55 protein-coding genes and 1 tRNA gene (1 of these 56 only partly in view) are annotated in these 56,067 nt (G+C 69.0%); 28 read left to right on the top strand and 28 right to left on the bottom strand.

Features of this window, described 5'->3' with window-relative positions; translation table 11 throughout:
* Positions 1–143: 143 nt before the first annotated feature.
* The gene (locus ACWF9G_RS00005; RefSeq protein WP_379309765.1) at positions 144–1,268 is read right to left on the bottom strand and encodes a citrate synthase 2; all 1,125 of its coding nucleotides are present in this window, start codon (positions 1,266–1,268) and stop codon (positions 144–146) included.
* 96 nt (positions 1,269–1,364) lie between these two features.
* Between ACWF9G_RS00005 and pdxH the strand changes: the two genes are divergently transcribed.
* The 4 genes from pdxH to ACWF9G_RS00025 all read left to right on the top strand — a co-directional run bounded on the left by pdxH (position 1,365) and on the right by ACWF9G_RS00025 (position 5,389).
* Positions 1,365–2,060 (top strand): pyridoxamine 5'-phosphate oxidase, encoded by a 696-nt coding sequence (gene pdxH, locus ACWF9G_RS00010; protein ID WP_452512468.1) that lies wholly within the window; start codon positions 1,365–1,367, stop codon positions 2,058–2,060.
* 50 nt (positions 2,061–2,110) lie between these two features.
* Positions 2,111–3,412, top strand: coding sequence for an MFS transporter (locus ACWF9G_RS00015; RefSeq protein WP_452512922.1), 1,302 nt, complete (start codon positions 2,111–2,113; stop codon positions 3,410–3,412).
* Between the two features lie 271 nt (positions 3,413–3,683).
* Complete coding sequence (locus ACWF9G_RS00020) at positions 3,684–4,997, top strand: citrate synthase (protein ID WP_379309768.1); 1,314 nt, start codon at positions 3,684–3,686, stop codon at positions 4,995–4,997.
* A gap of 32 nt (positions 4,998–5,029) precedes the next feature.
* Complete coding sequence (locus tag ACWF9G_RS00025; RefSeq protein ID WP_452512470.1) at positions 5,030–5,389, top strand: FKBP-type peptidyl-prolyl cis-trans isomerase; 360 nt, start codon at positions 5,030–5,032, stop codon at positions 5,387–5,389.
* 63 nt (positions 5,390–5,452) lie between these two features.
* On the opposite strand, the gene ACWF9G_RS00030 is transcribed toward ACWF9G_RS00025, so the two are convergent.
* Complete coding sequence (locus ACWF9G_RS00030) at positions 5,453–6,613, bottom strand: YhgE/Pip domain-containing protein (protein WP_379309770.1); 1,161 nt, start codon at positions 6,611–6,613, stop codon at positions 5,453–5,455.
* Positions 6,614–6,889: 276 nt separating this feature from the next.
* On the opposite strand from ACWF9G_RS00030, the gene ACWF9G_RS00035 reads away from it, so the two are divergent.
* Entirely contained in the window at positions 6,890–7,546 is a 657-nt protein-coding gene (locus ACWF9G_RS00035) for a hypothetical protein (protein ID WP_379309771.1), read from the top strand.
* 103 nt (positions 7,547–7,649) lie between these two features.
* On the opposite strand, the gene ACWF9G_RS00040 is transcribed toward ACWF9G_RS00035, so the two are convergent.
* From ACWF9G_RS00040 to ACWF9G_RS00050, 3 genes are all read right to left on the bottom strand, one after another.
* Entirely contained in the window at positions 7,650–8,906 is a 1,257-nt protein-coding gene (locus ACWF9G_RS00040) for a sensor histidine kinase (protein ID WP_452512473.1), read from the bottom strand.
* A gap of 107 nt (positions 8,907–9,013) precedes the next feature.
* Positions 9,014–9,718, bottom strand: a complete 705-nt coding sequence (locus ACWF9G_RS00045) for a response regulator transcription factor (protein WP_452512475.1) — start codon at positions 9,716–9,718, stop codon at positions 9,014–9,016.
* 41 nt (positions 9,719–9,759) lie between these two features.
* Positions 9,760–11,817, bottom strand: a complete 2,058-nt coding sequence (locus ACWF9G_RS00050) for an AMP-binding protein (protein ID WP_452512477.1) — start codon at positions 11,815–11,817, stop codon at positions 9,760–9,762.
* 319 nt (positions 11,818–12,136) lie between these two features.
* Here ACWF9G_RS00050 and ACWF9G_RS00055 point away from each other — a divergent pair, with 319 nt between their 5' ends.
* The 4 genes from ACWF9G_RS00055 to ACWF9G_RS00070 are packed head-to-tail and all read left to right on the top strand — an operon-like array spanning position 12,137 to position 17,237.
* Positions 12,137–15,862: an ATP-binding protein gene (locus ACWF9G_RS00055; RefSeq protein WP_452512479.1), complete on the top strand. Its 3,726-nt coding sequence runs from the start codon at positions 12,137–12,139 to the stop codon at positions 15,860–15,862.
* Positions 15,859–16,272, top strand: a complete 414-nt coding sequence (locus ACWF9G_RS00060; protein WP_011207200.1) for a roadblock/LC7 domain-containing protein — start codon at positions 15,859–15,861, stop codon at positions 16,270–16,272. Before ACWF9G_RS00055 ends, ACWF9G_RS00060 begins: the two co-directional genes overlap by 4 nt.
* 7 nt (positions 16,273–16,279) lie before the next feature.
* Entirely contained in the window at positions 16,280–16,654 is a 375-nt protein-coding gene (locus ACWF9G_RS00065) for a DUF742 domain-containing protein (protein WP_019044950.1), read from the top strand.
* Complete coding sequence (locus tag ACWF9G_RS00070; protein WP_378852141.1) at positions 16,635–17,237, top strand: GTP-binding protein; 603 nt, start codon at positions 16,635–16,637, stop codon at positions 17,235–17,237. The genes ACWF9G_RS00065 and ACWF9G_RS00070 overlap by 20 nt, the downstream gene beginning before the upstream one ends.
* A 52-nt stretch (positions 17,238–17,289) precedes the next feature.
* Here the strand turns inward: ACWF9G_RS00070 and ACWF9G_RS00075 are convergent, their stop codons facing one another.
* Together ACWF9G_RS00075 and ACWF9G_RS00080 are read right to left on the bottom strand one after the other, a co-directional pair.
* Entirely contained in the window at positions 17,290–17,829 is a 540-nt protein-coding gene (locus tag ACWF9G_RS00075) for a hypothetical protein (protein WP_452512480.1), read from the bottom strand.
* Positions 17,826–18,101: a helix-turn-helix transcriptional regulator gene (locus tag ACWF9G_RS00080; RefSeq protein ID WP_452512482.1), complete on the bottom strand. Its 276-nt coding sequence runs from the start codon at positions 18,099–18,101 to the stop codon at positions 17,826–17,828. Before ACWF9G_RS00080 ends, ACWF9G_RS00075 begins: the two co-directional genes overlap by 4 nt.
* Before the next feature lie 109 nt (positions 18,102–18,210).
* On the opposite strand from ACWF9G_RS00080, the gene ACWF9G_RS00085 reads away from it, so the two are divergent.
* Together ACWF9G_RS00085 and ACWF9G_RS00090 are read left to right on the top strand one after the other, a co-directional pair.
* A complete protein-coding gene (locus tag ACWF9G_RS00085) occupies positions 18,211–19,713 on the top strand; it encodes a carboxyl transferase domain-containing protein (protein WP_452512924.1) in 1,503 nt (500 codons plus the stop codon).
* 93 nt (positions 19,714–19,806) lie between these two features.
* Positions 19,807–20,661 (top strand): aldo/keto reductase, encoded by an 855-nt coding sequence (locus ACWF9G_RS00090; RefSeq protein ID WP_379309776.1) that lies wholly within the window; start codon positions 19,807–19,809, stop codon positions 20,659–20,661.
* On the opposite strand, the gene ACWF9G_RS00095 is transcribed toward ACWF9G_RS00090, so the two are convergent.
* A complete protein-coding gene (locus ACWF9G_RS00095; protein WP_379309777.1) occupies positions 20,642–21,760 on the bottom strand; it encodes an NAD(P)-binding domain-containing protein in 1,119 nt (372 codons plus the stop codon). The two genes, ACWF9G_RS00090 and ACWF9G_RS00095, sit on opposite strands and share 20 nt — an antisense overlap.
* A gap of 91 nt (positions 21,761–21,851) precedes the next feature.
* Here ACWF9G_RS00095 and ACWF9G_RS00100 point away from each other — a divergent pair, with 91 nt between their 5' ends.
* The 5 genes from ACWF9G_RS00100 to ACWF9G_RS00120 all read left to right on the top strand — a co-directional run bounded on the left by ACWF9G_RS00100 (position 21,852) and on the right by ACWF9G_RS00120 (position 26,703).
* Positions 21,852–22,580 (top strand): enoyl-CoA hydratase, encoded by a 729-nt coding sequence (locus ACWF9G_RS00100; protein WP_452512484.1) that lies wholly within the window; start codon positions 21,852–21,854, stop codon positions 22,578–22,580.
* Positions 22,580–23,713 carry an MBL fold metallo-hydrolase gene (locus ACWF9G_RS00105; RefSeq protein WP_379309779.1) on the top strand — a complete coding sequence of 378 codons (1,134 nt, stop codon included), beginning with the start codon at positions 22,580–22,582 and terminating at the stop codon, positions 23,711–23,713. Before ACWF9G_RS00100 ends, ACWF9G_RS00105 begins: the two co-directional genes overlap by 1 nt.
* 61 nt (positions 23,714–23,774) lie before the next feature.
* Positions 23,775–24,107 carry an antitoxin gene (locus ACWF9G_RS00110; RefSeq protein WP_379309781.1) on the top strand — a complete coding sequence of 111 codons (333 nt, stop codon included), beginning with the start codon at positions 23,775–23,777 and terminating at the stop codon, positions 24,105–24,107.
* 51 nt (positions 24,108–24,158) lie between these two features.
* Positions 24,159–26,426, top strand: a complete 2,268-nt coding sequence (locus tag ACWF9G_RS00115) for an ATP-dependent DNA ligase (RefSeq protein WP_452512486.1) — start codon at positions 24,159–24,161, stop codon at positions 26,424–26,426.
* Between the two features lie 97 nt (positions 26,427–26,523).
* Entirely contained in the window at positions 26,524–26,703 is a 180-nt protein-coding gene (locus ACWF9G_RS00120; protein ID WP_379309783.1) for an antitoxin, read from the top strand.
* Positions 26,704–26,766: 63 nt separating this feature from the next.
* On the opposite strand, the gene ACWF9G_RS00125 is transcribed toward ACWF9G_RS00120, so the two are convergent.
* The 7 genes from ACWF9G_RS00125 to ACWF9G_RS00155 all read right to left on the bottom strand — a co-directional run bounded on the left by ACWF9G_RS00125 (position 26,767) and on the right by ACWF9G_RS00155 (position 33,395).
* Positions 26,767–27,408 carry a cysteine hydrolase family protein gene (locus ACWF9G_RS00125; protein WP_379309717.1) on the bottom strand — a complete coding sequence of 214 codons (642 nt, stop codon included), beginning with the start codon at positions 27,406–27,408 and terminating at the stop codon, positions 26,767–26,769.
* Between the two features lie 51 nt (positions 27,409–27,459).
* On the bottom strand, positions 27,460–28,107 hold the full coding sequence (locus ACWF9G_RS00130) for an ammonium transporter (RefSeq protein WP_452512489.1): 648 nt from the start codon (positions 28,105–28,107) through the stop codon (positions 27,460–27,462).
* Positions 28,108–28,308: 201 nt separating this feature from the next.
* Entirely contained in the window at positions 28,309–28,923 is a 615-nt protein-coding gene (locus ACWF9G_RS00135) for a hypothetical protein (RefSeq protein ID WP_452512490.1), read from the bottom strand.
* Between the two features lie 115 nt (positions 28,924–29,038).
* On the bottom strand, positions 29,039–29,779 hold the full coding sequence (locus ACWF9G_RS00140) for an energy-coupling factor transporter transmembrane component T family protein (protein ID WP_379309714.1): 741 nt from the start codon (positions 29,777–29,779) through the stop codon (positions 29,039–29,041).
* Positions 29,776–31,824 carry an ABC transporter ATP-binding protein gene (locus ACWF9G_RS00145; protein WP_379309720.1) on the bottom strand — a complete coding sequence of 683 codons (2,049 nt, stop codon included), beginning with the start codon at positions 31,822–31,824 and terminating at the stop codon, positions 29,776–29,778. Before ACWF9G_RS00145 ends, ACWF9G_RS00140 begins: the two co-directional genes overlap by 4 nt.
* A gap of 196 nt (positions 31,825–32,020) precedes the next feature.
* Positions 32,021–32,800 carry a metallophosphoesterase gene (locus ACWF9G_RS00150; RefSeq protein WP_452512491.1) on the bottom strand — a complete coding sequence of 260 codons (780 nt, stop codon included), beginning with the start codon at positions 32,798–32,800 and terminating at the stop codon, positions 32,021–32,023.
* 151 nt (positions 32,801–32,951) lie between these two features.
* Entirely contained in the window at positions 32,952–33,395 is a 444-nt protein-coding gene (locus tag ACWF9G_RS00155; RefSeq protein WP_379309712.1) for a MarR family winged helix-turn-helix transcriptional regulator, read from the bottom strand.
* Between the two features lie 61 nt (positions 33,396–33,456).
* Between ACWF9G_RS00155 and ACWF9G_RS00160 the strand changes: the two genes are divergently transcribed.
* The 3 genes from ACWF9G_RS00160 to ACWF9G_RS00170 all read left to right on the top strand — a co-directional run bounded on the left by ACWF9G_RS00160 (position 33,457) and on the right by ACWF9G_RS00170 (position 36,434).
* A complete protein-coding gene (locus tag ACWF9G_RS00160; RefSeq protein ID WP_452512492.1) occupies positions 33,457–34,074 on the top strand; it encodes a TIGR03086 family metal-binding protein in 618 nt (205 codons plus the stop codon).
* A gap of 159 nt (positions 34,075–34,233) precedes the next feature.
* The gene (gene sigJ, locus ACWF9G_RS00165; protein ID WP_452512493.1) at positions 34,234–35,175 is read left to right on the top strand and encodes an RNA polymerase sigma factor SigJ; all 942 of its coding nucleotides are present in this window, start codon (positions 34,234–34,236) and stop codon (positions 35,173–35,175) included.
* Positions 35,176–35,255: 80 nt separating this feature from the next.
* Entirely contained in the window at positions 35,256–36,434 is a 1,179-nt protein-coding gene (locus tag ACWF9G_RS00170) for an NAD(P)/FAD-dependent oxidoreductase (RefSeq protein ID WP_452512495.1), read from the top strand.
* On the opposite strand, the gene ACWF9G_RS00175 is transcribed toward ACWF9G_RS00170, so the two are convergent.
* Both ACWF9G_RS00175 and ACWF9G_RS00180 read right to left on the bottom strand, forming a co-directional pair.
* On the bottom strand, positions 36,424–37,191 hold the full coding sequence (locus ACWF9G_RS00175; protein ID WP_452512926.1) for an RluA family pseudouridine synthase: 768 nt from the start codon (positions 37,189–37,191) through the stop codon (positions 36,424–36,426). The genes ACWF9G_RS00170 and ACWF9G_RS00175 overlap by 11 nt on opposite strands.
* A 41-nt stretch (positions 37,192–37,232) precedes the next feature.
* Positions 37,233–38,225 (bottom strand): adenylate/guanylate cyclase domain-containing protein, encoded by a 993-nt coding sequence (locus tag ACWF9G_RS00180; RefSeq protein WP_379309707.1) that lies wholly within the window; start codon positions 38,223–38,225, stop codon positions 37,233–37,235.
* 273 nt (positions 38,226–38,498) lie between these two features.
* Here ACWF9G_RS00180 and ACWF9G_RS00185 point away from each other — a divergent pair, with 273 nt between their 5' ends.
* From ACWF9G_RS00185 to ACWF9G_RS00195, 3 genes are read left to right on the top strand one after another with little or no spacing between them, the layout of a single operon-like run.
* A complete protein-coding gene (locus ACWF9G_RS00185) occupies positions 38,499–39,380 on the top strand; it encodes an NAD(P)-dependent oxidoreductase (RefSeq protein ID WP_379309706.1) in 882 nt (293 codons plus the stop codon).
* A 59-nt stretch (positions 39,381–39,439) separates the two neighbouring features.
* Positions 39,440–40,099 (top strand): GAP family protein, encoded by a 660-nt coding sequence (locus tag ACWF9G_RS00190; RefSeq protein WP_452512497.1) that lies wholly within the window; start codon positions 39,440–39,442, stop codon positions 40,097–40,099.
* A 2-nt stretch (positions 40,100–40,101) separates the two neighbouring features.
* Entirely contained in the window at positions 40,102–41,778 is a 1,677-nt protein-coding gene (locus tag ACWF9G_RS00195) for a SulP family inorganic anion transporter (protein ID WP_452512499.1), read from the top strand.
* A gap of 6 nt (positions 41,779–41,784) precedes the next feature.
* Here ACWF9G_RS00195 and ACWF9G_RS00200 read toward each other — a convergent pair whose 3' ends face one another.
* Entirely contained in the window at positions 41,785–42,171 is a 387-nt protein-coding gene (locus tag ACWF9G_RS00200) for a DUF5360 family protein (protein WP_452512501.1), read from the bottom strand.
* A gap of 172 nt (positions 42,172–42,343) precedes the next feature.
* On the opposite strand from ACWF9G_RS00200, the gene ACWF9G_RS00205 reads away from it, so the two are divergent.
* Entirely contained in the window at positions 42,344–44,149 is a 1,806-nt protein-coding gene (locus tag ACWF9G_RS00205; RefSeq protein ID WP_452512503.1) for an alkyl/aryl-sulfatase, read from the top strand.
* A gap of 109 nt (positions 44,150–44,258) precedes the next feature.
* Here the strand turns inward: ACWF9G_RS00205 and ACWF9G_RS00210 are convergent, their stop codons facing one another.
* Positions 44,259–44,720, bottom strand: a complete 462-nt coding sequence (locus tag ACWF9G_RS00210; protein WP_452512504.1) for a DUF6194 family protein — start codon at positions 44,718–44,720, stop codon at positions 44,259–44,261.
* Between the two features lie 61 nt (positions 44,721–44,781).
* Here ACWF9G_RS00210 and ACWF9G_RS00215 point away from each other — a divergent pair, with 61 nt between their 5' ends.
* Positions 44,782–45,489 (top strand): MerR family transcriptional regulator, encoded by a 708-nt coding sequence (locus ACWF9G_RS00215; protein WP_452512928.1) that lies wholly within the window; start codon positions 44,782–44,784, stop codon positions 45,487–45,489.
* Positions 45,490–45,496: 7 nt separating this feature from the next.
* Here the strand turns inward: ACWF9G_RS00215 and ACWF9G_RS00220 are convergent, their stop codons facing one another.
* On the bottom strand, positions 45,497–46,006 hold the full coding sequence (locus ACWF9G_RS00220) for a pyridoxamine 5'-phosphate oxidase family protein (RefSeq protein WP_378849646.1): 510 nt from the start codon (positions 46,004–46,006) through the stop codon (positions 45,497–45,499).
* A 125-nt stretch (positions 46,007–46,131) separates the two neighbouring features.
* Between ACWF9G_RS00220 and ACWF9G_RS00225 the strand changes: the two genes are divergently transcribed.
* Positions 46,132–46,734, top strand: a complete 603-nt coding sequence (locus ACWF9G_RS00225; RefSeq protein ID WP_452512506.1) for a hypothetical protein — start codon at positions 46,132–46,134, stop codon at positions 46,732–46,734.
* 25 nt (positions 46,735–46,759) lie between these two features.
* Here ACWF9G_RS00225 and ACWF9G_RS00230 read toward each other — a convergent pair whose 3' ends face one another.
* The 3 genes from ACWF9G_RS00230 to ACWF9G_RS00240 form a co-directional block, all read right to left on the bottom strand.
* The gene (locus ACWF9G_RS00230) at positions 46,760–47,119 is read right to left on the bottom strand and encodes a hypothetical protein (RefSeq protein WP_379309698.1); all 360 of its coding nucleotides are present in this window, start codon (positions 47,117–47,119) and stop codon (positions 46,760–46,762) included.
* Positions 47,120–47,205: 86 nt separating this feature from the next.
* A complete protein-coding gene (locus ACWF9G_RS00235; RefSeq protein WP_452512508.1) occupies positions 47,206–48,081 on the bottom strand; it encodes an NAD(P)-dependent oxidoreductase in 876 nt (291 codons plus the stop codon).
* A 40-nt stretch (positions 48,082–48,121) separates the two neighbouring features.
* Positions 48,122–50,599: a molybdopterin-dependent oxidoreductase gene (locus ACWF9G_RS00240; RefSeq protein WP_452512509.1), complete on the bottom strand. Its 2,478-nt coding sequence runs from the start codon at positions 50,597–50,599 to the stop codon at positions 48,122–48,124.
* 99 nt (positions 50,600–50,698) lie between these two features.
* Here ACWF9G_RS00240 and ACWF9G_RS00245 point away from each other — a divergent pair, with 99 nt between their 5' ends.
* The gene (locus ACWF9G_RS00245; protein WP_379309695.1) at positions 50,699–51,274 is read left to right on the top strand and encodes a TetR/AcrR family transcriptional regulator; all 576 of its coding nucleotides are present in this window, start codon (positions 50,699–50,701) and stop codon (positions 51,272–51,274) included.
* Between the two features lie 28 nt (positions 51,275–51,302).
* On the opposite strand, the gene ACWF9G_RS00250 is transcribed toward ACWF9G_RS00245, so the two are convergent.
* Positions 51,303–52,166: an NAD(P)-dependent oxidoreductase gene (locus tag ACWF9G_RS00250; RefSeq protein WP_452512510.1), complete on the bottom strand. Its 864-nt coding sequence runs from the start codon at positions 52,164–52,166 to the stop codon at positions 51,303–51,305.
* A 100-nt stretch (positions 52,167–52,266) separates the two neighbouring features.
* Between ACWF9G_RS00250 and ACWF9G_RS00255 the strand changes: the two genes are divergently transcribed.
* Positions 52,267–52,620, top strand: coding sequence for a winged helix-turn-helix transcriptional regulator (locus tag ACWF9G_RS00255; protein ID WP_379309691.1), 354 nt, complete (start codon positions 52,267–52,269; stop codon positions 52,618–52,620).
* A 159-nt stretch (positions 52,621–52,779) separates the two neighbouring features.
* Here the strand turns inward: ACWF9G_RS00255 and ACWF9G_RS00260 are convergent.
* Positions 52,780–52,852, bottom strand: a tRNA-Arg gene (locus ACWF9G_RS00260).
* 270 nt (positions 52,853–53,122) lie between these two features.
* Here ACWF9G_RS00260 and ACWF9G_RS00265 point away from each other — a divergent pair.
* On the top strand, positions 53,123–53,782 hold the full coding sequence (locus ACWF9G_RS00265) for a hypothetical protein (protein ID WP_452512511.1): 660 nt from the start codon (positions 53,123–53,125) through the stop codon (positions 53,780–53,782).
* 865 nt (positions 53,783–54,647) lie between these two features.
* Here ACWF9G_RS00265 and ACWF9G_RS00270 read toward each other — a convergent pair.
* The 3 genes from ACWF9G_RS00270 to ACWF9G_RS00280 all read right to left on the bottom strand — a co-directional run.
* Complete coding sequence (locus ACWF9G_RS00270; protein ID WP_452512513.1) at positions 54,648–54,986, bottom strand: hypothetical protein; 339 nt, start codon at positions 54,984–54,986, stop codon at positions 54,648–54,650.
* 164 nt (positions 54,987–55,150) lie between these two features.
* Positions 55,151–55,939: a DUF1542 domain-containing protein gene (locus ACWF9G_RS00275; protein ID WP_452512514.1), complete on the bottom strand. Its 789-nt coding sequence runs from the start codon at positions 55,937–55,939 to the stop codon at positions 55,151–55,153.
* 100 nt (positions 55,940–56,039) lie between these two features.
* On the bottom strand, positions 56,040–56,067 hold the final stretch of the coding sequence (locus ACWF9G_RS00280; protein ID WP_452512516.1) for an acyl-CoA dehydrogenase family protein. It continues 1,112 nt past the right edge of the window; only the last 28 of its 1,140 coding nucleotides appear in the window; its start codon lies beyond the right edge, outside the window; it ends in the stop codon at positions 56,040–56,042.

The raw sequence follows: 56,067 nt of genomic DNA on the forward strand, positions 1-56,067 counted from the left end.
CCTCCCAGGGGGTTTGGGTGCTAACGGTGTTCACCCGGGTCCTTGGCCCCCCTATTTGGGCCGGCCACCTTTCGCCGATTACGCGCGGGGCCCGGGTCGGCACACACTGTGCCGACCGGCGCCCGGTCAGATACGAGGGGAGCTCAGTCCCGCGCGATGGTGGACCAGCCGGCGACTTCCTCCGGCGTACGCGGGCCCGGCCCGGTGTAGATCGCGGCCGGGCGCACCAGCTTGCCCAGCTGCTTCTGCTCCAGGATGTGCGCGCACCAGCCCGCGGTCCGGCCACAGGTGAACATCGCGGGCATCATGTGCGCGGGCACCTCGGCGAAGTCCAGGATCACCGCGGCCCAGAACTCGACATTGGTCTCGATCGCCCGGTCCGGACGACGCTCACGCAGCTCGGCGAGCGCGGCCTGCTCCAGCGCGGCCGCCACCTCGTAGCGGGGCGCGTCGAGGCGCTTGGCGGTGGCGCGCAGCACGCGGGCGCGCGGGTCTTCGGCCCGGTAGACCCGGTGCCCGAAGCCCATCAGCTTCTCCTTGCGGTCCAGGATGCCCTTGACCAGCGCGCGGGCGTCGCCGCTCTGCTCGACGGCCTCGATCATCGGGAGCACGCGGGCGGGAGCGCCACCGTGCAGCGGGCCGGACATGGCGCCGATCGCGCCGGACAGCGAGGCCGCCACATCGGCACCGGTGGAGGCGATGACGCGGGCGGTGAAGGTGGAGGCGTTCATGCCGTGCTCGGCCGCCGAGACCCAGTAGGCGTCGATCGCCTCGGTATGGCGCGGGTCGGGGTCACCCTTCCAGCGGGTCATGAACCGCTCGGTGACGGTGGTGCACTCGTCGATCTTGCGCTGCGGGACGGCGGGCTGATAGATGCCGCGCGCGGACTGCGCGACGTAGGACAGCGCCATCACCGAGGCGCGGGCCAGGTTCTCGCGGGCGGTCTCGTCGTCGATGTCGAGCAGCGGCTCGTAGCCCCAGATCGGGGCGAGCATGGCCAAGCCCGCCTGCACGTCGACGCGTACGTCACCGGTGTGCACCGGCAGCGGGAAGGGCTCGGCGGGCGGCAGGCCGTGGCCGAACTGGCCGTCGACGAGCAGGGCCCACACGTCACCGAAGGTGACCCGGTTGGCGACCAGATCCTCGATGTCGACGCCGCGATATCGGAGCGCCCCACCGTCCTTGTCCGGCTCGGCGATGTCGGTGGTGAAGGCCACCACGCCTTCCAATCCGCTGACGAAATCCTGTGGTACCGAGCTGGTAGTCATGGTGACTCTCCTTGCAGGGGCATGCCGATCTTTCTGAACCATAGCCCTGGGGATACCGGGTAGTAGCGTCGCCCCTGCGGCGTACCGTCTGTGCTCATGCGTGACCAGGAACCCGCGACCGCGGCCGACCTCGCCGCCATGCGCGTCGACTACGGAGTCCACCTGCCGGTGCCGGAGGAAGCCGATCTCGACGAGTCCTGGGTGGCGGGTGGCTGGGAACCGTTGCTGCGCCGCTGGATCGAGCAGGCGCGCGGTCTCGGCGTCGCCGAACCCAATGCGATGGTGCTGGCCACGGTCGCGCTGACGGGCCCGGCTCCGCGCCCGGTCGCGCGCACCGTCCTGTGCAAGGGCCTCTCACCCGACGGCGTCACCTTCTATACGAACTACGACTCGGCCAAGGGCAACCAGCTCGCCGCCGATCCGTACGCCGCGGCCTCCTTCGTCTGGCCCGCGCTCGCCAGGCAGGTCCACGTGCGCGGGGTGACCGAGCGGGTGTCGGCCGAGGTGACCGCGGCCTACTGGCAGGCGCGGCCACGCGACGCGCGGCTCGGGGCCTGGGCCTCGCAGCAGTCGCGGCCCGTGTCTTCGCGCGCCGAGCTGGACCGGGCGCTGGCCGAGACCACCGCCCGCTTCGCCGACGTCGACGACATCCCGGTGCCGCCGTTCTGGGGCGGGTACCTCCTGCGGCCCGACGAGGTGGAGTTCTGGCAGGGCAGGCGGGGCAGGCTGCACAACCGGATCGTCGTGCGGATCGAGGGCACAGGCACAACCGTGGAACGTTTGCAGCCCTAACGAGTGGTGGGGTAAGTCACCGCGCGTAACCGTTCTCCGATCGCGCGGTGATGGTTAATCTGCGGCGAGTGAAGTTGCTCGCCGATACCGAACCCCTGCGCAATCCCGACTATCGCAGGCTCTGGACCACCAACATCGTCACCGTCATCGGTGCGCAGCTCTCGGTCGTCGCGGTTCCGCAGCAGATCTTCCAGATCACCGGCAGCTCCGGCTATGTCGGCCTGGCCGGCCTGTTCGGCCTGGTCCCGCTGGTCGTGTTCGGGCTGTGGGGCGGCGCGCTGGCCGATGTCATGGATCGGCGCACGCTGCTGATCATCACCACGGCGGGCACCGGCGCGACCGCGGTGGCGTTCTGGGCGCAGGCCGCGCTCGGGATGACCAACGTGTGGCTGGTGCTCGCCCTGTTCGCCGCCCAGCAGGCGTTCTTCGCGGTCAACCAGCCCACCCGCAGCGCGGCCATCGCGCGGCTGCTGCCGCCGGAGCAGATCGCCGCGGCCAGTTCGCTGAGCATGACCGTGCAGAACGTCGGCATGATCGCCGGTCCGGTGCTGGCGGGTCTGCTCATCCCGGTGCTCGGCCTGCCGACGCTGTATCTGATCGACGCGATCGCCCTGCTGGCGACGGTGTGGGCGGTGTGGAAGCTGCCCGCGTTCCCGCCGACCGGCGACCAGCGTCGGGCTGGGCTGCGCGCCGTCGTCGACGGTTTCCGCTATCTCACCGGGCAGCGGATCCTGCTCGCCTCCTTCGTCGTCGACATCATCGCGATGGTGTTCGGCATGCCGCGCGCGCTGTTCCCGCAGATCGCGCACGAGACCTTCCACGATCCGGCCGAGGGCGGTGTGGCGCTCGGCCTGCTGTTCGCGGCGATCTCGGCGGGCGCGGTGCTCGGCGGTGTCTTCTCCGGCTGGGTGCCGCGCATCCGCAGGCAGGGCCTGGCGGTGATCGTGTGCATCGCGGCGTGGGGCGTGGCGATGGTGGGGTTCGGCGTCGCGGTCGGCCTTGCCGGGCACGTGTTCGGGCTGGGGGTGTGGCTGTGGATCGCGGTGGCCTTCCTCGCGCTGGGCGGCGCGGTCGACATGATCTCGGCGGCGCTGCGCACGGCGATGTTGCTCAACGTCTCCACCGACGAGATGCGCGGCAGGCTGCAGGGCGTGTTCATCGTGGTTGTCGCAGGTGGGCCGCGGATCGGTGATGTTGCCCACGGTTTCGCCGCGGCGAGCCTGGGTACCGCTGTAGCTGCCGCGGGTGGCGGTGTCCTGGTGGTGATCGGGGTGGCGCTGGCCGCGCTCGCCTTCCCCGCCTTCGTGCGCTACCAGGTGACCCGCGCGCACTCCGAATCATTGGTGAAATGAACTGTGCGAGAAGGGAATACGTGTTGATTGCCGGTCCGCGCCCGGCATGTCTTCCCGCGGCGGCCGACAGCGGCTCGCGACGGCGGCGAACAGGGGATCGGCGCAGGTCGCCGCATGCCCGCAGACCTCACCGTCGATCGGCCCCGGTGTGAGAACAGCGCAGGACAACCCTGATTGCTTGTCTGCTCCGAACAACAGCTAGCGTTAGCGCAAGTGCACCGCGTGCCGACCGCATCGGTGCCTACGGTTCTAGCCTGAGAGGGATCCTTCCGTGCCCGCTGAGAACATCACCAACGTCGCCGAAGACGCCAAGGCGGTACTGCAGTACCCCGGTGGCGAGTTCCCGATCTCGGTCACCACGGCCGCGGAGGGCAACGACGGACTCGACTTGGGCAAGCTGCTGGCCAGCACCGGTTACGTCACCTATGACCCCGGTTTCATGAACACCGCGTCGACCAAGTCGGCCATCACCTACATCGACGGTGAAGCGGGCATCCTGCGCTACCGCGGCTACCCGATCGACCAGCTGGCCGGCCGCTCGACCTTCATCGAGGTCAGCTACCTGCTCATCTACGGCGAGCTGCCGACCCAGGCCCAGCTCGACGACTTCACCGATCGCATCCGCCGCCACACCCTGCTGCACGAGGACCTGAAGCGGTTCTTCGACGGCTTCCCGCGCAACGCGCACCCGATGCCGGTGCTGTCGTCCGCGGTGAACGCGCTGTCGGCGTACTACCAGGACTCGCTGGACCCGCGCGACCCCGAGCAGGTCGAGCTGTCCACCATCCGCCTGCTGGCCAAGCTGCCCACCATCGCGGCCTACTCGTACAAGAAGTCGGTCGGCCAGCCGTTCCTCTACCCCGACAACTCGCTGTCGCTGGTCGAGAACTTCCTGCGGATGACCTTCGGCTTCCCGGCCGAGCCCTACGAGGTCGACCCCGAGATCGCCGCCGCGCTCGACATGCTGCTGATCCTGCACGCCGACCACGAGCAGAACTGCTCCACCTCGACCGTGCGCCTCGTCGGCTCGTCGGACGCCAACCTGTTCACCTCGGTGTCCGGTGGCATCAACGCGTTGTGGGGCCCGCTGCACGGCGGCGCCAACCAGGCCGTGCTCGAGATGCTCGACGAGATCAAGGCCAACGGCGGCGACGTCAAGGAATTCATCCGCAAGGTCAAGAACAAGGAAGACGGCGTGAAGCTCATGGGCTTCGGGCACCGCGTCTACCGCAACTACGACCCGCGCGCGACCCTGGTCAAGCAGGCCGCCGACAAGATCCTGTCGAAGATCGGCGGCGACGACCAGCTGCTCGACATCGCCAAGCAGCTCGAAGAGGTCGCCCTCACCGACGACTACTTCGTCTCGCGTCGCCTGTACCCGAACGTCGACTTCTACACCGGCGTCATCTACCGGGCCATGGGCTTCCCGACCCGCATGTTCACCGTGCTCTTCGCCATGGGCCGCCTGCCCGGCTGGATCGCCCACTGGCGTGAGATGCACTCCGAGCCGCTCAAGATCGGCCGCCCGCGCCAGATCTACACCGGTTACGGTGAGCGTGACTACCGCGACATCGCCGGTCGTTAGCCCGCACTGAAACTATCGAAGGAGATAGCCGAATGACCAAGCCGGTGATCGATTTCCAGGAGGGCCCCGCGCCCACCGAACTCGTGATCAAAGACCTCGTCGAGGGCGAGGGCGCCGAAGCGGTGCCCGGTGGCACCGTCGAGGTGCACTACGTCGGCGTCGAGTTCGACACCGGCGAGCAGTTCGACTCTTCGTGGGACCGTGGCGAATCCATCGTCTTCCCGCTGCGCGGCCTGATCCAGGGCTGGCAGGACGGCATCCCCGGCATGAAGGTCGGCGGCCGCCGTCAGCTGACCATCCCGCCGGAGCTCGCCTACGGCCCCGCAGGCGCGGGCCACAACCTGTCCGGCAAGACCCTGGTCTTCGTCATCGACCTGCTCGCCGCGAACTGACCTGCTGAACAAACACTGTGGCCGGGTTCCGATCGGAACCCGGCCACAGTTGTCTGCGCGGCGTCACTCCCGGACGACCTCGACCGGGTCGGTGAGGGCGAGGGCGAGGGCGGAGTTCTGGGCGGAGCCGCGGGCGGGGAGGGCCTCCAGTGCCTTGCCGGTCTGGGTGTTCAGGTTGCCGACGATGTTCTGGAGGGCGCCGACGCCGGTGGTCATCTGTTCGATCGCGGAGGCGATCTGGGCGCCGCCCTGTTCGGCGAGGGTGGGCAGGCCCTTGGCGAGTTCGGCGCCCTGGGTGAGCTGGTCGCGGGCGCTGTTGAGCCGGGCGACGACGGTGCGCAGCAGGGTGCCGAGGTCGGTATCGGGATCGACGGCGGCGCCGGTCAATTCGGCGAGGCCGGTCAGCTGGGTGCCCGCCTGACTCGAGATGCCGCGCAGCGCTTCGAGTTTGGTGATGATGTCGGTCAGCTGGGGATCGTTCGCGAACGGCAGCGCGCGCAGCAGCGGCAGGATCTGGTCGAGGCCGGTGCCCAGGGCGGTGGCGCTGCGCTCGACGCCCGCGATGGTGACACCCGTCGCGCCGAGTGCGTCGGCGAGCTGGTTCGCCTGCGCGGCCGCGCCGTCCACGGTCTGATTCAGCAGCTCGATGGCCGAGGTGAGTTCTCCCGCACCCTGTTTCGCGAAGTCGAGGAAGCCGAGCATCTCCTGCGCACCGCCACTGAACTGGTCGGCGCTGCCCGCGGCCGCGTTCACCCCCGCGCTCAGCAGTTGCGCGGTGAACTGCACCGAGGTCATCTGATTGCGCGCCTGCGAGACCGCGGCGAGCGCGGCGTCGACACCGGAGGCGCCGATCCGGTGGGTCACCGCGGCGACAGCGCCGTTCACCGTGCCCTCGTCCGCACCCTCGTGCGCGGTGACGGTGACCTTGGCGCGCTTGGGTTCCGGCGAGGCCAGCGTGGCCATCGAGGAAGTGAGGTCCGCGGGCAGGGTGATCACCGCGGCGTAATCGGCCGGGTCGATCTCACCCGGTTTCGCGACCGTCCACTCGTAGCCGCCCGCCTCTCGCACGGCCGCCGCGACGCGATCCCCGGTCGGCCCGGTATCGGCATTGACCAACGCGAATCCGGTAGGGGTGTCGCCTGCGCCCGCGCACGCGGCGATACCACCGCCCGTCAGCGCGACAGCAGCGACGAGACAGGCGGCACGAGTACGTTTTCCGATCACGGCGCCGACGGTATCGGCAGAGTTCACGCCGGGTCGTGGGAGATGTCTGAGAGTTCGGTGAGGAAGGCGGCGCTGGGTAACTGCCGGTATGCCGGAGATGGCGTTTCCCGGTCACCGGGACTGCGAAACCCCTTGCCGATATGGCTTGCGTCACAGTGTCTTCCATGGGCTCGATCTGTCCGGTACAAATCTCGAGTCAATCGACATCGAGAATTTTTTCGATTCGTCCGGGGGGTTCGGGGATTCGCCGGGGGCATCGGGAGGGAGACATCGAACATGTTCCACCGCAACATCACTCGCGTCGGCCGTCGTGTGCTCGTCGCCGCGCTGCCGCTGGCCGTGGCCACCTCGCTGGTCACCGCGGGCACCGCCGCCGCTGACATCGACACCGAGCGCCAGGCGCAGATCGCCACCGGCCTGTCCAGTGCCGGTGCCGCCGATGGCGTCGACTTCCGCACCGTCGTCTCGCCGGACCTGCGCACCATCTCCGCGACCGTCGACAACGCCCGGTTCGTCGTCACCCCCGACGCCGTCACCGTGGTGTCCGCCGCCGGCGTCACCGTGGGTGAGGTCCCGCTGAAGCTCAACACCGTCGACGGCAACGCCGTCGCGATCGCCTCGGTGGTCTCCGAGGACGGCAAGACCCTGTCGATGGCCCCGCAGCTGTCGGCCGACACCAGCACCGAGCTGAAGAACATCGCCACCGACCCGTCGAAGGCCAACCACGACCCGGTCCAGAACGGTGCCGCCGCCGGCGCGACCATCGGTGCGATCGCCGCCGCGATCATGTGTGTGCCCGCCCTGGCCGCGTTCATCATCGGCTACGTCTTCTGCGCCATCCCGTCGGTGATCTCCACCGCCCTGACCGGCGCCGTGATCGGTGCGGTCATCGGCCTGGTCATCCCGGAGTCGGTCCCGCAGGTCCTGCCCTGATCCCTCGGGGACTCCGCGTTCCGCCGCTCGATGGCTGAACGTTTGCCAGGCAAGTGAATTCGGCCCCGCATCCGTGTCACACGGGTGCGGGGCTTTTCGCTGTCTAGGGGGTGTGGCGGACCGGCAGGTCGAGCACCAGGCGCGCGCCGCCGAGTGGGCTGTCCTCGAAATAGGCCCGTCCACCGTGCAGCTGGGCCTGCTGGGCCACCAGCGCCAGGCCGAGGCCGGAGCCGCCCTTGCTGGCATTGGTGCCGCGGGCGAAGCGGGCGAAGACCGAGTCACGCTCGGCGACGGGCACGCCGGTGCCGTTGTCGTCGACGGCGATGACGATGTGATCGTCCGGGGTGCGATGCGCCGAGACGACGGCGTGGGTGGCGCCGCCGTGTTTCACAGAGTTGGTCAGCGCGTTGTCGACGGCGAGGCGCAGCCCCGCGGGCAGCCCGCGGGTGACGAGCTCGGCGTCGGTATCGATCCGCACCGACAGGCCCGGATTGTGGCGCATGGCGTCGTGGGCGGCCTGATCGCACAGATCGGCGACATCGGTGGGGACGTGGTCGGCTTCGGCGGTGAGGTCGCCGCGGGCCAGGCGTTCCAGCGCGGTGAGGGTGGTCTCGACCCTGGTCTCGTTGCGGGCGAGGTCGTCGAGGATCTCGCGGCGCTGCTCGTCGGTGAGGTCGAGGGTGCGCAGGACCTCGAGATCGGTGCGGATCGCGGTCAGCGGGGTGCGCAGTTCGTGCGCGGAGACGGCGGCGAAGTCGCGGGCGGTCTCCAGCGCGGCGGCGGTCTCGGCCTGTGCCTCGTCGACGCGGGCCAGCATGGTGTTGACCGCGTCGGCCAGCTTCACCGCCTCGTCGACACCGGAACCGTCAACCGGCTGGGCCGGGTTGTCCGGGTCACCGAAGGCGCTGCGCTCCGAGACCTGCTTGGTCAGCTTCACGATCGGGCCGACGGCGCGCCCGGCGAGCAGCCAGCCGAGCGCCGCTGCCGCCGCCACCGCGATCGCCGCGCCCGCCAGCACCCAGCGCTGCTGGTCGGCGGTGGCCTTGGCCGACTCGGTGGTCGGGATAGCGAGGGAGACGGTGCGTCCTGCGGGCTGGTTCTCCGTGGTGGTGAGTACCCGGTACGGCTGGTCGTTCACCTCGACGGTCTGCGAGCCCGGCGGCAGATCTGGCAGCTGGGTCGAGCTGGACGCGGTCACCTGGCCGTTGTCGCGCACGGTGAGCGCCATCGTGGTCTGCAAGCCGGTCAGGTTGACGAAGCCGGTCGCCAATACCGGCTCGATCAGCACGATGCGCGAGGCGATCTCGAGCTGCTGATCGGTCTGGGTCACATTGTTGCGTTCGATCGCCTGGAAACCCACGAACGCGGCGATCGTAACGATGATGACGGCACCAGCCGCGGCCGCGCCCGCGACTCTGGTTCGCAGCGAAAACGATTGTCTCCGACGGCGTTTCGGCGGGGGCTCGGTCATTTCGGTTCCCGGAGCACGAACCCGACGCCGCGAATGGTGTGCAAAATCCTTGGCGTGTCATCTATTTCGAGTTTGCGTCGCAGGTATCCGACGAACACGTCGACGACATTCGTATCGGCTATGAAATCGTAACCCCACACCAATTCCAGTAGTCGTTCCCGCGTCAACACCACACCCGCATTCCTGGCCAGCGTCGACAACAATTCGAATTCCCGTTTGGTGAGCTCGATTTCCTTGCCGTGCAACAGCGCTCGGTAGCCGGCCACGTCGATCTGCAATGGGCCGACGGTGATCGCGCCGGGCGCTGCCTGCTCCGGCACGTCGGTGCGCCTGCGCAGCAGGGCGCGGATCCTGGCAACCAGTTCGGCCAGCTCGAACGGCTTCACCAGGTAGTCGTCGGCGCCGGACTCGAGGCCGGCGATCCTGTCGTCGACCGAGGCGCGGGCGCTGAGCACGCAGATCGGCACGTCGTTGCCCATCGCGCGCAATGCCGTCACAACGCCCGCGCCGTCGAGCACCGGCATGTTCATGTCGAGGACGACGGCGTCGGGCGCGCGCTCGGACACCGCGCGCAGCGCCGCGGCGCCGTCGCGGGCAACCAGCACCTGGAACCCGGACAGTCGCAGGCCACGTTCGACCGAGGCGAGGACATCCTCGTCGTCGTCGACGACCAGGACAGTAGAGGCAGCACGATCGGTCACGGTGCAATCCTATGGGCGCGCGGCGCCGCCGACCGCCGTGGTCAGGTCGTCGGCGCCACCGGGTCGCCGTCGAGATCGGGTGTCGGCGAGTCCTCCGCCGCGGGCTGCGGTGCGCCGAGCGGGGGATTGGCGAGGATGCGGTCGGCCAGCGCGGTGAGCACCGCCGGGTCCTCGATGGTGGCCGGGGTCTCGACGTGTTCGCCCGCGGTGAGCTGGCGGATCGTCTTGCGCAGGATCTTGCCCGAGCGGGTCTTGGGCAGACCGGAGACGATGATCGCGCTGTGCAGGGTGGCAATGGCGCCGATCTGCTCGCGCACCCGCTCGGCGAGCTCGGTGCGCAGCTGCTCGGGATCGACCTCGATGCCCTGCTTGAGCACCACATACGCCAGCGGCAGGTGGCCTTTGAGCTCGTCGGGGACACCGATCACGGCGCATTCGGCGATGGCGTCGTGGCCCGCGATCGCGGCCTCGATACTGCCCGCCGACAGGCGATGCCCGGCCATGTTGATCACGTCGTCGCTACGGCCGAGGACGTAGAGGTAGCCGTCCTCGTCGAAGTAGCCGGAGTCGCCGGTCAGGTAGTGGCCGGGGAAGGCCGACAGGTACGAGCGGATGAACCGGTCGCGGTCGCGCCACAGGCCGGTCAGCGCGCCGGGCGGCAGCGGCAGCCCGATGACGATATTGCCCTCGACGCCGGTCGCCACCGGGTTGCCGTTCGCGTCGAGGACGCGCAGCCGGTAACCGGGCACCGGCACGCAGGACGAACCTGACTTGACCGGCAGTTCCTGCAGGCCGAGCGGGTCGGCGCAGATCGGCCAGCCGGTCTCGGTCTGCCACCAGTGGTCGACGACGGGGGTGTCGGGGTACCCGGCCAGCAGCGTGCCGGTCGCCCACTCGAAGGTGGCCGGATCAAGGCGCTCCCCCGCGCAGAACAGCGCGCGCAGCCGGGATAGGTCGTGGCGGTGGGCCGCGGTCGCCTCGGGATCGGCGCGGCGGATCGCGCGCAACGCCGTCGGCGCGGTGAACAGCACTCGTACGTCGTGCTCGTCGATGATCTTCCAGAACGCGCCCGCGTCGGGGGTGCCGACCGGTTTTCCCTCGTAGAGCACGGTCGTCGCGCCGACGAGCAGCGGCGCGTAGACGATGTAGGAGTGGCCGACGACCCAGCCGACATCGGAGGCCGCCCAGAACACCTGACCAGGCCCGACGTCGTAGATGTTGCGCATCGACCAGGACAGCGCGACCGCGTGCCCGCCGTTGTCGCGCACCACGCCCTTGGGCTTCCCGGTGGTCCCCGAGGTGTAGAGGATGTAGAGCGGATCGGTCGCGGCGACCGAGACCGGCTCGGCCGGTGTCACGTCGGCGACGGTGGCGGCCCAGTCGACCCAGCGGGCGGCCACGGTCTGCTCCGAGGACGGCAGCACATCGGTGGCGGGCTGCGCGGCCGGGAACTCGATGGTCGGGAACTGCGGGCGCTGCTTGACGATCACCGTGCGCACCGACGCGGTCTGCGCCAGGTCGAGCGCCTGCAGCACGATCGGCGGGTACTCGATGCGGCGGTTGGGTTCCATGCCGCCCGAGGCGGTGACCACCAGGACCGGTTCGGCGTCGTCGATGCGGGCGGCCAGCTCGGGCGCGGCGAACCCGCCGAACACCACCGAGTGCACCGCGCCGATGCGGGCGCAGGCCAGCATCGCGATCACGGCCTCGGGGATCATCGGCAGGTAGATCACGACCCGGTCACCGGCGACGACACCGAGATCGCGCATGGCTCCCGCGAATCGGGCGACCTCGTCGAGTAATTCGGCGTAGGTGAAGACGGTGGTGGTGTCCGTCATAGCGGAGACATATATGAGGGCGGCCTGATCGGCGTGCCCGCCGTCGGCGACGGTGCCCGCCCGCACGTGCCGGTCCAGCGCGTTGACGCAGGTGTTGAGCCGGGCGTCGGGGAACCAGCGGGCCGCGCGCTTGTCGGCGGCGTCGACGATCTGCTCCGGTGGGATATCCCACTCGATGGCCTGAGCTGCGACGGACCAGAAGTCGGCTGGGTCGACCAGACTGGTCTGATAGACCGGTCGGTACTCGTGTTCGGTGTCCAACCCCGTGACTCCCTAGCCTCGCTTCGATGCCCGCTCGATAGATCCTGATGATTGTGGCAGACTTCACGCGACACCCGAGGGGGTGCCGCGACCTTTGGTTTTGCCTGGAACGGGCAGGTCATCGCGCGGACCTCTACCGTGAGTCAGCCAAGAAGTTATTGATCCGTTAGAATCTGTTGTCACTTATTCGGGCAGTCGTAGACGCAATTTCTCGGCCAGCCGCAGTTCTCGGCCAGCTCCGCCTGGCGAGCCACCATTGCGCCTGTGGAGGTTCGCTGATGGCTCAAGGTACGAGGCCAGTTTGGAAAGTGAGTGGGAGATGCGTGACGCCGCTAGGTCCGGCAGCAAGCGCTGGGCGCTCGGCAACTGGGACCTGCGTTGGAAGGTTACGGCCGTGCTTGCCGTGCCGCTCGCGGTCGCGGTCGGGCTCGGCGTGTCGAGAATTACCTCGGAGTTCTCGGAAGCCAACCGACTGTCGAGCATCAATGAGCAGGTCGACTCGATTCCGTCGGTCACCGGGCTGAGTGCTACTTCGGCGAGGGTGGCCGGTAGTCAGATGGTCCCCGCGGGGCCTGGGGTAACCCTGGTCACCGACAAGGACCTCACCGACCTCGACGCCGCGATCGCCGCCGCCGAGTCCTCGCTCGGCAGGCTGGCGGATATTCCGCGGGCGCACGAGGCGCTGCAGCGGATGATCTCGCAGGCCAAGAACGTGCGTGGCCAGGGCAAGGCGCTCACCTCCTCGGCCGAGCCCGCGCTGGCCTCGGTCGAGCAGATGCGTAAAGACAGCGTCGACATCGTCGAGACCACCATCGCGCAGGTCAGTGACCCGGTCATGGACCAGGCCAAGCTGCGCCTGGTCGACTCGCTCAACACCCGTTCGATTCTCGTCGACCAGCTCGCAGGCCTCTCCGGGATGCTGCGCGGTCTGCCGCAGGGTTCCCAGGACTTCATCACCGGCGTCGCCACCGAGCGGCACCTGCTCGACGTGCTCGCCAACCGCTTCCCCGACGGTGATCGGGTGATCGCCGACCTCAAGGCGCAGGCCGACGTCCGGCAGAACCTGGTCAGCAGCCCCGAGGTGGCGGCGGGCAAACTCCCCATCGGCGACCTGCGTACCTCGCTCCTCACCAGCCTCGTCGGCTACGAGGGCGTCGTCGACTCGGCCACCAAGGCCATCGAGTCCGCGATGGACGAGCTGGCCGCCACCGCGGCGACCGGCGCCTGGTCCTACACCGGTGTCGTCATCGCGACGATCCTGGCCGCGCTGTTGCTCGCCGTGTTCGTCGCCCGCTCGATGATCGTGCCGCTGCACCGCCTGCGCCTCGCCGCGCTGCGCGTCGCCGAGTCCGATCTGCCGCACGAGGTCGCCCAGCTCCGTAACGGCGCCGCGCCCGAGGACGTGCCGCTCGAGCCGATGCCGGTGCGCTCCGACGAGGAGATCGGCCAGCTGGCCCGCGCCGTCGACGACATCCACGGTCAGGCGCTGCGCCTGGCCAGTGACCAGGCGCAGATGCGTTCCCAGGTCAACGACATGTTCGAGACCCTGGCCCGCCGGTCCAAGTCGCTCGTCGACCATCAGCTCACCCTCATCGAGGCGATGGAGTACGACGAGAAGGACCCGCGCCTGCTCGAGAACCTCTTCCGCCTCGATCACCTCGCGGCGCGCATGCGCCGTAACGGTGACAACCTGCTGATCCTCGCCGGCACCAAGCAGCGCAGGACCAAGTCGGCCCCGGTCGAGATCGCCGACGTGCTGCGCGCCGCGATCTCCGAGGTCGAGGACTACGAGCGGGTCAAGCTCGGCGCGACCCCGCGTGGCTCGCTGGTCGAACCGGCCGCCTCCGATATGGCGCACCTGTTCGCCGAGCTGCTCGACAACGCGCTGCGCGCCTCCCCGCCGGAGACCGACGTCAAGTTCACCTTCGCCCAGGCCCACGACCAGGGCATGCTGATCGAGGTCGCCGACCGCGGTATCGGTATGCCGCCCCAGGAGATGTCGGAGATCAACCGCAGGCTCGAGCAGACCGCCGAGCCCGGCCCCGACACCGCCCGCCACATGGGTCTGTTCGTGGTCGGCAGGCTCGCCGAGCGGCACGGGCTGACCGTGCGGCTACGTCCGACCTTCGACACCGCGCGCGATCCGGGCGTCACCGTCACGGTGCACGTGCCGGTCGGCCTGATCGTCACCGGCGCCGGTGGCCCGGTCGTGGCGCCGCAGCAGCTGCAGAAGCAGACGCCGCAGCAGCAGACGCCGCAGCAGCCGCAGCGCCCGAACCCGCAGAACCAGCCGAGCACGATGCAGACCCGCGCGATCACCCGTACCCCGGGTGGCAACGTGATGGTCACCGTCGACCCGGGCAGTGGTCCGATCGCGGCCGGTCCCGGTGGTCTGCCGCAGCGTCAGCCGGGCAACTCGATGGCCCAGGGCGTGCAGCAGGACGCCGCCGAGCAGTCGTCGCCGACCCTGCGTCCGGCCGCGCCCGGTCAGGGCAACGCGCCGCAGCGTGGCAAGCTCGCCGCGGCCAGCCTGCCCAAGCGCAGCGTCGCGCCGGGCGGACCGGGTGGGCCGCAGCGTCCGCAGGGCGCACCGCCCGCGCCGGGGCAGCCGGGCGATCCCAAGCCCGCCGGTGCCCCGCAGTCGCTGGCCGGTGGTCTGCCGCAGCGGTCGCCGGGCGCCAACGGAGCCCCCTCGCGCGATCAGGCCCAGCCGCCGCGTGACACCGCGCCGCCGAAGCGCGACACCACCGCCGGTGGTCTGCCGCAGCGGTCGCCGGGAGCCAACGGCGCGCCGCCGCGCGACCCGTCGGCCGGTGGTCTGCCGCAGCGTCCGGCCGGCGGCCTGCCCCAGCGGGACCAGACCGGTGGCCTACCCCAGCGGGACCAGACGGGTGGCCTACCCCAGCGTGATCCGTCCACCGGCCTCCCGCAGCGTGAGCAGACCGGTGGTCTGCCGCAGCGTGATCCGTCGACCGGGTTGCCCCAGCGGGACCCCGCGGGCAACGGTGCGCCGCAACGTGATTCCGGTCCGGTGACGCGTGATCCGGCGTCCGGGCTGCCGCAGCGCTCCCCGTCCAACGGTCTGCCGCAGCGTGATCCGGCGCCGCGCCTGCCGCACCGCGATCAGACCGGTGGTCTGCCGCAGCGTGATCCGTCGAACGGGCTGCCCCAGCGTGAGCAGACCGGTGGCCTCCCGCAGCGTGATCCGTCCAACGGCCTGCCCCAGCGTGAGCAGACCGGTGGTCTGCCGCAACGCGATCCGTCCAACGGTCTGCCGCAGCGTGGTGCCCAGCCGAACGGTCTGCCGCAGCGGGATCCGGCGGCCGGTCAGCAGCAGCGTCCGGCCAACGGCTTGCCGCAGCGTGGTGCCCCTGCGCCGCAGCGGGATTCCGCCGAGAACGGTCTGCCGCAGCGTGCTCCCGCGTCCGGTCTGCCGCAGCGGGAAGCGCCGAACGGTCTGCCGCAGCGTCCGGCTGCGCCGAATGCGCTGCCCCAGCGCGATCCCGGCGCTACTGTGGTACCGCAGGCGAACGCCGGGCCGGGAGTGGCGCTGCCGCAACGGGATCGGGATCCTGCGGGACCGGAGAACGCTGCGTCGGCAGGGCGCGATCCGGGTCGGCACAGCTACCGGTCGAATCCGGTCAAGGCTGCGTCGTTCTTCCAGACCAGGTTGCAGCCGGCACCGGAGGGCGATTCCGTCATGGGCGGAACGCCGATCTTCGCGGAGATGATGTCGGCGTGGCTCACGGACGAGAATTCCGACCGGTCCCAGATGGCCGCTGCCTTCGAATCACCGGGTGACGAAGGTTGGCAGGCCGCGCGCCGGGCCAGCGAGGCTCAGCCCGAGGTTCGTACCGCTGCGGGCTTGCCTCAACGCAATCCGGGCGGCAGGCTCGTGCCTGGCGGTGTGACCGGCAAGGCCGACAGCACCCCGCAACGTGATCCCGAAACGATCAGGTCCAGCTTGAGTCGTCACCAGCAGGGCGTCCGGGATGGCCGCGCAATGAAGGCAATGAACCTAACCGGAGATAAAGGAGACCGATGAACCCCGATCTAGGTGGTACGAACCGTCAGCTGGATTGGCTGGTTTCGAACTTCGCCAACGAGGTTCCTGGCGTAGCCCATGCCGTCCTGGTCTCGGCTGACGGCCTGCTGATGGCCGCGAGCGCCCAGCTTCCGGTCGACCGCGCAGAGCAGTTGTCCGCTGTGACCGCCGGACTGGCAAGCCTTTCCGTCGGCGTGTCGAATCTGTTCGAAGGCGGTACGGTACTGCAGTCCGTCGTCGAGATGGAGCACGGTTACCTACTGCTCATGGCAGTCGGCGACGGCTCGTATCTCGCCGTCTTGACCAACACCTCGTGTGACATCGGTCAGGTGGGCTACGAAATGGCTCTGTTGGTCGAGCGCGTTGGCCAGACCGTCCAGGCCACGCCACGCGTCACGATGGGTTCCTGATGGTGGGATGGACATAGACGATCACCGCATGGGGAGCGCCGAGCCCAGCCTCGTCCGCCCGTACTCCTTGACTGCCGGCCGTACCAGGCCGGCGGTCGAGTTGGCGTTGGAGGCACTCGTTGCATCGCATCCGGTCGCCATGGAGCGGCAGTTCGAACTGAACAACCTCGAAACGTCCATCGTGGAGTTGTGCAGGCAATCGCCGTCCGTTGCCGAGATAGCTGCCCAATTGGGTATCCCGATTGGTGTAGCGCGGGTACTCGTGGCCGATCTCATCGAGGCCGGTCATGTCCGGGTCTCGGCAACTTTGAAAGACGATTCCAGCGACGATGAACGTCGCGAGCTGATCGAAAGGGTTCTCAGTGGACTCCGGCGTATTTGATTCGACGGCGCAGGTCGACACCCGCACGAGCAAGCCGACTTCGGCGAAGATCGTTGTCGCCGGTGGCTTCGGTGTCGGTAAGACCACGTTGGTCGGTGCAGTGTCGGAGATCGTTCCGCTGCGCACCGAGGCGTTGGTGACCAACGCCAGTACCGGAATCGACAACCTGACCGGCATTCCGATGAAGTCGACCACCACGGTGGCGATGGACTTCGGCCGGATCAGCCTCGCTGACGACCTGGTTCTGTACCTGTTCGGCACGCCCGGCCAGTACCGGTTCTGGTTCATGTGGGACGACCTCATCAAGGGCGCCATCGGCGCCGTGGTGCTGGTCGACACCCGCAGGCTGGAGGACAGCTTCGCCGCGGTCGACTACTTCGAAGCTCGCGGTCTGCCGTTCCTGGTGGCGCTCAACGAGTTCGACGACGCACCGAAGTACCCCCTCGAGGACATCCGCCAGGCCCTCGCGGTTCCCGCCGACGTGCCGATCATGTCGATCGACGCCCGCCGCCGTGAACCAGCCAAGCAGGCCCTGGTGTCCTTGACCGAGTACGCCCTGCGCAAGGTCATGCAGGGCTACTGACCCGGAGACGGGGCTGCCGCGATGAAGGCAGCAGCCCCGCATTCGTTCCCGCTCAGGATTCCGGTTCGGGGTCGAGGCGGGTCCAGCCGAGGATCATGGCCGGGGCGCAGCCGCCTGCCATGATGGCGGCGAGCATCATCAGGCCGCCCGCGTAGGCGGTGCGGTAGGCGTCGGCGTGCGGCGCGATGGCGCTGACGAAGATCAAGTAGGCCAGTGGCGGCATCGTCAAAGACTGGGTGAGTGCCAGGCCGACCGAGCGCGCCTTGTTGCGTTCGGCGATTTCCAGTTCGTCGAGCATCGGGTCAGGTGCGTGGTCCTGGCCGCCGGAGGCGATGCGCAGCATCGTCCAGCTCGGGAGGAACAGCAGCAGCGCGATCAGCGCGACGACCGGGGCCGCGGCGAGATCCAGTGCGCACAGCACGCCTGCCACCGCGATGCCGAGCAGTGCTGTCACCACGCCGATCACGAGCATTCGCCTGCGGCGTTGCGGCCGCCAGCCTTTCAGCATGCCGGCGGTGCGCTGTTCCTGGACCAGCCAGCGGCGGACGCGATAGTTCTGGTAGCGGTCGATCAGTCCGGTCGCGCTGGTCATGGCGTGCCTTTCGTTCGTGGGTACAGCTCGGCCGAGAGCGGGCCGAATTCGGTGCGGGCGAACACCGCCTCGACCGGGAGCTCGAACACATCGCAGATGCGCAGGGCCAGGTCGAGGCTCGGATAGTGGTCGCCGCGTTCGAGTGCGCCGATCGTCTGCACGTTGACGTTGACGGCGTCGGCGAGCGCCGCCCTGCTCATCCGGTGTTCCGCGCGGAGCACCGCGATGCGATTGAAGATCGGGAGGGTTTCCCCTCGTCTGACTGGGCTCACACAAAGAAGTGTTGTAAAAACACAACACATTGTCAAGATTCCCGAATGTTCTGTCGCGATGTCGTGACCCTCGGCGCGGTCGGCGGCCCGCTAGGCTCTGCGCGTGCACATGTCCGCGGATGACCTGATCGCGCAGTTGCTCGACCCCGATTCGTTCCAGAGCTGGGACCGCCCGCCGATCGAGCCCGCGGTCGCCCCGCGGTATCGCCGGGAACTCATAGCCGCGGCGCGGCGCGCGGGCACCGATGAGTCGGTGCTGACGGGGGAGGGGCTGCTGCGCGGGCGCCGGGTCGCTGTGATCGCCTGTGAATTCGCGTTTCTGGCCGGGTCGATCGGGGTCGCGGCGGCGGAGCGGATCGTGTCCGCGGTGGAGCGGGCTACCGAGCTCGGGCTTCCGCTCATCGCGTCACCGACGTCGGGTGGCACCAGAATGCAGGAGGGCACAGTCGCTTTCGTGCAGATGGTGAAGATCGCGGGCGCGGTCGCGGTGCACAAGGCGGCGGGGCATCCGTATCTGGTGTACCTGCGCAATCCCACGATGGGCGGGGTGTTCGCGTCGTGGGGTTCGCTCGGCCACATCACCTTCGCCGAACCGGGCGCGCTGATCGGGTTCCTCGGTCGGCGCGTCTATGAGGCGTTGTACGGCAAGCCTTTTCCGCCCGGCGTGCAGACGGCGGAGAACCTGTACCGCAACGGTGTGATCGACGGCGTGGTCACCGTCGAGGTGTTCCGCCGGATCGCGCACCGGGCATTGAGCGTCGCCAGCGGTGTCGTCCTCCCGGTCTCGGCCGAGCCGGGTTGGGCGGCGCCCGTTCGCAATCCGGCAAGGGCGACGAATCCCGCTGCGACTGCCTGGGATTCGGTCCTGAGCACCCGTCACCCTGGTAGGCCGGGCATCCGCGACCTGCTGCGCCATGTGACACAGCGGGTTCCGCTCAGCGGCACCGGCCAGGGTGAATCCGACCGCACGGTGGTGCTCGCCCTCGTCCGTTTCGGCGGCCAGCCCTGCGTGGTCTTCGGTCACGACCGATCGGGTCAGGAAGGCGAGCACACCATGGGCCCTGCCGCGCTGCGGGAGGCGCGGCGCGCGATGGCGCTGGCCCGCGAGCTGCGCCTGCCGCTGGTGCTGGTGATCGACACCGTCGGCGCCGCCCTGTCCAAGGAAGCCGAGGAACGCGGGCTGGCCCCGGAGATCGCCCGGTGCCTGGCCGACCTGGTCACCTTGGATACCCCCACCGTGTCGATTCTCCTCGGTCAGGGCACCGGCGGCGGCGCGCTCGCGCTGCTGCCCGCCGACCGCGTACTCGCCGCCGAACACGGCTGGCTGGCTCCGCTGCCGCCGGAGGGGGCGAGTGCGATCGTCTTCCGCGATACCACCCACGCACCGGAACTGGCTGCGGCACAAGGTATCCGCGCGGTCGATCTCCAAGCCGACGGCGTGGTGGACCGGATCGTCGACGAGCACCCCGACGCCGCCGACGAGCCGGTCGCCTTCGCCCGCAGGATGGTCCTCGCGGTCACCGAGGAGCTCGCGGCCCTGCGCGCACAGCCGACGGCGGACCTGCGGGCTCTGCGCAAGGTGCGGTATCGGCGGATCGGGGTCGTCTCCTGACCCGCGCCCCGGTTTCCACCCGAATCCGCAGCTGGGGAAACACGCAGGTGAGCGTCGTTGACGGTACGGCGAACCACTTCTACCGTCGAACAGGTGACTTTCCGTAGCGCTAGCAGCCGCGTTCCCACCATCGTGCTCAACGACGGGAACGTCATCCCGCAGCTCGGCTTCGGTGTCTTCCAGGTGCCGGAGGACGACGTCACGCCCGTGGTGGCCGAGGCATTGAAGGTCGGCTACCGCAGCATCGACACGGCCGCGGTCTACGGAAACGAGGAAGGCGTAGGCCGCGCGATCCGTGCCTCGGGGATCCCCCGCGACGAGATCTACGTGACCACCAAGCTGTGGAACGCCGACCAGGGCTACGACAGCACGCTGCGCGCCTTCGACGCCAGCATGCAGCGGCTGGGCCTGGACTATCTGGACCTGTACCTGATCCACTGGCCGGTGCCGTCGGCAGGCCGCTATGTCGACACCTTCCGTGCCTTCCAGGCGCTAAAGGCACAGGGCCGGATCCGCTCGATCGGTGTCTCCAACTTCCGGGTGACCGACCTGGTGACCCTGATCACCGAGGCGGGCGAGACCCCGGCGGTCAACCAGATCGAATTGCATCCCAACCTGGCCCAGCCCGACCTGCGCCACTACGACGACAGCCAAGCGATCGCCACCGAGGCGTGGAGCCCGCTCGGTCAGGGCACGCTGCTGGACAACCCGACCATCGTCACCCTCGCCAAGGAACTCGACCGCACGCCCGCGCAGGTCATCATCCGGTGGCACCTGCAGCTGGGCAATATCGTCATCCCCAAGTCGGTCACGCCGTCGCGGATCGCGGAGAACTTCGACGTGTTCTCCTTCGAGCTGGACGCGGAGGCGATGGCGGCGATCGACCGCCTCGACACGGGTACCAGGGTCGGCGCCGATCCGGCCACCCTCAGCCTCGGTCTGGACTGATCCCCAGGTAGCCGGTCAATTCGGCGGCCGCGGCCCGGCCCGCCCGGTTCGCGCCGATGGTGCTGGCCGACGGCCCGTAGCCGATCAGATGGATCCGTGGATCGACCGCGACCTGGGTGGCCAGTCGACCGGTCATGGTGATCCCGCCGCCGGGTCCGCGCAGCCGCAACGGCGCGAGATGGTCCAGCGAGCTGCGGAAACCGGTCGCCCACAGGATGACATCGGCTTCCTGGAACCGCCCGTCCGCCCAGCGCACGCCCGTCGGCTCGATCCGCTCGAACATCGGCTGCCGAGCCAGCGCGCCCCGGTCACGCGCGGCGCGCAGCCGCTCGTCCAGCGGGAGCCCGGTCACCGAGACCACCGATCCGGGCGGCAGTCCGCGACGCACCCGGTCCTCGACGACGGCCACGGCCGCGCGCCCGTCCTCCTCGCGGAAGGGCAGCGACCGGAACACCGGCTCGCTCCTGGTGACCCATGTGGTGGACGTCACCTGCGAGATCTCGTCGAGCAATTGCACCGCCGAGATGCCGCCGCCGACGATGACCACATGTTTGCCGGCGAACTCCGCGGCCGTGCGGTAGTCGCGGGTGTGCAGCTGACGACCGGTGAACGTGCCCGCGCCCGGATACACCGGAATGAACGGGCGCTCCCAGGTTCCGGTGCCGTTGATCAACCCCCGCGTGCGCAGGGTCCCCGCGCCCTCGGTCTCGACGTGCAGCACCTCGCCGCGCCCGGCGCAGGTCTGCCCGTCGGCGGTCCGATCGCAGACGACATGCACCGTCACCTGCCGCCGTACCCGCAGGTCGAAGCGCTTTTCGTAGAGTTCGTAGTAGTGCGGCACCGCGGTGGCCGCCGGTGCGGATTCCGAGCCGGGCGGCAGCGTCTCGGCGAAGGACATCCCCGGCAGATCGTGCACCCGGTTCACGGTGGTCAGCGTCAGCGACGGCCAGCGGAACTGCCAGGCGCCGCCGGGGCCGGGCGCGTGGTCGACGATGAGGAAGTCGCGTTCGGGGACCAATCCGCGGCGGCGCAGGTGGTAACCGGCCGAGAGTCCCGCCTGGCCCGCACCGATCACCAGGATGTCGAAGTCGGTCGCCACAGCCGCCGATGCTATCGCCTTACCGGGCGTCGACGGTCGCCTGTGGCAGAGTTATGGCACGCAAGGTATCCGGTACTTCTGGGGAGAATGCATGCTCGGCGTGACCCGCGATGGTGACGTGATCACCATCGAATTACAGCGCGAGGAACGGCGCAACGCGCTGAGTGAGGAATTGGTCGGCCTGTTGCGTGCCGCGATGCTCGACGCGGTGGACCAGGGCGCGCGGGTCATCGTGCTCACCGGCCGTGGCCCGATCTTCAGCGCGGGCGCCGACCTGTCCGGTGTGTACTCCGAGACGTTCCTGTCCGGCCTGCTCGACATGCTGCACACGATCGAAGCACTGCCGGTCCCGGTGATCTCGGCGATCAACGGCGGTGCGCTCGGCGCGGGCGTGCAGCTGGCGATCGCCTCGGATCTGCGGGTGCTCGAGCCCGACGCCTACATCGCGGTCCCGGCCGCCAAACTCGGCATCTCGGTCGACCGCTGGACGGTCTCGCGGCTGGTCTCGCTGATCGGCGGCGGCCCGGCCCGCACCATCCTGCTCGCGGCCGACCCGGTCACGGCCACCGATGCCTACGCCTTCGGCTTCGCCAACAAGCTCGGCACCCTCGCCGACGCGCAGGACTGGGCGAAGTCGATCGCCGCGCTCGCCCCGCTCTCGCTGCGGGCGATGAAGCTCATGCTCAACGACGACGGCACTCGCGAACCGGCGAGCGCCCAGCAGCGGGCCGCGCTGGAAGCGGCGTGGACCAGCGACGACGCGAAGGAGGGTCGTATGGCCCGGCAGGAGAAGCGCCCAGCGAAGTTCGTGGGCCGCTGATGCGGCTCGCGCGTGTTGCGGGGTCGGTGGCGAGCACGCTCGGGCTCGCCTGGGTGGCGCGTGCGGTGTGGGGGCTGTCAACGGCCATCGGCGCCGGACCGGCGGCCATCGAGCCGATCGCGCTCGGCAAGTCGTCGTTCCGGGACGGCCGGTTCCACAACACCGAGCCGAGCAGCATGCTCGCTCCCGGCGCCGCGCCCTCGCTGCTGTGGTCCGGACTCACCAAGGGCCGGGTCGGCAGGCCGTCGCGCCCGGTCCCCCTGGTCACCCCCGCGGTGCCGGAGGAGGCCGCGCCGCTGGCGGTGACCTGGTACGGGCACGCGAGCGCGCTCGTCGAACTCGACGGCTACCGCGTGCTGGCCGACCCGGTGTGGAGCGAGCGCGTCTCGCCGTCCCCGCTGGTCGGTCCGGCCCGGCTGCATCCGGTGCCCGGCGAACTGTCGTCGCTGCCCGCCGTCGACGCGGTGATCATCTCCCACGATCACTACGACCACCTCGACAAGGCCACCATCGACGAACTGGTCCGCGCACAGCTCGCGCCGTTCGTCGTGCCGACCGGCATCGGCGCGCACCTGCGGCACTGGGGTGTGCCCGAGGACCGGATCATCGAGCTCGACTGGGGCGGCTCGGTCTCGCTCGGCCACAACGCCGCCGACCGCGGGCTCACCATCACCTGCGCCGAGGCCAGGCATTTCTCCGGCCGCGGCCTGGTCCGCAACACCACCCTGTGGGCGTCCTGGGCACTGGCCGGGCCGACCAAGCGGGTCTATTTCGGCGGCGACACCGGATACACGAAGGCGTTCTCGCAGGCGGGCGCCGTCCTCGGCCCCTTCGATCTGACGCTGCTGCCGATCGGCGCCTACGACGAGCGCTGGACCGACGTGCACATGAACCCGGAGGAGGCGGTGCGCGCGCACGCCGACCTGTGCCTCGGCGACGCGGGCTACGGCCTGCTGGTGCCGATCCACTGGGCCACTTTCAATCTCGCCTTCCACGGATGGTCGGAGCCGGTGCACCGGCTGGTGTCCGCCGCGGCCGAAGCGGGTACCCGCACTGTAGTGCCCAAGCCGGGCGAGCGGGTGGTTCCGAATGACCTCCCACCACGGGTTTCGTGGTGGGAAGATGTGGAGTGAACCCTTTCGGCTTCGCGTAGCGACGGGCAATCGCGCCAAAACGGGAAAGGAACATCGGCAGATGAGTCTCGTGGATACCTTGAAGGGCTTGCTCGGGAAGGGCAAGGAGGCGGTCGAGCAGAACGCCGACAAGATCAACGAAGCGGTCGACAAGGCCGGCACGTTCATCGATGAGAAGACCGGCGGCAAGTACAGCGACAAGATCGAGAAGGGCAAGGACGCGGCTAAGAAGGTCGTTCCGCCGCAGTCCGGCACCGGTCAGGGCCCTGCGTCCGGCACCACCACCCCGCCGAATACTGCCCCCGGCGCCACCCCGGGCGCCACCCCGCCGAAGCCCGGCCCCGGCACCACTGCCGGCGGCGCCGCGCCGACCGATCCGGGGCCGCAGGCCTGATTCGGTGCGCGGGGGCCGGGTCGCTTCGGTCCCCGCCGCCGTACCGCGTCGATGGTCCGCCGGGAGTTCCGGGGTCCGCCGGGTGAGCCCGGCATCGAGGTTGAGCTCAGCAACCTCGACAAGGTGCTGTACCCGGCGACCGGGACGACCAAAGGCGAAGTGATCGCCTACTATTCGGCGATCGCCGAGGCCATACTGCCCCACGTCGCGGGGCGGCCGGTCACCAGGAAACGGTGGCCCAACGGGGTCGATCACCCCGACTTCTTCGAGAAGAACCTGCCCGAGCACGCGCCGGCGTGGATCCAGCGCCGCGCGATCGAGCATTCCAGCCGCAAGGTGGTCTATCCGCTGATCGATTCCGAGGCGGGCATGGCCTGGCTCGGCCAGCAGGCGGCGCTGGAAGTCCATGTGCCGCAATGGCGATTCGACGGCGAACAGCGCGGCCCGGCGACCAGGATCGTCTTCGATCTCGACCCAGGGCCCGGCGCGGGGCTGGCCGAATGCGCGCGGGTCGCGCTGGCCGTGCGCGACATGGTCGCCGACATCGGCATGGAGGCTTTCCCGGTGACCAGCGGCAGCAAGGGAATTCACGTCTACGTGCCGCTGGACCGGACGGTGAGCTCGCGCGGCGCGTCCACCGTCGCCAAGCAGGTGGCCGCCAATCTCGAACAGCTGCACCCGGATCTGGTGACGGCGACGATGGCCAAGTCGGCCCGCGCGGGCAAGGTCTTCCTGGACTGGAGCCAGAACAACGCGGCCAAGACCACCATCGCCCCGTACTCGCTGCGCGGTCGCACCGAGCCCAATGCCGCGGCGCCGCGCCGCTGGGCCGAGATCGAAGACGCGAAAGCGTTGTGCCAGTTGCGTTTCGACGAGGTCCTGGCCCGCTGGCAGGCCGACGGCGATCTGCTGGCCGAACTCGACCCGCCGCTGCCGAGCGGTCCCGACGCACTCACCAAGTACCGCAGCATGCGCGATCCCGAGCGCACCCCCGAACCGGTGCCTGCCACCGCACCCGAACCCGGCTCCGGTGACCGCTTCGTCGTCCAGGAACACCACGCCCGCCGATTGCACTGGGACGTGCGACTCGAGCGCGACGGCGTCCTCGCCTCGTGGGCGGTGCCCAAGGGCCCGCCCACCGAGCCGAGACACAATCGGCTCGCCGTGCGCACCGAGGATCATCCGCTCGAATACCTGCACTTCCACGGCACCATCCCGAAGGGCGAGTACGGCGCGGGCGAGATGACGATCTGGGACTCGGGCACCTACGTCACCGAGAAATGGCGCGACGACGAGGTGATCGTGGAACTCGACGGCGAGCGCCTGCACGGCCGCTACGCGTTCATCCAGACCAATGGCGACCAGTGGCTGATGCACTACATGCGCGATCAGGTCCGGCGAGAACCCGTGGCGGACAGCGGGTCCCGTGATTTTCCACGCGGCCTCGCGCCGATGCTCGCCACCGCCGGTGCCGTGGAGTCACTGGCCGCGGGGGAGTGGGCCTTCGAAACCAAGTGGGACGGCTTCCGGGTGATCGTCGAGATCGACGACGGCACCGTCACCGTCCGCAGCCGGGCGGGCAACATCGTGACCACCCGTTACCCGCGCCTGGCCGCGCTCGGCACCGAACTGGCCGGGCACCGAGTGGTGCTCGATGGCGAGGCGGTGGTGCTCGACGCGAACGGCCTCTCGGATATCTCGGCGCTGCAAGCGGATTCGGCGCGGGCCGTGTTCGTCGCTTTCGACGTGCTCTATCTCGACGGCACCTCCCTGCTGCGCAAGAAGTACAGCGACCGGCGGTCGGTACTCGAGGCGCTCGGCAGGCTGGCGCCGTCGATGAATGTCTCGGAATTGCTGGACGGTTCGGGCGCCGAGGCCATGCGGGCCAGTAGCGAGCAGGGGCAGGAGGGGGTCGTGGCCAAGCGGGTCGACTCGGTGTATCAGCCGGGCAAGCGCGGCCAGACCTGGCTCAAGCAGCGCAACTGGCGGTCGCGGGAGGTCGTGGTCGGCGGGTGGCGGCGCAGCGACAAACGGGAGTTCAAGTCGCTGCTGCTCGGGATACCGCACGAGAACGGGCTCGTCTACGTCGGCCGCGTCGGCACCGGGTTCGACACCGAGCAGGCGCGGCGCATCGCCGCCGAGCTTCGCCGGCTGCACCGCGCGAGTTCGCCGTTCGTCAACGAGATGACCGCCGACGAGTGCCGCGACGCGGAGTGGGTCACCCCGAAACTCACCGGCACCGTGCGCTTCCAGGCCTGGACCGACACCGGACGGCTGTGGCATCCCGTGTGGGACGGTGTGACGCGGTCGCGCGGTTGATGCCGTCGACGCGAAAGCTGCGGTGTTGCTAGGGTGATCGCGTTGTGGAGCGCTGGTGCGCTCGAGACTGGAGTTCGAAATCAGCGAGGAGTGCACGGTGGATTTCAAGAACCTGGCGGGTAAGGCGATGGACCTGGCCGCCCAGCACGCGGACAAGGTCGACGGCGTGATCGAGAAGGCCGGTGACGTGGTCGACGCGAAGACCGGCGGCAAGTTCTCCGGCCAGGTCGACTCCGCGCAGGAAGCAGCCAAGAACGCCATCCGCGATCAGGCGTGAGTTCGTCCCGGCGGGCCGGTTGCCACCGGCCCGCCGGATCGGCGCTGAGAGTTTGCCGCGCAGTCAGTTCCCGGCCATCAGGCCGGTGATCGTCGCGACATCGGTGACCAGCGCGTTGCCCTGGAACGCGAACTCGTCGTACGCCCGCGCCATCGCCTCCTTGTCGCGCCCGCCGCAGGCGTCGCTGATCACCACGGGCACGAAACCCAGGTCGGTGGAATGGGCCACGGTGGGGACGATTCCGATCTCCAGGGCAACACCCGCGATGGCGTAGGCGCCGATCTTCAGATCGCGCAGCAGCGCGGCCAGCGGGGTGCCCTCGAAGGCCGACATCGTCATCTTGTCCAGCACCAGCTCGTCTTCGCGCGGCACCAGTTCCGGCACCAGCTCGAAGGCTGGGGTATCACGCTGGAGGATGAACTGCACGTCGTCGATGGATTCCGCGTGCTGCCAGCCCATCAGCAGGCGCATCGCGTACACGCCGGAGAGGCGGCGCGGCGGGAAGAAGTGCCGCAGGAAGATCACCGGATAGCCCGCGCCGCGGGCCGCTTCGACCACGCGCACTACCCGTTCGACGACCTCCTGGCCGTCGGGTAGCTGGCCGAGCACGCCGACCTGCATGTCGTAGACGATCAGCGCCATCCGGTCGGGCGCACACAGATCGCCGAGGTCGTCGGGAATGTCGAGTCCGTTGCCTTGTCGCACCGACGCCAGTGTAGGCGTCGATGCGAGGCGGCAATCAGATTGTCGCGCAGACTATTTCTGCGCCCACTGGGTGGTGCCGGGCGGCGCCATCAGTGTGTTGATCAGGTCCATGCCCGCCACGACGAGGGTGGGTCCACCCACGACGATGGTGCCGATGATGCCGCCGACGGAGGCGCCGGTGATCAGGCCGGGGAGGGCGCCGACGCCGCCTGCCGCCGCACCGACGACGAGGCCGATGACCGCGCCGATCGCCATGCCGACGAAACTGCCGATGGCGGTGGCAAGACCGAAGGTCGACGCGAAGTTGGCCTGTGCCGCATAGTTTTCCGCGGGCGAGGCGACGGGCGTCAGGTTGGGCCTGGCCGCGGCGACGTCCTTGACCGCGGTCAGTTCGAGCACCCGGTTGTCTTCGCGAACCGTGTGCGGCAGCGGGTATTCCAGGCTGCCGTCACGCACCGAGAGCGGCAGTGAGACCAGGGTCGCACCCGCCTCGTCGCGAATGTCGACGGTGCCGCCGTTGATGGCGAAGGTGCCGTGGGTGAGGGTGGTGACGACTGTGTTGCCGATGAGTTCGGTGCGGTACTCGACGTCCGGTGTAACCGGATCGGCGCTTGCGACGCCCGTGCCCACCAGCGCTACCGCGAGGACCGGAATGGCCGCGGCGGCGATCTTGCGGATGATCATGTGAACGGTTCCCATCTGGTTCATCAAGTGACGTGCCCAAACGAAAGGCGCCGAGATCGCGGCTCCCCCCGAGAAGCTAGCGACGGCGTGTAAAGCGGTTGTCCAGCTCGATTCCGATCTGAACGATAGCCTGCTCAGCGGTTGCGGAACAGCGAATTTCGATATTAAACCTAAGATTCTCCATCCGTTTTCGCTATGGCGAACCGTGGGCGGCGACTACCGGATGATGTTGATCGCGCGCGCGATGATCATGCCGCCGATGACCAAGGAAGTGATGGATTGCGCCGTCATCATCATCTTGCACCAGCGCGACAGCGGCAGGACGTCGGCGGGCGCGAACGAGGCCGCGTTGGTAAAGGCCAGGTAGAGGTAGTCGAGATATTCCGGGCGCCAGTCCTTGCCGCCGAGCTCGGGGTCCTGCATCTGCGGAAAGATGAAGTCCGGTACAGGTTCCCGGCCGGTGGCGCGCGCGGCCGGACCACCACGATCGAACTCCCAGTACCAGAGCGAGAAGGCGATGACATTGGTCGCCCAGATCAGCGCCCCGCTACCGAGCAGCGTCCCGGCACCCTGGTCGCCGCCGGCGAAAATGGCCTGCAACAGCAGCAGCGCCGACACCGCCGTGGCGAGGCTGATCAACCCGGCCAGCAACAGGCTCAGACCACGGATCCACGGTTCCTCGCGATCCATCCGGCTCGGGTTTGCGATGATCAGCACCAACAGCACACCCAGTTCCAGGATCGGCAGCAGCCACGCGGGCGAGGGCAGCAACTCGCTGGGCAGCAGCACCTGCACCACCACGATCCCCAGGATCGCGGCGGTGGCGGACAACCGGGATTCGCCCTCGGAAGGCCGTTGCCAGGCGGGTACCGCGCGTTCGCTGTCGGTCACGCCAGCCAGTATCGCCCGCTCACCGCCCGGCGCGAGGGAGGCCGCGCGCCGGAGTTCAGAGCACGGCGTTCAGCGCGATCGCGCCCGCGCACACCGCGACAACGACACCGAGCGCGATCGCGTCGCGGCTGGTCGGCGAGCTGGGATGCGCGGTGAGCATGCCGGTGCCGCCGCGCGCGGTGATCGCCTCGCCGAGTTCGCCGGCGCGCCTGGTCGATACGGCCATGCACGCGGTGAGGATGTCGATGAGCGGGTTGTTGTCGGCGGCGCGGTGCAGCAGGTTGTCCTTGGGCCGCAGTTTGCGGGCCGCGCGCAGCACCCGGATCTCATCGAGCAGCAGCGGCAGCCCGCGCAGTGTCAGCGCGACGACCACCGCCCACTCGTCCACCGGCAGGCGCAGCTTGCGCAGCGGCGCACCGAGTTTCGCCAGCGCGGGCGCCACCTCGCCCATCGGCGTCGTGTACGCGATCAGGAGTGAGGCGGCCACCAGCACCAGGCCGAACACCACCACCTGCGTATACACGAGGACCGCCTTCATCCCGGTCGGCGCGTTGATCAGCCCGCCGAGCAGCACCAATCCCCAGAACCACCACGGCAACCGGGGCAGCGCGCCCAGCGGCAGCCGGGCCAGGACCGCGATCACCACCAGGAACGCCACCATCACCCCGAGCACCGGCCACATCGGCCGGAACATCAGCAGCAGGCTGATCAGGAAGGCGGCGATCATCTTGGTGCCCGCCCACAGCCGGTGCACGACACTGTCGACGGGGACCTCACGCAGCAAAACGGTACTCATCGCACGACCCCGCTTCCCGGTTCGTTGTGCGGCGGATTGTCAAGGCGCCAGACGGTTTCCGCGCGCCCCGGCAGCATCGGCGCCGGGTGCGCGCCGACCGGCCGCCGCGCGTTCGCTGTCTCGACGATGACGCCGGCGTCCAGGTGCACCGTGCGGTCGCACACCGCGGCCATATCGGCGACATCGTGGGAGATGACGATCAAGGTCTGTCCCGAATCCCGCAGCCTGGCGAGCAGTTCCACGATCTCGGCACGGCCCTGCGGATCCAGCCCGGCCAGCGGCTCGTCGAGCACGACCACCTGGGGATGACTCGCCACCATCGCCGCGAGCACCACCCGCTTGGCCTGCCCGCCGCTGAGCTCCTCCACCGAACGGGCGGCGAGGCGGCGATCCAGCCCGACCGCGTCCAGCGCCCGGCCGACCGCGCCGGAGCCGGTCGCCCGCCCGCCCCAATCGGCGATCTCGGCGCCGACGGTCTGCTTCTGCAACTGCAGCCGGGAGTGCTGGAAGGCCAGGGCCACCCGGCCGATCTGCTTGTCGACCGGATCGCCGCGCAGCTCGCAGCGTCCCGAGCTCGGCGCGATGAGACCGGCGATGATCCAGGCCAGCGTCGACTTGCCCGAGCCGTTGCCGCCGACGATCAACAGGGCCTCGCCCTGGCGCACCGACAGATCGACGCCGTGCAGGGCGGGCGCCTCCCACGGCGTGCCGCGGTTGTAGGTGTGGCGCACGTCGGCCAGCTCGAGGATGGGCGCGCCCATCGGGCTGCGGCGCTGGTCACCCGCGGGCCGCGGCCAGCTGGCGAGGTGGTCGACCATGCGGCCGTTCGCCAGGTGGATCACCCGGTCGGCGGCCTCGGCGTCGGCTTCGTGATGGGTCACCAGGACGACCGCGGTGCCGTGCCTGCGCGGCAGTTCGGCCAGCAGGGCGACGAGGTCGCGGCGGCCGTCGGGATCGATCATGGAGGTCGCCTCGTCGGCGATGAGCAGGGCGGGGCGACGGGCCAGCGCGGCGGCGACGGCGAGGCGCTGCTGCTGGCCGCCCGACAGGGTGGCGGTCTCGCGCCTGCCCATGCCGTCGAGGCCGACCTCGGCCAGCAGTGCGTCGACATCGACCTCGGCCGCCAGCTCCGCAGCCAGCCCCCACACGACATCGTCGGCCACCGAGACGCCGAGCGTCTGACTCTCCGGCCGTTGCAGCACCAGTGCGGTGCCGCCCAGTTCGCCGAGTCCGGCCGAACCGGGCCTGCTGACCGCGCCCGATGTCGGCGGCCTGCCCGCGAGTACCCGCGTCAAGGTCGACTTTCCCGAGCCGTTGTGGCCGACCACGGCGACGAACTCGGCCGGATGGATCGTCAGATCGATAGCGGAGAGCGCGTCGGCGGTGGCGCCGGCGTAGCGATAGCCCGCGCCGTGCAGGGTGACCGGGAGCGGGCCGACCGGGCGGTCGTCGTCGGGTGCGTCGAGGCGGTCGCTGCCGGGCAGCCAGGCAAGGCGGTCCAGCACCGAACCGAGCACATACCAGGACACGATCGTGCTCACCAGCACGCCGAGGGCGACCGAGGCGCCGAGATAGATCCACCACCAGCGCAGCACCGCGGCGGTGGCCTCGGCGGCGGCCCGGCCAAGCGGTTCCAGTGCCGGCTGCCTGGCGGCCAGGTTCTGGATGCCCTCGGCCGTACTGCTGATCGCGTCGAAGAACAATTGCCTGGTGCGTGCGAAGACCAGCAGCATGCCCACCGAGAACAGTCCCCAGGCCACGGCCGCGACGACCGCCAGCGCCAGTACGGCGGGCAGGCCGCCGCCGCGGCGCTTCACGATGCCGATGATGCCCGCGACGGTGGCGGCGCCGAAGACGCCGAGCGCGGGCATGAGGCCCGCCGCGACGAAGGTGACCAGTCCGGCGGCGATGGTGGCGGTGACCAGTGCGCGCAGCCGATAACGGTGGGCCAGCAGACCCAGCGGCACCGCCGCGACCAGTTGCAGGGCCGCGGCCATCGGAACCAGGGAGCCGACGGTGATGAGGCCGACGGTCAGGCCGGCCATGACGGCGCCGGTTGCCAGCTCGATGGGGCGCAGGGGTCCGCGGGGCAGGTCCGCGGGCTTGTCTCTCACTCGTTCAGTCTGCCAGGGGTGTATGTGGCCGAGCTGTGACGTTCTGTGGCGATTGTGTGAGGAACCTGCGGAAACATCGGGGGTGACAACCCGCCGGGAGCGCGAGACGCTCCCGGTGAGCCAGGCGTCAGGCCGGGGGCACTGTCAGCCAGCCGCCCATCGCGACGGTGCGGAAATGAGTTGTCAGGGTAGGGGTTTCGTCGATGACGTGCAGGGCGATCGCGGGATCGGGGGCATAGTCCATGACCCGGTGGGGCAGGGTCACCTCCCAGGCGCCGCCGAGGACGGAAGCGGTGCTTGGGCAGCAGATCATGGGTTTTCCCGCGAAGATCGTCGCGATGGGGGAGTGGGCGTGGCCGGTCAGGATGCCGAGAATGCGTGGGTCACCCGCGACGACGGCGGCGAGGCGGCTCGGCTCGGCCAGGGCGATGACGTCGACGATCGGGCTGGCGACGGGCTTCGGCGGGTGATGCAGGGCCAGCAGAATCGGGCCTTCGGGCGGTGCGCCGGCCAGGGTGGCGCGCAGCCAGTCGTAGGTCTCCTCGGCCAGCAGGCCGCTGGATTCGCCGGGGATGCTGGAGTCGAGCATGATCACGGTGAGTGGGCCGACGCGGTGGACGCTGTTGATCGGAGCGGTCGAGGCGGGTTCGCCGAGAAGGTCGGTGCGGAAGGCGACGCGGTCGTCGTGGTTGCCCGGCAGCAGGTAGACGGGGATATCGGCCCGCAGGGCGAGGCGGGCTTCGGCGTACTGTTCCGGCTTGCCGGAATCGGTGATGTCACCGGTCACGAGGATGACGTCGGGCCTGCGGGGAAGGTCGGCCAGATAGGCCATCACTCGTTCCACGCGTTCGGTGTTGCGCGGAGTGAGGTCGAAGTGGGTATCGCTGAGCTGAGCCGCCAGGATCATCGGCAGTCGCTTTCTTCTCTGGGATCGCTCCGTTGCGTCAGAGTGCGCCGGTATGAGTCATCGGCACCTCTCAAGGCTAGATGACCTGGGCTTATCCGTCTTCATGAGGCGTGCCACGGACCGAAACCTAATCGGTGGTCTGTGTCATCGCTCACGCCTGGAGATCTGCCGTTCCGCTGCGCTCGGCGAGTTCTTGTAGTACTCGCAGGAAGGTGCGCCGGTCCGCGTCGGTGAGGTCGGCCAGCAACCGCTGTTCCTGCTCCTGGATGTCGTGCTGGGCGCGGTCGCGCAGGCGCGCGCCGTCGGGCGTGAGCTGGACCAGATTGACCCGCCGGTCGGCCGGATCGGGTTCGCGCCGGATCAGGCCGCGGCGCTGCAGGTCGTCGAGTACCGGGATGATCCGGGTCTTGTCCGCGCGGACCGCCTTGGCGAGCGCGGCCTGGGTGTAGACGGGCTGTTCGCCGAGGCCGAGCAGCACCACATAGGCCCACATGGTGAGTCCGTGCCGGTCGAGGACGGGCCGTTCCGCCTCCGTCAGTGCGCGGCCGAGCGGCACGAGCATGGCCGCCAGGTCGGGGCGGGTCGCTTTCGGCATGGTCGAAATCTACCGGGGAGATCGCCTTGGCAGATCATAAGCAGATGCATACGATCTACCTATGCATACTATTTTGGAAGATCAGGCGCTCCTCGCCCGGCACCAGCGCGCCGTCCGGCTGAGCGTCGACGCGGTCGAGGCGGCGGTCACCGCCCCGCTGACTGTCGAAACACCCTGCGCGGGATGGGATCTGCGCGCCCTGCTCGAACACATGGGCACGCAGAACCGGGGCTTCGCGGCCGCGGCGCGCGGCGAGGACGACCCGGCGGTGTGGGAAGTCCGGCGCGCCGCCGACCCGGTCGGTGACCTCCTGCGCTCGGCCGACGAGGTCGTCGCCGCCTTCGCCGCACCCGGCGCGCTCGCCCGCACCCTGGCGCTGCCGGAGATTCCGCCCGGCCACTTTCCGGCCACGACCGCCCTCGGCTTTCACCTCATCGACAGCGTCGTGCACGCGTGGGATGTCGCCCGATCCGTCGGCCGCACGGTCGACCTCGACCCGGACCTGGCCCCGACCGCCCTGCGCGTCGCCCGGGCGGTCCCCACCGGCAAGTCACGTCAGCGCCCTGGCGCGGCCTTCGCCCCTGGGCTCGATGTGCCGGACGAATCGGCGACCCTCGACCGCATTCTGCGCGTCCTCGGCCGTTCGCCGGAGTGGCGGCCGTCCCGTCATCCCGGCTGATCCCCGAGCCGTTCGGCGCCCCGGCTGCCACCGGGGTGTCGAGTGGTGGTCGCCATGCCGGGTGCCGCCGGGCTGCGGTGGCGGACGCCGACGGGGACGGCGGGTACCCCGCGTCTGGCCGGGTGGCGGCGCCCCGCCCGAATGGCCGACCATAGGGAGATGACGCTCAGTACCGACCAGGCCGATGTGTTCGAGGCCTCCCGTGGCCGCTTGGAGGCGATCGCCTACCGGCTGCTCGGCTCGGCCGGTGACGCCGAGGACGCGGTGCAGGACACCTACCTGCGCTGGCACGCGGCCGACCGGGAACGGATCGAGACGCCGGTGGCGTGGCTGACGAAGGTGCTCACCAACATCTGCCTCAACCAGCTCACCTCGGCCAGGGCGCGGCGGGAAACCTATGTGGGACAGTGGCTTCCGGAGCCGGTCCTGGCCGGTGACCGCATGCTCGGCCCGGCCGACACCGTCGAGCAGCGCGAATCCGTGTCGCTCGCGATGCTCATGCTGATGGAACGGCTCTCGCCCAACGAGCGTGTGGTGTACGTGCTGCGCGAGGCGTTCGGTTATCAGCATCGCGAGATCGCCGAGATCCTCGACATCGGTGAGTCGAACTGCCAGCAGATCTACCGGCGGGCGAAACAGCACGTCGGCGGGCGGTCCCGCGTCATGGTCGACGCGGCAACGGCGCAGCGAATCGTCGAGGAGTTCCTCGCGGCGGTGCTCAGCGGTGACACCGATCCGCTGGTCCGGCTGCTCGTCGACGACGCGGTCAGCGTGGCCGACGGTGGTGGCCGGATCCCGGCCCGCAAGACCCCGGTCCTCGGCGCGTTCGGCATCGCCCGCTACCTCAGCCACGTGTTCCGCCCGACCCCGGCCAAGCGGGCCTACGTCGGCGGCGCTCCGGTGTTCTACGCGTGCGTGGTCAACGGTGTGCCCGGCGCGCTGGCGCTGGTCGGCGACCAGGTCATCGCCGTCGTCGGCCTCGACGTGACGCCCGAGGGCATCGCCGGTGTCCAGATCCAGGTCAACCCGGAGAAGCTGGCTCGCATCACCCGGCAGTGGACGGCCGAAGGGCCGCACACCCCGCTCGGTTTCGCATGGTGACCCAGATCACAGCCGGGTGATGTCAGGGTTCGCGCGCCTGTCCGGTTCAGGAGGGGAGTCCATCCCGATAGGAGCGAGCCATGAAGCACCGCATTGTCGTCCTCGGAGCCGGGTACGCCGGAGCCATCGCCGCCGGACGTCTGGCGAAGCGGCTGCATCGCGACGACGTCGCGATCACCGTCGTCAACGCCGATCCCGACTTCGTCGAGCGGGTGCGCATGCATCAGCTCGCGACCGGCCAGCAGCTGCGCGAGCACCCCCTGCGTGAGGTGTACGCGGGCACCGGCGTGCAGGTCGTGATCGACCGGGTCACCGCGGTCGACGCCGAGCGCAAGCAGGTCGCCCTCGCCGACGGCGCGACCATCGCATACGACACCCTCGTCTACGCGCTGGGCAGCACCGGCACCGATCACGGCGTCCCCGGCGTCGCCGAGCACGCCCACAGCCTCGCGGGGAAGCAGACCGCGCTGCGGCTGCGTGCCCGGCTGGGCGAACTGCCCGCGGGCGCGCCGGTCGTTGTCGTCGGCGGTGGCCTGACCGGCATCGAAGCCGCCACGGAGATCGCCGAGGCCCGCCCGGATCTCGCCGTGTCGATCGCCGCGCGCGGCGGTGTCGGCGCATGGCTGAGCGAGAAGGCACAGCAGCACCTGAAGAAGGTGATCGACCGGCTCGGCATCACCGTGCACGACCACGCCGACATCACCCGCGTCACCGCGACCGCCGTGGTCGCCGGCGCCACGGAGATTCCGTCCGCGCTGACCGTATGGACCGCGGGCTTCGCGGTGCACCCCATCGCCGCGGCCACCACGCTGACGGTGTCGGACACCGGGCGGATCGTCGTCGACGCCACCATGCGCTCGGTCTCACACCCGGACGTCTACGCCGTTGGCGACGCCGCGCTCGCCGACGGTCCCGGCGGCGTGCCACTGCGGATGGCGTGCGCGACCGGCAGCCCGATGGCCTGGCGAGCCGGCGACGCCATCGCCGCACGCCTGACCGGGCGACCGGTCCCCGACGAGCAGATCGGCTATGCCTTGCAGTGCATCAGCCTCGGCCGCCGCGACGGCATCGTCCAGAAGGTGACCTTCGACGATCAGCCGACCTCCAGCGTGCTGACTGGCCGGATCGGAGCGCGCATCAAGGAATTCATCTGCGCGGGCGCCGGCTGGAGCGTGGGCCACCCGACCCTGCTGATGCCGAGCCGTCGCCGGCAAGTCATCGCGACCGTCGCGCAGGAGGACCGGCGCGTCACCTCGTGACGGTCAGCCGCTCGGCCGCGGTGTGCAGCAGCTGGGCCGCTGTGTCCGGGTCGGCGGCCAGCGGTGTCCAGAAATCGGCGCCGGGTGTGGCCCGCAGGTCCAGGACCGGCGGAGTCAGCCAATCGGCGTCGAGGCCCAACTGCCAGGAGTGCAGGTGGGTGCGAGGGAAGGTGGCGGTGCGGTCGAAGAGGGGGTCACCCAGGATCGGGTGACCGATCCAGGCCAGCTGGACGCGGATCTGGTGGCGGCGGCCGGTGACCGGCGTGACGGCGAGCAGGGTGTGGTCGCCATGCTCGGCGACGGTGGCGAACCGGGTCAGCGAGGGATAGTTCTTCGCGGGCAGCAGGTCGGCGTCGTCGACGAACCAGCGCTGGCCCTCGTGCCGGATCGCCTCGCGCGGCGCCGCGATCCGCACCCGGTTCTTGCGGCCGACACTGAGCGGCAGATCGATCTCGCCGCGCTCGGGCAGGTCGGTGCCCGACACGATCGCCAGATAGGCCTTGCGGGCGGTCTGCTTGGTGAACTGCCTGGTCAGCTGCCCGTGCGCGGCCAGGTCGACGGCCAGCAGGACCAGCCCCGAGGTGACCTTGTCGATCCGGTGCACCGGATACAGCTGGGTGCCCGCCGCCCGCGCCAGCTCGACCAGGTCGGTGTCGTGCCGCTCACCGGTCACCGAGATCCCGGCCGGCTTGTTCAGCGCGAGCACGGCGTCGTCGGCGAACACGGTGTACTGCTCGCGCACGCTCTGCCAGTCCATCTCCACGTCGACACCCTAGATAACGGTGTGCCGACCGCCCGCTAGGAGGCCGGGCGCAGCCGGTGCGGGCGCAGCCGGTTGAAGCCGCGCACCCGCACACTGCGCAGGTGCCGGATGGCGAATTCGGGATGACCGTCGAGCGCCTCGGCGGCGGCGTCGTCGATGAGGATGTTGCCCGGCCTGGCCACGCCGGTGAGCCGCGCGGCGATATTGACGACCGAGCCGTACAGGTCGCCGAAGCGTTGCAGGACCTCGCCGTAGGCGAAGGCCACCCGCAGTTCCGGGGTGCCGCCGACCAGCATCGTCGACTCCTGGATGGACAGCGAGATTCGCGCCGCGTCCGCCGCGGTCTCGGCGGCGAACATCACCTCGTCGCCGACGTTCTTGATCACCCAGCCGCCGTTGTCGGTGATCGCCGAGGTGGTGGTCGACTCGAAAGCCTCCAGCAGCGTGGACAATTCGTCGGGATGCAGGTGCCGGGTGAGCCGGGTGAAGCCGACCATGTCGGCGAATCCGACGGCCAGCGTCCGCATCGAGTCCTCGCCGGCCTCGGCGTCGATCGCCCTGGCCGCCGCGGCCGCGAGATGCCTGCGCCACACATACGACTGCAACTGTTCGATGCTCGCCATCGTGGATTCGGTGGCTGTCCTGACGCGTTCGTCGAGCGGGATCGCCGGATCGGCCGCGGCTGCCCGCGCCTTGATCTCGGCCAGCACCAGGTCGGCCTGCCATTCGGCCAGCCGGGCCATGCCCTGACCGATGGTGCGCGCCGCGGCGGCCTGCTGCCGGATATCGGAGGCGGCAACGACTTTCATGCTGCGGAAATTGGTGACCGCGGTGATGTCGAGCTGGGTGTAGTCGACCTCGTCGTTTTCGTTCGCCGGGAACCCCAGCGCCGTCCACAACCGCCGCGATTCCGCCTCGGGCACCCCGGACTGCTCGGCGACCTGCGTCCGCGTGTAGCGCCGCGGCCCGCCGAGCAACGCCTCCTCGACGCTGCGCTGCACCAACTCGGTCATCTCGGCATCCGGCATAAGCGAAACTCTACGACGCGCGCTCGCGCCGCAGGTCAGCCCGACCCGACGTTGGAGACCATCACAAATACCGGCCGCGCGACTCGGCGGTGCCGACAGCCCGGCGGGTGACGCCCGGCACAGCCCGCCGGTGAGCGCCGCCGTGACCAGGTGGATTACCTGAAGGTGAGCAACGGACGGAAAAAGTGCGTACTTGTCGGCCCGCGCGCGCCGCGCCGACACTCGGATCACCGCGATGGTCACCCGATCGCCGCGCAGTGATCGGAGCCGCAGATGACCTCAGTGCAACGACCCTCGGTGACCGTGCTCGGCACCGGCTCGATGGGCAGCGCCCTCGCCCAAGCCTTCCTCGCCGCCGGATACCCGACGCATGTGTGGAACCGCAGCTTCGAGCGAACCACGGCACTGGCCGCCGCGGGCGCGACAACCCACCGCGACATCGCCGACGCCGTCGAAGCGAGTTCGCTGATCATCGCCTGCCTGACCACCTTCGCCGCCACCCGCGAGAGTCTGGCTCCTGCCGCCGATGTCGTCGCTGGCCGCGACGTCATCACGCTCAACAGCGGAATACCGCTCCAGGCGAGGGAATTCGCGCACTGGGCGCACTGCGCGGGCGCCCGCTACCTCGGCGGGGCGATCAAGAACGTGCCGTCGGCCGTCGGCAATCCGGACACCCTGCTGTACTTCGGCGGCGACCGCGAGGTGTTCGACCAGCATGCCGGCACCCTGCGCGTCCTCGGCGGTGACCTCGAATTCCTCGGTGCCGAACCGGATCTGGCCGCCCTCTACGAATCCGCCGTCGGCGCCACCCTGCTGCCCGCGCTGCTCGGCTTCTTCGACGGCGCGGCGATCCTGGCCGCCCGTGGCCTGCCCGCGCGGACCATGGTCCCGTATTCGGTGAAGTGGCTGCAGATGATCGAGTCGCTGCTGCCGATCCTGGCCGCGGAGATCGACACCAAGGACTACACCCGGCTCGGCTCGAGCGTCGAGCTGTTCCACACCGCCGTCGTCGACGACGTGCAGCTGGCCGCCGAATCGGGGGTCGACCTGTCCTGGCACTCCACCATGCACGACCTGCTGCGCCGCGCCGTCGACGAGGGCCGCGGCGACCAGAGCATCACCGCCCTGTTCGAATTGATCACCGCCGCACGGTGAGCAGATCTCACCCACAACGTGTGACGCGCGGTCCCACCCCGTCGGCCTAGCGTGACCGCATGGGCCCAGTCATCGGTGATCTGCTTCCGCTGGCGGTGGGTGTGGCGATCTCGCCGATCCCCATCGTCGCCGCCATTCTCATGATTCTGTCCAAGAACGCGGGTGGCGCGGCGAAGGGATTCGCGGTTGGCTGGGTCGGCGGAATTCTGGTCGTAACCGCGGTGGTGACATTGCTCGCCGGATCACTGGGCGGTTCGGGGGAGAAGGAGCCGTCGGCGGTGGCGTCGTGGCTCAAGATCGTGTTGGGTGTGCTGCTTCTCGTGCTCGCGGCCGAACAGTGGCACGCCCGCTCCGACACCTCGGTGCCTGCCTGGATGCAGGCGATCGACAGCCTCACCGTGGTCAAGGCCGCGGGTCTCGGCGCGTTGCTGTCCGGGGTGAATCCGAAGAACCTGCTGCTGTGCCTGTCCGCCGGTGTGGTCATCGGTTCCGCCGGGCTGAGCGCGGGCGGTGACCTCGTGGCGATCGTGGTGTTCACCGTGCTCGCCTCGGTGACGGTGCTCGCGGTGATCATCGGATACGCGCTGGCCGCCGGCAAATTGGGTCCAACCCTCGACAGCGCCCGGCAGTGGCTGCAGGCCAACAACCACGCGGTGATGGCGATCGTGCTGCTGGTGATGGGCGCGGTCGTGGTCGGCAAGGGCATCGGCGGACTCTGACGGTGAGGGCCTCACTGCACGGCTACCAGCGCGCCTGGCTGCGGCCCGACATCGTCGCCGGGCTCACCGTGTGGGCGGTGCTGGTGCCGGAGGCGCTGGCCTACGCCTCGATCGCGGGCGTGCCACCGGTCGTCGGCCTCTACGCGGCCGTCCCCGCGCTGGTCCTGTATGCCATGGCCGGAAGTTCGCGGCACCTCGTCGTCGGCCCGATGTCGGCGACCGCGGCGCTGTCGGCCGCGATCATCACCCCGCTGGCAGGCGCCGACGGCGACCACTACATCGCGCTGTCGGCGGCGCTGGCCATCGCGACCGGCATCGTCGGCCTGCTGGCCGCGCTGCTCCGGCTCGGTTTCATCGCCGCGTTCATCTCCGAGCCGGTGCTGAAGGGCTTCATCGTCGGTCTCGCCCTGACCATCATCATCGGCCAGGTGCCCAAGCTGTTCGGCGTCGACAAGCACGACGGAAACTTCTTCGAACAGGCTTGGGGTGTCCTCCGCGATCTCGGTGACACCCAGTGGCGCACCCTGCTGATCGGCCTGCTCAGTCTCGCGGTCGTGCTCGGCGTGAAGCGCTGGCTGCCGCTGGTTCCCGGCTCGCTGCTGGCCGTGCTGCTCGGCATCGTCGCGGTGCAGCTGTTCGGGCTCGACGACAAGGGCGTCGATATCGTCGGCCACATCGATGCGGGTCTGCCCGCGCTCGGCCTGCCGGACGGCGTCGGCTTCGACGACTATCTCGACCTGCTCGGCCCGGCGATCGGCGTGCTGCTGATCGGATTCGCGGAAGGGCTCGGCGCGGCGAAAACCTATGCGGCCAAAGCGGGGTACGCCATCGACGCCAATCGAGAGCTGTTCGGCCTCGGCGCCGCCAATCTGGGGTCGGGTCTCGGTTCGGGCATGGTGGTGAACGGCAGTCTCTCCAAGACCGCCGTCAATGGTGGCGCGGGCGCGAAGACCCAGCTCAGCGGGCTCGTTGTCGCCGCGCTCACGGTCCTCACCCTGCTTTTCCTCACCGGCCTGTTCGAGAAGCTGCCCGAGGCGACGCTGGCCGCGGTGGTGATCGCCGCGGTGATCGAACTCGTCGACATCGCCGCCCTGCGCCGCCTCTACCGGGTCTGGACCCAGCTGCTCGCCAGCATCTACGGCCGCGCGGCCCGCGCCGACTTCCTCGCCGCCATGGCCGCCGTGTTCGGTGTGCTGCTGTTCGACACGCTGCCCGGCCTGCTCATCGGCGTCGGCGTCTCGGTGCTGCTCCTGGTCTACCGGGCATCCCAGCCGCACGTCGCCGCGCTGGCGAAAGAGGGCTCCCTGTGGGTGGATACGGCCCGCCACCCCGACCTCACCCCGCGCCCCGACCTGCTCGTGGTCCGCGTCGAATCCGCCCTGTTCTTCGCCAACGCCGACAACGTGAAGACCCGCATCAACGACCTGTGTACCGAGTCGACCCGCCTGGTCGTCCTCGACGCCGAAACCTCACCCGCCCTCGACGTCACCGCCGCCACCATGCTCCTCGACCTGCGTAATGCGCTGGCGCACCGACGTATCGACTTCCGCATAGCCCGCTCGGTCGCCCAGTTCGGCCAAGTCCTCGGCTCAGCCGAAGCGGGCGACACCCCGATCGGCATCTACCCGACCGTCGCCGCCGCGGCGGCCGACCTCCCCGAACACCCACCGGTGAGGTAACGCCGACTAGCGAATCCGTGCCTGCGCCACGATCAGTCGCGGCAGATAGAACAGCGGATAGATCAGCAGGAACAGGTTGGGGATCCACCAGGCCGGATCGAAGTCGCGCGCGAACACCCAGAACGAGATCGCCTGCAGGCCCGAGACGCTCGTCAGAGTCAGCGAGATGATCGCCAGCGGACGCCACTGTGGTGAATCGCCGCGGTGCAGCCAGAGGCTGGTCAGGCCGGTGGCGGAGATCGCAAGGTCCAGCGGAAGGAACGACCAGTTCCAGTGCACCAGAATCGGATTGGTGTAGTCACGGAACAGGTGTTCGGCGGGGATCAGATGCAGCGCGGTGATCAGCCAGTACACGATGAACCCGAGATCGGTCACCAGCATGAGCGCCTTCATCGACCGCATGGTTGTCCCGCTTCCCCCGTGTTCGCACCGTCGAGCCCGATCGTAGGAGCCGGGAGCCGCTCGCGCATCAGATGGAAATCATCCGCGGTGGATGATGCGGGGGCATGGTGACTCGCCGAGCATCGGGTGGACGAGTAGACCGAGCTGAGGAGCTGATTTCCCGATGGCGCTGGATTACGAGGATCGCACCGATTTCGAGAACGCCGATCGTGGGTTCATCACGACGTTGACGCCGATGCGGATCACCGACGCCAAGGGCGACGTAGTCTTCGACACCAGCGGCTATTCGTTCCTCGACGGTCCGTGCCCGGACACGATCAATCCGAGCCTGTTCCGCCAGGCCCAGCTGTGTGTGAAGAACGGCCTGTACAAGGTCGTCGATGGCATCTATCAGATCCGCGGTTTCGACATCTCCAACATGACGATCGTCGAGGGCGACACGGGCATCATCGTGATCGACCCGCTCATCTCCGCCGAATGCGCCGCGGCGGGACTGAAGCTCTATCGCGACGAACGCGGCGACCGGCCCGTCACCGCGGTCATCTACACCCATTCCCACGGCGACCATTTCGGCGGCGTCGACGGGGTACTGCCCGACGGGCGCGGCGACATCCCGATCCTGGCGCCGGAGGGTTTCATGGCCGAAGCCGTCTCGGAGAATGTCTACGCGGGCGTGGCGATGGCCCGGCGCGGCACCTACATGTACGGCATCGGGATGACACCGGGGCCGGAAGGGCAGTGCAGCACCGGTCTGGGTATCCAGGCCTCCCACGGCACGTTCGGCCTGGTCCCGCCCACTATCGACATCACCCACACCGGCCAGCAGGAGACGGTCGACGGCGTCCCGATCGTGTTCCAGATGACGCCGGGCACCGAGGCGCCGTCGGAGATGAACTTCTACTTCCCGCGGCACCGAGCGCTCTGTCTGGCCGAGAACGCGACCCACAACCTGCACAACCTGCTGACCCTGCGCGGCGCGCAGGTCCGTGATCCGCGCATCTGGTCGCACTACATCGATGAGGCGATCGAGATGTTCGCCATCGACGCCGATGTCGCGTTCGCCTCGCACCACTGGCCGACCTGGGGCGCCGACAATATCGTCGCGTTCCTGTCGTTGCAGCGCGATCTCTACATGTACCTGCACGATCAGACGCTGCGGATGATGAACGAAGGGCTCAACGGCCCGGAGATCGCCGAGGTGATCGAACTGCCGTCCGGTCTGGCCGACGCGTGGAGCGCGCGGGGGTACTACGGGTCGGTCAGCCACAATGTGAAGGCCGTCTACCAGCGGTATCTCGGCTGGTTCGACGGCAATCCGAGCTCGCTGTGGGAGTGGCCCGCGCAGCAGAAGGCCGTCCGCTATGTCGAGACCATCGGCGGGATCGACGCGGTGATCGAGAAGGGCCGCGCCTATGCCGACGCGGGCGATCTGCGTTTCGCCGCCGAGCTGCTCAAGCACGCGGTATTCGCCGAGCCGCACAATGTGGCCGCGAAAGCCGCTCTCGCGCAGACCTATAAGAAGCTCGGCTTCGGCGCGGAGAACGCCACCTGGCGCTGCTTCTACCTCACCGGTGACGAGGAACTGCGCGAAGGCGTCCGCGCGACCCAGCTGAACCTGGGTGGCGGCATGGCCGCCGCACTGTCGGTGGACCAGCTGTTCGACACCATCGCGATCCGGGTGAACGGCCCACGCGCGGCACAGGATTCGTTCCGGATCGAATGGCATTTCTCCGACCTGGACACGGTCATGCGCCTCACCCTGTCCAACGGCGTCCTGATCCGCACGATCGACCCGCGCTCGAAGGCCGACATCGACCTCACCCTGAACCTCACCAAGCCACAGCTGCTCGGCATCCTCGCGGGCAAAGGCCTCGACGGCATCGACCACACCGGCGACCCCGCCGTCCTCCAGCGCCTGTTCGGCCTGCTGGACAACCCCGACCCGAACTTCGCGATCGTCACCCCCTGAGCCCTCGGCGATGCGGTCGTGCCCGGCAGGCGCGACCGCATCGTCATGTCAGACCGGCACCACCGTCAGAACAGGGTCGAGCGCTAGAAGGCTGAGCTCGGCTCAGTCCTCATCGTGTCGGCCGTTCGAAACGGGCTCGGGCACGTTCGTGGGCGGTCCGCAGGAGGTCTCGGACCACCGCGCCCGTCCGCTCGCCGGGATCGACGACGGCCAGCCAGCCAGCCGAACCGTAGACGGGGTGAGCGATCACGGTGTCGGTGACGCTCGCGTCCGCCTCGTCGGGGCCGCGGCCGGGCGCGTGGCCCGTCCACTCGATGAAGGTCTCCCGGCCTGCGGCGATATTGAGCCGGAAGGTGCCGGGCCGGTCGAGCCGCGAACTCCGGTCGTCCGGGTAGTCCTTCGTCACGATGGTGGCGAAGGGCTGGGTCGTGGTCGGGACGACGCCGTCGGGGGCGTAGTAGAAGAACGAGTCGCCCCAGCTGATCTCCGGCCATTCGCCGTCCGGGGCGGGGTTCAGGTGCAGGACGCCGCCGAGGCCGGTCACGTAGTCGATGATGTCGTCTATCGTCATGGTTCGAGCGTCTCATTCAAGTGGTTGTGTGGACTTTTCCGGCGACGACGAGGAGTTCTTGGTGGAAAACCTCAACTCGCCGGTCGGTCGCACTGTCGACGTCGCCCGGCGTGCGGGGTATTCGGTCCAGCAGGTACGCAATCTCGAACGTGACGGTGTGCTGCCACCCGCGGACCGTTCGCCGGGTGGGCACCGGATCTACCGGGAGATTCATGTGCGGTCGGTGCTCGCCTACCGGGCACTCGCGGCGGGAGTCGGACCGGTCGAGGCGAAGCGGATCATCCGGACCGTGCACGCGGGTGACCAGGCGCGGGCGCTGGCGATGCTCGACGCGGCGCACGCGGGCCTGTACACCGAACGCGTCGACCTCGAGCTGGCCAGGCAGGCCGCCGAAGCCATTGCCGCGGAATCGATCACGGAGGTGCGCGGTTCCGACGCGATGAGCATCGCCGAGCTCGCCACCGCGCTGGGCGTACGCACCTCGACACTGCGACATTGGGACGCGGAGGGTTTGGTCGTTCCTGATCGATCGGCCGCGACCGGCGGTGCGCGCCGGTACTCGCCCGTGCAGGTCCGCGACGCCAGGATCGTCCATCAACTCCGCCGGGCCGGCTACCGAATCGAGCAGGTACGCAAGGTCATTCCCGAATTCCGGCAGCATTCCACGCAGGTGCGAGAGGCGCTGGCCGCCAGGGACGCCGCCATCACGGCCCGCTCGCTGGCCGTTCTCGACGGTGCCGCGGCACTACGCGAACTACTCGCCGGGTGAGGCCGGATCAGGGTGCGGGGGCCTCGGCGGTGCTGCCGGAAAGCGGCATGGCGGGCAGCCCGAGTTTGCGGTGGTCCCAGGACCGGACGCGTGTCGGCTCGACCCGCACGACGACGCGATTGTGCATCATGGCCTCCACGAACGGCCTGACCTCGGGGCTGTAGGGACCGACGTAGCGCTCGTAGATGTCGATGCCCGCCTTCCAGTACTCCTCGTCCTCGGTGTCCTCGATCAGGTGGGCGATGCCTTCGATCGAGACGCCGCGCAACTGGTCGTAGGTGTCGCCGGCTTCGGCCATACAGGTGATGGTGGGATCGCGGCGCAGATTGACCGCCTTCTGCGACTTCGACTTGGTCTCGAAGTAGATGACGCCGTCGATATGCCCGAACCACATCGCCGTCAGATGCGGCTTCCCCTCGGCGTTGAGCGTGGCCAGCGTGAGTACCCGGCTGCGGTCGAGGAACTGCGCGATCTCCTCCGCACTCATCTGCACCACGGCCCGCTGCTTGATACCCACCGACTCCACCTTCCAGCTCACGCCAATTCCCGCCGACCCTACCGAGCCGGCCGGCGCCCCGAACCGAAACACAAGAACATCGCGCGACGTCGGTCACGGCACGACTGTCGGACCCCGGTGGCAGGATGCGGCTCGTGGGTGACTATTTCGAACGCATCGTCGACCTCGAGGTGACGTCCGCGGACGCGGGCGCGCTGGCCGAGCGCATGGTGGACTGGATGGTGTCGCGGGGGTGGTTGTCGCGGGAGATGTCCGGCGACACGATGTACAGCCTTCAGGCCGACGAAGGGTATGTGCCAGGGCCTGATTGGGCTCAGATCGCGCAGGAATGGGGTGCGGACTGGATGCCCGGTCCGGTCGCCGTCATCGTCGGCCGAGATGCCCACTTTCCGGGGCAGGGCGCGATCGAACCGTCCGCGGTCGATTGCCCGCGGTGCGAGGCCACGACCGTGATCATCGACTACCCGCAGCGGTGGGAGGCTGATAAGGCTGTGTGGCAACCATTCTCCGCCGCGATCGATGCCTGGAAAGAAGCCGGTGCAGGGTCGGCGACCTGCCTCTCCTGCACCGTGACGAGCCCGATCACCGAATGGCACTGGGCTGATTGCTTCGCCCTCGGCGCCCTCGCCTTCGATTTCTGGGGCTGGCCCCCACTGACCGACGAATTCATCACCGAGTTGGGTGCTCGACTCGGCCACCGAATCGAGCACCACACGGGCAAATTCTGAACCGTCGAGTGCCTTCGAAACCGGCCTAGCCGTAATAGATCACGTACGCGTTGGTGGCCACGGCGACGACACCGGGACCCATCCCCGTGCAGCCGGTGCTGACGCGCTGGCCCGCCGGTGCGAAGGGGTAGCTGAGGGCCGAATAGGGACCGATTCCGTACAGCGGGAACGGCCCGTTGGCGTAAAGACCGACGCACTCGACCTTCAGCACGTAGTTGTCACCCCCGCCGGGCGGGCACGTCGCCGACGCGCCGAAAAGATCCCGCTGGACAACGCAATCCTGTGGCGCCGCCTGCGCGGAGCCGGAACCGATGATCGCAACAGCGGCAATACCCGAAAAACCAGCGGCCGCGACTCGTGCGGCGGCCACAATTGCTTGTTTCATATGGAAACTCCTCCGGTGTCAGGTTGATCTTCGGGCGAGCTCGGCCGAATGTTACGTCCCGTGTTTCGTGCCATTCGTGAGCGCGGCTATCCGCGGCCGAATCGCTCTACCAGCCGGGCGTAGCTGTCATGGCCGTGACCTGCGGCGAGTGCTTCGGCGACCAGAGCTCTGGTGTGGGTGGGTAGATCGGTGTCGATGCCGCGGGCTCGACTTTCGGCGATCAGGTCGTCGATGGAGGGCAGATGGTGTTGGAGTGCGCCGAAGGGCACGGCGAACTCCGCGCGATCGATCTCGTTCGCGAGCATCGGGAACAGGGTCGGCAGCGCCGCCAAGGACGGCTGGGCCTGCTGCTGGAAGTCGTCGACCCGGATACCGGCATTCCCGAGAAGTGCTGCGGCGTGGAGGAAGCCGTTCAGCAGGCCCCACATGATGTCGTGGACGGCCATCCCGTACAGCACGGCCACACCCGGGTCGTCGGAGACATGGGTCGCACGGCCGCCGAGTACCCGGAGCAGGCCTTCGTGCCGGTCGAACGCGGCGCGTGGGCCACCGTAGAACACCACCGCGTCCGGCGATCCGATGGCCGGGGCGATCGTCATGATCTGGCCGTGCAGGTAGTCGGCGCCATGCTCGGACACCCATTGCCCGGTGGCCCTGGACTGCTCCGACGTGCCGTCGGTCAGATCGACAATGGTTCGTCCCCGCAACGCCGCCCCCGCCGCACCCAGCAGCTCAGTCGCCACAGCACCGCCCTTGACATTGACGATCACCACCTCGGCCGCGCCGACAGCCGCCCCGGGCGTCGCGGCCGCACGCGCCCCTTTGCCGATCAGCGGTTGAGCTCTGTCCTGCGACCGGTTCCACACGGTGACCGGATGACCGGCGTCCAGGAGGGCCGTGGCCAGCGCCGACCCCATCTCGCCCAGCCCCAGCACCGAGACTGCTTCTGCGTTCTCACTCATAGGTCGAACGCTAGAAGCTCAACTCCTATTCAGGTCAAGACTATTCGGCCGGGACGCCTTCGAGCGCTTCGAGCCTGGCTGGGACGTGTTTGTGCCAGGGGGTGCCCGCGAAGTCGTCTTTGAGTTCGAGGCAGGTCAGTTCGTTGGGGGAGACCCCGGCACTGGTCGTGGTGCTGTCACCGGTGGGGTAGTCGAGGCCGAGACCGTTGGGCAGTGCGATGTTTCCTGCCCGCATCATGTCGCTGACCTCGATGATGACGGTGGCGGATCCGTTCGCGGTGACCAGGCGTGCCGGGCCGCCGTCGGTCAGCCGCAGGGCGGTGGCATCGTCGGCGCTGATCCGGAGGCGGCCGTCGCGATCGCGGCGGCGCCAGTCGGGGTTGCGGAAGATCGTGTTGGCGGTGAACGAGCGCCGCTCACCGGCGGCCAGGACCAGCGGGAACTCCGGGGTCGTCCACTCCGCGCGGGCGGTGGGCAGGTCGCGTACCTGGTCGAGCAGGCTGTCGATGGCGATGGTGAAACGGCGATCCTTGCGTTTGACGTAGTGCCACACGTCATCCCACGTGTCGTCGGTGAACACCACGCCGGTCGGGGATTCGATGATCGCGTCGAACAGCCGATTGCCCGGTGTCAGGCCGGTACCGGTGAAGCCCGCTCGGGCAACGGCTTTCGGGTTCGACATCGCACACATGTGACTGATACCCCACAGCACAGCGGCGCCACGCAGGCGTGGGTCCAGTGTCGTACCGAGCGTCTCGTACAACAGGTAGGGCGCGATCTTTCCGAGGGCGGGGTCGGCGGCGACGGCGGCCAGGAAAGTCGCGCCGAAGGTGTCGCGTCCGGTCTGCGCCGCGCGCCGGAGGCGGGCGATGACGGCGTCGTCGACCACGTTCATGCGCCGGAGCAGCCGCGCGTAGATCTCGGGCTCAGGCAGCGTGCCGTCCAGCGGTTCCATCAGTGGTTTCCGCAGGTGGAAGACGTTGCGGGGGAATTCGAAGTTGAAGAACGTCGCTTCGGGCTTCTCGAACTGGCTGGCCGCTGGCAGCACATAGTCGGCCTCGCGCGCGGTTTCGGTGAACGCCACATCGATCACGACCGACAAGTCCAGTGTGCGCAGGGCAGCACGGAACCGAGGGGAATCGGCGAGGGAGTGCGCCGGGTTCGACGAGTCGATCCACATCGCGCGGAAGCGGTCCGGGTGGTCGGTGAGGACCTCGTCGGCGATCGAGTTGCACGGGATCAGGCCACCGATGATCTTGGCACCGGTGACCGGTGAGGTCCGCCCGCCGCCAGTGCCCGCGCCGCCGCCGAGCATGCCACCCGCCAAGGGGACCATCGCGTCGAGCAGGGCCGAGGCCCCGGCTTCCACCCCCGCGCGCAGCGGGGTCACCCGTGCGAGCGCGGGCAACGTCGCGCTGATCGCGGTGGCCGCCGCGGTGACGGTCCGCGCCATCAGCCGCTTCTGCGCGCGTGCCAGTGCGCCCGGCTTCTTGCGCGGCGATCCGGAACCGGAACCACCGGCCAGCAGCGCGAACGAAGAGTGCAGATACATGGTGCCGGGTCTGCCGAAGTTGCCGGTGACGATCCACAGGAGCTTGTTCAGGTACGACACCAGAGTGCTGTTGGGCGCCTGCTGGATTCCGAGATCCTCGTAGACGCACACGCTCGACGCGGTCGCGATCCGGCGCGCCGCCGTGCGGATCTCGCCCTCGTCGACCCCGCTGATCTTCGCGAAATCCGTGACGTCGCAGGCCAGGAATGCCGCGCGAACCTCGTCGTAGCCGGTGGTGTGGGCGGCGACGAAATCGGCGTCGACCAGGTCTTCCTGCACGATCACCGCGACCAGCGCGGCCATCAGCCAGGCGTCGCGCCCCGGTAGCACCCGCAAATGGTGCTCGGCCATCGCCGCGGTTTCACTGACCCGCGGATCGATGACGATCATCGACCGGCTCGGGTCGGCGGCCACCTGCTTGAGTACCGGTCTGGCCCGCGGAAAACTGTGCGACTGCCACGGGTTCTTGCCGACGAACACCAGCACCTCGGCGTGTTCGAAGTCGCCTTTGGTGTGACCGCCATAGAGGCGGCCGTCCACCCAGATCTCCCCGGTCTTCTCCTGCGCCAGCGCGTTCGAGTGATACACCGAGCCCAGCGCGCCACGCAGCGCGAGCGCGTTGGCCGAGCCGAGGTGATTACCCTGGCCGCCCCCGCCGTAGAAGAAGATCTTGTCTCCGCCGTGTTCTTCTTTGACGGCGGAGAGTTTCGCGGCGATCTCCTCGATCGCTGTGTGCCAGTCGATTTCCCGATAGGTGCCGTCAGGCAGGCGTTTGAGCGGCTTGGTGATGCGGTGCGCGCCGTTCTGGTACAGGTCGAGGCGCATCGCCTTCTCGCAGGTGTAGCCCTCCGACGCCGGATGCGCCTTGTCGCCACGGATCTTCGCCAGCCGGCGCCCCTCCACGTCGACCGTGATCCCGCAGTTGCATTCGCACAATACGCACGCTGTCGCCTTCGGCTCGGCCATGTCGCACCCTTTCCAGCCTAATATGCTAGGCAACATAGCATATTATTATGGCAGGTAACATAACAAAGCTGAGCTGAAACCCCGGAAGGAACAGAGCAAGTGGGAGCCCGCACCGACACCCGGCAGAAGATGCTCTACAGCGCCGTCGAGCTCCTGCGTGAACGCGGCTCGGCCGGGGTGACCGTCGACGCGGTGCTGGCCCGCAGTGGCGCACCGCGCGGATCGGTCTACCACCACTTCCGCGGCGGGCGCGCCGAGATCATGACCGAGTCGCTCGCGCTGGCCGGTGATGCCATCAGCGCCATCATCGACAAAGCGGTGGCCCAGGGCTCGGTCGCGGCGTTGCGGCGCTTCGGGCAGTTCTGGACCGCACTGCTCGAGCAGTCCGACTTCGAGGCAGGCTGCCCGGTCGTCTCTGTAGCCGTCGGCAGCTCGTCCGACGACCAGCACCTGCAACCGGCGGTCGCGGGCATCATCGACCGCTGGCACGTCGCCCTCGCCACCGCGCTCGAAGCCGACGGCGTCGAACCCGAGCGCGCCGCCCGCCTGTCCACCATGGCGATCGCCGCCATCGAAGGCGCGGTGATCCTGTGCCGGGTCAACCGATCCACGACGGCGCTCGACGATGTCATCGAGGAACTCGAGGTCCTGCTCACCTCGGCACTGCCCAGCTGAGACGTGCGCTGTCCGCCAACTGGTTCCGTTACCGGCGCAGGAGGTCCACGACGCCGGTGTTCGATTCGTTCCCGCCGCCCTCGGCTACCCGGCGTTCCATCAGTGCCATGAAGGGTTCGAGGAGTTCGGGGCTGACGCCCTGTTCGGCGGCGGTTTGCCGCAACGTGCCGTTCGTCGTGGTCATCATCGCCAGGTTCGACTCGACGCCCTGGGTGTAGTCGCCGCTCGCCAGCTGCGCTGCGGTGCCGTAGGAGTATCCGGCCATCGCTTGTTGGTAGGCGATCATGAGGGGTGCGAATTCCACCGGTGAGATGTCCTCGCCACCGATGAGAGCGAACGCGTGTGCGGCGCCTGCGAACATGCCCCACATCGCGCTGAGCAGGGCGATGTCGTACAGGGCGGCGAACCCGGCGTCCGCGCCGACGTAGGTGACATCGGCGGGTACGGCCAAAGCGTCGGCATGGGTCTTGTGCAGCTCCGCCGAACCGCTGTAGAAGACGTAGGCACCCGAGTCGGGGACTCCGATCATGGATGGGACGGCCATGATCCCGCCGTCCAGGAAACATCCGCCGCGTGCGGTGATCCACTCGGACAGCGCACGAGCCTCGGCGGGGGTGCTGGTGGTCAGGTTGACGACGTCGTGACCGGTCAGATCGATGCCATCGAGGGTCGCGCGAACCGACGCGTCGTCGAGCAGGCACACCACGACGAGCGTGTTGGCGGCGACGGCTTCCGCGGCCGTGGCGGCGACCGCCGCCCCTTCCGGGGCCTGCCGCGCACTGCGGTTCCACACCGTGACGGCATATCCGGCGGCGAGCCAGGAGCGGGCGAGTGCCGAGCCCATGTCGCCGAGACCGAGGATGGTGAGCGCTTCAATCGTGTTGTCGGACATGCTGGTTAGTGTTGGCGTGGCATCCGAGGGCGGACAAGTACGCACAGGGAAGTGGGTGCGCACTTCCGGGATAGTGACCAGGCAGAGGGAAGGGGCAGTCGTGCCGATCACACGCAGGCCGGGCGCGTACACATGCGGGCTCGACGCGACACTGTCGGTACTCAACGGCAAGTGGAAGATGATGATCCTGTGGCCGCTGAGCGAACGTCCCCACCGCTTCGGTGAATTGCGCCGTCAGGTGAAGGGCGTCACCGAGAAGGTCCTCACCACGCAACTGCGCGAACTGGAGGCCGACGGGATCGTCCATCGCGCGGTCTTCGACGAGGTGCCGCCACGTGTCGAGTACTCCCTGACCCCGCTGGGCGAGCTACTCAACAGCGCCCTGCTCCCCTTGGAAGCGTGGGGCCGCGAACACCTCATGGATGAAGAGGTCGTTCCGTCCGGTCATCGCTAGTGCGTCGCGGGCGGGCAAGGTGCGGTCGACGCCTTGGATCGTCCTGCGATGCCGGCCGGTCTGCAGCGCCTCGATGCCCACCATGCCGCCGAGTGTGGGCACGGCCTTCGGGCCGCTCGGTAGGGCGGAGCAAAAGCGCTGTGATCAGCGATGATGATGTGCCCTCGGCAGGATTCGAACCTGCGACACCCGCTTTAGGAGAGCGGTGCTCTATCCCCTGAGCTACGAAGGCGGGGTTGGTCGTCTGCCGGAACCGCAGTGCGCGGGCCCCGGTTTGACCGTGCCGAGTATAGCGTGCGCGGGCTGTGGCGCGGTCAACCCGGGGATCGGATCATTTGAGGATGATCTGATCGTGATCGCCCGGCGACACGCTGATCTGAAACGGGTGTGGGGTCACGGGTGTAGGGGCTGGGTGCCCTAGCGTTCCCGGAGGCTTTCGCCCGCCTGTTCGGGCATTCGTTCACGCAATGACTTTCTGCCTTCTCGCGAGGAGTACGTGGTCATGGTTGTGGGGTTCCGCTTTCCTGTGGTGAGGGCGCTCGTGCTGGCCGCGGCGGTGTGTCTGGGGTCGGTCGGGTGCTCGGTCGACGGTGGGTTGCTCGATCCGGTTTCGACGCTGTCGCAACGAGACCGCGCCGATCGGGACGCCGCGCGCACCGCCGAGCTCGATGGTGCGAGCGCGGAGACGCAGGCGACCATGCTCGCGTTCTACGGGTCCGTCTGCTCCTTGCAGACCCGGTATCGCGCTGATCTCGAAGCTGCCGAGCGCGATGCCGGTGCGCTCACGCCGGTGCAGTACCGCGATACGGCGGCGATGATTCTCGGTACTCGCGCCGCCGCGGCCGGGAGTGCGCGCGATGCCGCGCATCTCTTGCCGATCCCGAGCCTGTTCCGCGACGAATGGCTTACCGCACAGGGCGAATTGATCGGTCTCTTCGACCGGCTTCAGCAGGCGGATTCGTCGCGTGCCGCCGAGATGACCGCGGTCGATCTCGCCGACACCGAACGGCTGCGTGCCGTCGCGAGGGATCTGCTCGCCGCTTCGGCGCAGCAGATCGAGAACGAGAATCCGCGCGTCCGCGTCGTCGCGCAGGGGCTGCCCACGTCAAGGCAGGTCCGGCACGATGCCGCGGAGCTGGACGAATGTCAGATGCCGAGCTGAGGATCAGCCTGGTGCCGTCGTCGAGCGGCGGCGCTGTCCGGCGGCTACTACGAGGAGGAAAGGAGTGTGATGGGCAGAGCCCGATTTGTTCGCGGTGGTGTGCTGGCGGGGCTGATATGCGCGATGCTGTCGGTGGCGGGTGTGGCCGCCGCGGATGACGGCATCCCGGTCGATCACGCTCTGGTCGTGGTGCCACCTGTCGTCGACCCGGTATTGCCGGTCGGCGCGCCCCCTGAGTTCGATGCGCCTGCGAATTTCGACGCGCCGATCACCGCCCACTCGCATTCGGAATACGCAGCACCAGTGCAGGAGCTGCGCCACAGCGCTGTCGCCGAACGCGCGGACGTCGTCTTCCCGGTCGCATCCGTGATGGAGCCACCTCTTCCCCTGCCACCGATCGAGCCGATCCTGTCACCGGCCGATCTCGGTCCGATGCTGGAGCGGATCGGCCTGAATCCGAGCGGGCCCGCCCTTCCTGCGCCAGATCGCTGGCTGGTCGATGAGGCGTTAGGGATGATCGCGCCCAGCGTGCAGCAGTTGTTGCCCGGCGATCTCGGCGCGGGCGTGCTGGCAGGGCTCACTGGCCTGGCCACCATGTTCGGCCCGGCCACTGTGCCGGTCGATTCCCCGGGCACCTCGCCCCCGGTAGCGCTGCTCGATGCGGGCCGGGACCAGTTCGAGTTCGCGTCGACCGCGACGGCTTCGCCTGTCGTAGAGTCCGTCGACCTCGAGATCCCCACTGTCGCAGGCCCGGCGGCGGAGGTCGCGGTGTCCGCTCGGGAGAGCGTGGAGCCCCCGGCCGGCCCGATCATGTTGCTGTTTCTGATCGTCCTCGGCGTGGTGATCACGGGCCTGGCCTACCTGCTCATCCGGCGGCGCCGAGCTGGGATCCGCCGCATGGGAGGGCGCCGGGTTCCGGGCCGCCGCACACGAGGGCACCGCGCATCAGGGTGCGGGGCAGCACGGTGCCGGGCGGCGGAGGATCCGGCAGCGGACCACCGCCCAGCGGCAGTGAGCCTGGCTGCGGACCACTGCGCAGTTGTGGGCCCGGCAGCAAGCCACCGCCCAGCAGACCACCGCCTAGCCGTGGGCTCGGCAGCAGGCCACCGCCCAACCGTAGGTCCGGCAACAGACCACCGCCCAGCCGTGCATCCCGCAGCAGGCCACCACCTAGCTGTGGGCTCGGATGCAGGGCGATGGGCAACAGTGCGCCGATGTTCCCGGCTGCGACCGGGACTGTTCGGGACCGGACCTGAAAGGCGACCCGGACGCGGCGGAGCCGCGGTGCGCGGTGACCCGTGGCTGCTCGTCGAGCACAGCCGGTGCGGAGCAGGCCGCTCCCCGCCGAGCACCCGTCACACGAGCCGATCAGAAGGCGTCGAATCCACCGCCGCTGTCGAACCCGCCGCTGTCGTATCCACCACCCTCGGAGCCGCCCCAGTCACCTGAATCCTGACCCGGGTCATATCCCGGATCCTGGCCGATCTCGCCCTGGTCTCCGTGGTCGAGCGCCGCCTCACCGGTGCCGTCCTCGAACGCCTGGGCGTCGTAGCCGACTCCGGCCATCCCGGCGAACATCGACGTGAACAACAGAGCCGCACCGGCGCCCCAGGCGCCGGCGATCAGCGCGGGCTTCCACCACGGCTCCGAGTACCACCCCGCGGGGATCGGTCGTCCGGCCACGCGACCACCGGGGTGGTAATTAGGCGTGCCCGGAGACGGGGCGGGGGAGGCGGCGATGCGGCGGCCGTTGTGCTCGACGACCCGCAGTTCGTCGACGTGTCCGGCGATGTCCTGACCGTCGAGGGCGGGTACCGGCGGGCCAGGGTCCATCTGCATCGCGGTGCGCGCCGCGCGGATGTAATAGAGCCCTTCCAGCGCCGTCTGCTTGGCCAGGCGGGCGTGGATGGGCGAGTTCGCCCTGTCCATCTGACCGCCGGCGGCGTTGTAGCGTTCGGACGCGTCGGCCAGTGCCTGCCTGGCCGCTTCGTTGCGCGGCGACAGCTGGTACACCTGGCCGCCGAGCCGTTCGATCGCCACCCTGGCGTCGGCCTGGGCCTCTTCGAGTTCGCGCGCGTTCCGCTTGTTCTGCTCGGCGCGCAGATACAGCAGCGCCAGCACACACACGACGACGATCACGATCAGCCACCACAGCATCGCGCACCTCTTTTCGCCCGAGGTCTCGAGACGCCGTCCAGTTTACTGGCAGGTTGCCCTATCGGGCTGAGGCGGCTTGATCAGCGCGTTGCGGGATAGCTCACCCGGCGAGATGGCGGGCGATCACC

It is taken from the genome of Nocardia sp. NPDC055029, assembly GCF_053608525.1.

Coding starts and splice junctions, on each gene's coding strand:
- ACWF9G_RS00005 (WP_379309765.1), bottom strand. CDS start 1,268: ATGACTACCAGCTCGGTACCACAGGATTTCGTCAGCGGATTGGAAGGC.
- pdxH (WP_452512468.1), top strand. CDS start 1,365: ATGCGTGACCAGGAACCCGCGACCGCGGCCGACCTCGCCGCCATGCGC.
- ACWF9G_RS00015 (WP_452512922.1), top strand. CDS start 2,111: ATGGTTAATCTGCGGCGAGTGAAGTTGCTCGCCGATACCGAACCCCTG.
- ACWF9G_RS00025 (WP_452512470.1), top strand. CDS start 5,030: ATGACCAAGCCGGTGATCGATTTCCAGGAGGGCCCCGCGCCCACCGAA.
- ACWF9G_RS00035 (WP_379309771.1), top strand. CDS start 6,890: ATGTTCCACCGCAACATCACTCGCGTCGGCCGTCGTGTGCTCGTCGCC.
- ACWF9G_RS00055 (WP_452512479.1), top strand. CDS start 12,137: ATGCGTGACGCCGCTAGGTCCGGCAGCAAGCGCTGGGCGCTCGGCAAC.
- ACWF9G_RS00060 (WP_011207200.1), top strand. CDS start 15,859: ATGAACCCCGATCTAGGTGGTACGAACCGTCAGCTGGATTGGCTGGTT.
- ACWF9G_RS00065 (WP_019044950.1), top strand. CDS start 16,280: ATGGACATAGACGATCACCGCATGGGGAGCGCCGAGCCCAGCCTCGTC.
- ACWF9G_RS00075 (WP_452512480.1), bottom strand. CDS start 17,829: ATGACCAGCGCGACCGGACTGATCGACCGCTACCAGAACTATCGCGTC.
- ACWF9G_RS00085 (WP_452512924.1), top strand. CDS start 18,211: ATGTCCGCGGATGACCTGATCGCGCAGTTGCTCGACCCCGATTCGTTC.
- ACWF9G_RS00100 (WP_452512484.1), top strand. CDS start 21,852: ATGCTCGGCGTGACCCGCGATGGTGACGTGATCACCATCGAATTACAG.
- ACWF9G_RS00105 (WP_379309779.1), top strand. CDS start 22,580: ATGCGGCTCGCGCGTGTTGCGGGGTCGGTGGCGAGCACGCTCGGGCTC.
- ACWF9G_RS00110 (WP_379309781.1), top strand. CDS start 23,775: ATGAGTCTCGTGGATACCTTGAAGGGCTTGCTCGGGAAGGGCAAGGAG.
- ACWF9G_RS00115 (WP_452512486.1), top strand. CDS start 24,159: ATGGTCCGCCGGGAGTTCCGGGGTCCGCCGGGTGAGCCCGGCATCGAG.
- ACWF9G_RS00130 (WP_452512489.1), bottom strand. CDS start 28,107: ATGGGAACCGTTCACATGATCATCCGCAAGATCGCCGCCGCGGCCATT.
- ACWF9G_RS00140 (WP_379309714.1), bottom strand. CDS start 29,779: ATGAGTACCGTTTTGCTGCGTGAGGTCCCCGTCGACAGTGTCGTGCAC.
- ACWF9G_RS00145 (WP_379309720.1), bottom strand. CDS start 31,824: ATGGCCGGCCTGACCGTCGGCCTCATCACCGTCGGCTCCCTGGTTCCG.
- ACWF9G_RS00150 (WP_452512491.1), bottom strand. CDS start 32,800: ATGATCCTGGCGGCTCAGCTCAGCGATACCCACTTCGACCTCACTCCG.
- ACWF9G_RS00155 (WP_379309712.1), bottom strand. CDS start 33,395: ATGCCGAAAGCGACCCGCCCCGACCTGGCGGCCATGCTCGTGCCGCTC.
- ACWF9G_RS00160 (WP_452512492.1), top strand. CDS start 33,457: ATGCATACTATTTTGGAAGATCAGGCGCTCCTCGCCCGGCACCAGCGC.
- sigJ (WP_452512493.1), top strand. CDS start 34,234: ATGACGCTCAGTACCGACCAGGCCGATGTGTTCGAGGCCTCCCGTGGC.
- ACWF9G_RS00170 (WP_452512495.1), top strand. CDS start 35,256: ATGAAGCACCGCATTGTCGTCCTCGGAGCCGGGTACGCCGGAGCCATC.
- ACWF9G_RS00175 (WP_452512926.1), bottom strand. CDS start 37,191: ATGGACTGGCAGAGCGTGCGCGAGCAGTACACCGTGTTCGCCGACGAC.
- ACWF9G_RS00180 (WP_379309707.1), bottom strand. CDS start 38,225: ATGCCGGATGCCGAGATGACCGAGTTGGTGCAGCGCAGCGTCGAGGAG.
- ACWF9G_RS00185 (WP_379309706.1), top strand. CDS start 38,499: ATGACCTCAGTGCAACGACCCTCGGTGACCGTGCTCGGCACCGGCTCG.
- ACWF9G_RS00190 (WP_452512497.1), top strand. CDS start 39,440: ATGGGCCCAGTCATCGGTGATCTGCTTCCGCTGGCGGTGGGTGTGGCG.
- ACWF9G_RS00200 (WP_452512501.1), bottom strand. CDS start 42,171: ATGAAGGCGCTCATGCTGGTGACCGATCTCGGGTTCATCGTGTACTGG.
- ACWF9G_RS00205 (WP_452512503.1), top strand. CDS start 42,344: ATGGCGCTGGATTACGAGGATCGCACCGATTTCGAGAACGCCGATCGT.
- ACWF9G_RS00210 (WP_452512504.1), bottom strand. CDS start 44,720: ATGACGATAGACGACATCATCGACTACGTGACCGGCCTCGGCGGCGTC.
- ACWF9G_RS00225 (WP_452512506.1), top strand. CDS start 46,132: ATGCGGCTCGTGGGTGACTATTTCGAACGCATCGTCGACCTCGAGGTG.
- ACWF9G_RS00230 (WP_379309698.1), bottom strand. CDS start 47,119: ATGAAACAAGCAATTGTGGCCGCCGCACGAGTCGCGGCCGCTGGTTTT.
- ACWF9G_RS00235 (WP_452512508.1), bottom strand. CDS start 48,081: ATGAGTGAGAACGCAGAAGCAGTCTCGGTGCTGGGGCTGGGCGAGATG.
- ACWF9G_RS00240 (WP_452512509.1), bottom strand. CDS start 50,599: ATGGCCGAGCCGAAGGCGACAGCGTGCGTATTGTGCGAATGCAACTGC.
- ACWF9G_RS00250 (WP_452512510.1), bottom strand. CDS start 52,166: ATGTCCGACAACACGATTGAAGCGCTCACCATCCTCGGTCTCGGCGAC.
- ACWF9G_RS00265 (WP_452512511.1), top strand. CDS start 53,123: ATGGTTGTGGGGTTCCGCTTTCCTGTGGTGAGGGCGCTCGTGCTGGCC.
- ACWF9G_RS00275 (WP_452512514.1), bottom strand. CDS start 55,939: ATGCTGTGGTGGCTGATCGTGATCGTCGTCGTGTGTGTGCTGGCGCTG.